This window comes from Rhizobium sp. BK176 (assembly GCF_024808055.1).
The window spans coordinates 1-54,179 of sequence record NZ_JANUBV010000007.1; the positions used below are offsets into that span (position 1 = coordinate 1).

General features: G+C 59.0%; 63 protein-coding genes and 2 pseudogenes (1 of these 65 running past the window's edge). 35 read left to right on the top strand and 30 right to left on the bottom strand.

All coding sequences use genetic code 11. The annotated features are described in order from the left end of the window. On the top strand, positions 1 to 747 hold a 747-nt coding region (locus tag FHT76_RS20860; protein ID WP_259128569.1), incomplete at its 5' end, for a zinc-binding dehydrogenase. A gap of 107 nt (positions 748 to 854) precedes the next feature. On the opposite strand, the gene FHT76_RS20865 is transcribed toward FHT76_RS20860, so the two are convergent. Further along, the gene (locus FHT76_RS20865; RefSeq protein WP_259185780.1) at positions 855 to 1,004 is read right to left on the bottom strand and encodes a hypothetical protein; all 150 of its coding nucleotides are present in this window, start codon (positions 1,002 to 1,004) and stop codon (positions 855 to 857) included. 67 nt (positions 1,005 to 1,071) lie between these two features. Between FHT76_RS20865 and FHT76_RS20870 the strand changes: the two genes are divergently transcribed. Genes FHT76_RS20870 through FHT76_RS20880 form a run of 3 tightly spaced genes read left to right on the top strand, consistent with a single transcriptional unit; the run spans position 1,072 to position 3,655 of the window. Beyond that, entirely contained in the window at positions 1,072 to 1,386 is a 315-nt protein-coding gene (locus FHT76_RS20870; protein ID WP_183860780.1) for a MocE family 2Fe-2S type ferredoxin, read from the top strand. A 6-nt stretch (positions 1,387 to 1,392) separates the two neighbouring features. After that, the gene (locus FHT76_RS20875; RefSeq protein WP_183860782.1) at positions 1,393 to 2,616 is read left to right on the top strand and encodes an NAD(P)/FAD-dependent oxidoreductase; all 1,224 of its coding nucleotides are present in this window, start codon (positions 1,393 to 1,395) and stop codon (positions 2,614 to 2,616) included. A gap of 37 nt (positions 2,617 to 2,653) precedes the next feature. Next, positions 2,654 to 3,655 carry a Gfo/Idh/MocA family oxidoreductase gene (locus FHT76_RS20880; RefSeq protein WP_183860784.1) on the top strand — a complete coding sequence of 334 codons (1,002 nt, stop codon included), beginning with the start codon at positions 2,654 to 2,656 and terminating at the stop codon, positions 3,653 to 3,655. 608 nt (positions 3,656 to 4,263) lie between these two features. Here FHT76_RS20880 and FHT76_RS20885 read toward each other — a convergent pair. The 5 genes from FHT76_RS20885 to FHT76_RS20900 all read right to left on the bottom strand — a co-directional run bounded on the left by FHT76_RS20885 (position 4,264) and on the right by FHT76_RS20900 (position 6,820). Beyond that, on the bottom strand, positions 4,264 to 4,497 hold the full coding sequence (locus tag FHT76_RS20885) for a hypothetical protein (protein ID WP_183860786.1): 234 nt from the start codon (positions 4,495 to 4,497) through the stop codon (positions 4,264 to 4,266). Positions 4,498 to 4,698: 201 nt separating this feature from the next. Then, on the bottom strand, positions 4,699 to 4,827 hold the full coding sequence (locus FHT76_RS41405; RefSeq protein WP_405049311.1) for a BA14K family protein: 129 nt from the start codon (positions 4,825 to 4,827) through the stop codon (positions 4,699 to 4,701). Next, a complete protein-coding gene (locus FHT76_RS41270; protein ID WP_405049310.1) occupies positions 4,787 to 5,296 on the bottom strand; it encodes a BA14K family protein in 510 nt (169 codons plus the stop codon). Before FHT76_RS41270 ends, FHT76_RS41405 begins: the two co-directional genes overlap by 41 nt. Before the next feature lie 142 nt (positions 5,297 to 5,438). After that, a complete protein-coding gene (locus FHT76_RS20895) occupies positions 5,439 to 6,299 on the bottom strand; it encodes a DUF1236 domain-containing protein (RefSeq protein ID WP_183860788.1) in 861 nt (286 codons plus the stop codon). 122 nt (positions 6,300 to 6,421) lie between these two features. After that, positions 6,422 to 6,820: a DUF1236 domain-containing protein gene (locus FHT76_RS20900; protein WP_183860790.1), complete on the bottom strand. Its 399-nt coding sequence runs from the start codon at positions 6,818 to 6,820 to the stop codon at positions 6,422 to 6,424. 300 nt (positions 6,821 to 7,120) lie between these two features. Between FHT76_RS20900 and FHT76_RS20905 the strand changes: the two genes are divergently transcribed. Further along, entirely contained in the window at positions 7,121 to 8,911 is a 1,791-nt protein-coding gene (locus FHT76_RS20905; RefSeq protein ID WP_259185781.1) for a glycoside hydrolase family 15 protein, read from the top strand. A 463-nt stretch (positions 8,912 to 9,374) separates the two neighbouring features. Then, positions 9,375 to 10,826, top strand: a complete 1,452-nt coding sequence (locus FHT76_RS20910) for a hypothetical protein (protein WP_259185782.1) — start codon at positions 9,375 to 9,377, stop codon at positions 10,824 to 10,826. 72 nt (positions 10,827 to 10,898) lie between these two features. Here FHT76_RS20910 and FHT76_RS20915 read toward each other — a convergent pair whose 3' ends face one another. The 10 genes from FHT76_RS20915 to FHT76_RS20960 all read right to left on the bottom strand — a co-directional run bounded on the left by FHT76_RS20915 (position 10,899) and on the right by FHT76_RS20960 (position 17,598). Continuing rightward, positions 10,899 to 11,384 carry a hypothetical protein gene (locus FHT76_RS20915; RefSeq protein WP_259185783.1) on the bottom strand — a complete coding sequence of 162 codons (486 nt, stop codon included), beginning with the start codon at positions 11,382 to 11,384 and terminating at the stop codon, positions 10,899 to 10,901. Between the two features lie 31 nt (positions 11,385 to 11,415). Next, positions 11,416 to 12,501 carry a hypothetical protein gene (locus FHT76_RS20920; protein ID WP_259185784.1) on the bottom strand — a complete coding sequence of 362 codons (1,086 nt, stop codon included), beginning with the start codon at positions 12,499 to 12,501 and terminating at the stop codon, positions 11,416 to 11,418. Beyond that, the gene (locus FHT76_RS20925) at positions 12,498 to 13,019 is read right to left on the bottom strand and encodes a hypothetical protein (RefSeq protein WP_259185785.1); all 522 of its coding nucleotides are present in this window, start codon (positions 13,017 to 13,019) and stop codon (positions 12,498 to 12,500) included. Before FHT76_RS20925 ends, FHT76_RS20920 begins: the two co-directional genes overlap by 4 nt. Next, positions 13,016 to 13,498 (bottom strand): hypothetical protein, encoded by a 483-nt coding sequence (locus FHT76_RS20930; RefSeq protein WP_259185787.1) that lies wholly within the window; start codon positions 13,496 to 13,498, stop codon positions 13,016 to 13,018. Before FHT76_RS20930 ends, FHT76_RS20925 begins: the two co-directional genes overlap by 4 nt. Further along, the gene (locus FHT76_RS20935) at positions 13,495 to 13,800 is read right to left on the bottom strand and encodes a hypothetical protein (RefSeq protein WP_259185789.1); all 306 of its coding nucleotides are present in this window, start codon (positions 13,798 to 13,800) and stop codon (positions 13,495 to 13,497) included. The genes FHT76_RS20930 and FHT76_RS20935 overlap by 4 nt, the downstream gene beginning before the upstream one ends. A 180-nt stretch (positions 13,801 to 13,980) precedes the next feature. Continuing rightward, positions 13,981 to 14,298, bottom strand: coding sequence for a hypothetical protein (locus FHT76_RS20940; protein WP_259185790.1), 318 nt, complete (start codon positions 14,296 to 14,298; stop codon positions 13,981 to 13,983). Continuing rightward, positions 14,288 to 14,602: a hypothetical protein gene (locus FHT76_RS20945; RefSeq protein WP_259185791.1), complete on the bottom strand. Its 315-nt coding sequence runs from the start codon at positions 14,600 to 14,602 to the stop codon at positions 14,288 to 14,290. Before FHT76_RS20945 ends, FHT76_RS20940 begins: the two co-directional genes overlap by 11 nt. Then, on the bottom strand, positions 14,595 to 15,431 hold the full coding sequence (locus tag FHT76_RS20950) for a hypothetical protein (RefSeq protein WP_259185792.1): 837 nt from the start codon (positions 15,429 to 15,431) through the stop codon (positions 14,595 to 14,597). Before FHT76_RS20950 ends, FHT76_RS20945 begins: the two co-directional genes overlap by 8 nt. Positions 15,432 to 15,619: 188 nt before the next feature. After that, a complete protein-coding gene (locus FHT76_RS20955; protein WP_259185793.1) occupies positions 15,620 to 16,228 on the bottom strand; it encodes a hypothetical protein in 609 nt (202 codons plus the stop codon). Continuing rightward, positions 16,225 to 17,598, bottom strand: coding sequence for a replication initiation protein (locus tag FHT76_RS20960; protein WP_259185794.1), 1,374 nt, complete (start codon positions 17,596 to 17,598; stop codon positions 16,225 to 16,227). Before FHT76_RS20960 ends, FHT76_RS20955 begins: the two co-directional genes overlap by 4 nt. An 880-nt stretch (positions 17,599 to 18,478) precedes the next feature. Between FHT76_RS20960 and FHT76_RS20965 the strand changes: the two genes are divergently transcribed. From FHT76_RS20965 to FHT76_RS20985, 5 genes are all read left to right on the top strand, one after another. After that, a complete protein-coding gene (locus FHT76_RS20965) occupies positions 18,479 to 18,856 on the top strand; it encodes a hypothetical protein (protein ID WP_259185795.1) in 378 nt (125 codons plus the stop codon). Then, a complete protein-coding gene (locus FHT76_RS20970) occupies positions 18,843 to 19,595 on the top strand; it encodes a hypothetical protein (protein WP_259185796.1) in 753 nt (250 codons plus the stop codon). The genes FHT76_RS20965 and FHT76_RS20970 overlap by 14 nt, the downstream gene beginning before the upstream one ends. A 73-nt stretch (positions 19,596 to 19,668) precedes the next feature. Next, positions 19,669 to 21,240 (top strand): DNA cytosine methyltransferase, encoded by a 1,572-nt coding sequence (locus FHT76_RS20975; RefSeq protein WP_259185797.1) that lies wholly within the window; start codon positions 19,669 to 19,671, stop codon positions 21,238 to 21,240. Positions 21,241 to 21,297: 57 nt separating this feature from the next. Next, positions 21,298 to 21,810 (top strand): hypothetical protein, encoded by a 513-nt coding sequence (locus FHT76_RS20980; protein WP_259185798.1) that lies wholly within the window; start codon positions 21,298 to 21,300, stop codon positions 21,808 to 21,810. Positions 21,811 to 21,878: 68 nt separating this feature from the next. Continuing rightward, positions 21,879 to 22,148: a hypothetical protein gene (locus tag FHT76_RS20985; protein ID WP_259185799.1), complete on the top strand. Its 270-nt coding sequence runs from the start codon at positions 21,879 to 21,881 to the stop codon at positions 22,146 to 22,148. Here FHT76_RS20985 and FHT76_RS20990 read toward each other — a convergent pair. Further along, positions 22,145 to 22,582, bottom strand: coding sequence for a hypothetical protein (locus FHT76_RS20990; protein ID WP_259185800.1), 438 nt, complete (start codon positions 22,580 to 22,582; stop codon positions 22,145 to 22,147). The genes FHT76_RS20985 and FHT76_RS20990 overlap by 4 nt on opposite strands. 316 nt (positions 22,583 to 22,898) lie before the next feature. On the opposite strand from FHT76_RS20990, the gene FHT76_RS20995 reads away from it, so the two are divergent. The 4 genes from FHT76_RS20995 to FHT76_RS21010 are packed head-to-tail and all read left to right on the top strand — an operon-like array spanning position 22,899 to position 25,768. Next, positions 22,899 to 23,330, top strand: a complete 432-nt coding sequence (locus tag FHT76_RS20995; RefSeq protein ID WP_259185801.1) for a very short patch repair endonuclease — start codon at positions 22,899 to 22,901, stop codon at positions 23,328 to 23,330. Next, a complete protein-coding gene (locus FHT76_RS21000; protein WP_259185802.1) occupies positions 23,317 to 24,465 on the top strand; it encodes a DNA cytosine methyltransferase in 1,149 nt (382 codons plus the stop codon). The genes FHT76_RS20995 and FHT76_RS21000 overlap by 14 nt, the downstream gene beginning before the upstream one ends. Before the next feature lie 2 nt (positions 24,466 to 24,467). Beyond that, positions 24,468 to 25,235 (top strand): GIY-YIG nuclease family protein, encoded by a 768-nt coding sequence (locus FHT76_RS21005; protein ID WP_259185803.1) that lies wholly within the window; start codon positions 24,468 to 24,470, stop codon positions 25,233 to 25,235. After that, positions 25,235 to 25,768 (top strand): hypothetical protein, encoded by a 534-nt coding sequence (locus tag FHT76_RS21010; RefSeq protein WP_259185804.1) that lies wholly within the window; start codon positions 25,235 to 25,237, stop codon positions 25,766 to 25,768. Before FHT76_RS21005 ends, FHT76_RS21010 begins: the two co-directional genes overlap by 1 nt. Before the next feature lie 173 nt (positions 25,769 to 25,941). Here the strand turns inward: FHT76_RS21010 and FHT76_RS21015 are convergent, their stop codons facing one another. From FHT76_RS21015 to FHT76_RS21025, 3 genes are all read right to left on the bottom strand, one after another. Next, entirely contained in the window at positions 25,942 to 26,625 is a 684-nt protein-coding gene (locus tag FHT76_RS21015; RefSeq protein ID WP_259185805.1) for a hypothetical protein, read from the bottom strand. A 353-nt stretch (positions 26,626 to 26,978) separates the two neighbouring features. Continuing rightward, positions 26,979 to 27,338, bottom strand: a complete 360-nt coding sequence (locus FHT76_RS21020) for an HNH endonuclease (RefSeq protein WP_259185806.1) — start codon at positions 27,336 to 27,338, stop codon at positions 26,979 to 26,981. An 11-nt stretch (positions 27,339 to 27,349) separates the two neighbouring features. Beyond that, positions 27,350 to 28,279, bottom strand: coding sequence for a hypothetical protein (locus FHT76_RS21025; RefSeq protein ID WP_259185807.1), 930 nt, complete (start codon positions 28,277 to 28,279; stop codon positions 27,350 to 27,352). Between the two features lie 134 nt (positions 28,280 to 28,413). Here FHT76_RS21025 and FHT76_RS21030 point away from each other — a divergent pair, with 134 nt between their 5' ends. The 8 genes from FHT76_RS21030 to FHT76_RS21065 all read left to right on the top strand — a co-directional run bounded on the left by FHT76_RS21030 (position 28,414) and on the right by FHT76_RS21065 (position 35,731). Continuing rightward, positions 28,414 to 28,803 carry a hypothetical protein gene (locus FHT76_RS21030; RefSeq protein WP_259185808.1) on the top strand — a complete coding sequence of 130 codons (390 nt, stop codon included), beginning with the start codon at positions 28,414 to 28,416 and terminating at the stop codon, positions 28,801 to 28,803. A gap of 283 nt (positions 28,804 to 29,086) precedes the next feature. Then, a complete protein-coding gene (locus FHT76_RS21035; RefSeq protein ID WP_259185809.1) occupies positions 29,087 to 29,266 on the top strand; it encodes a hypothetical protein in 180 nt (59 codons plus the stop codon). Then, positions 29,263 to 29,685, top strand: a complete 423-nt coding sequence (locus tag FHT76_RS21040; RefSeq protein WP_259185810.1) for a hypothetical protein — start codon at positions 29,263 to 29,265, stop codon at positions 29,683 to 29,685. Before FHT76_RS21035 ends, FHT76_RS21040 begins: the two co-directional genes overlap by 4 nt. Beyond that, positions 29,682 to 30,107, top strand: a complete 426-nt coding sequence (locus FHT76_RS21045; RefSeq protein ID WP_259185811.1) for a hypothetical protein — start codon at positions 29,682 to 29,684, stop codon at positions 30,105 to 30,107. The genes FHT76_RS21040 and FHT76_RS21045 overlap by 4 nt, the downstream gene beginning before the upstream one ends. A gap of 454 nt (positions 30,108 to 30,561) precedes the next feature. Beyond that, a complete protein-coding gene (locus tag FHT76_RS21050; RefSeq protein WP_259185812.1) occupies positions 30,562 to 31,566 on the top strand; it encodes a hypothetical protein in 1,005 nt (334 codons plus the stop codon). A gap of 21 nt (positions 31,567 to 31,587) precedes the next feature. Further along, complete coding sequence (locus FHT76_RS21055) at positions 31,588 to 32,013, top strand: hypothetical protein (protein ID WP_259185814.1); 426 nt, start codon at positions 31,588 to 31,590, stop codon at positions 32,011 to 32,013. Positions 32,014 to 32,571: 558 nt separating this feature from the next. Continuing rightward, positions 32,572 to 34,305, top strand: a complete 1,734-nt coding sequence (locus FHT76_RS21060; RefSeq protein WP_259185815.1) for an ATP-dependent endonuclease — start codon at positions 32,572 to 32,574, stop codon at positions 34,303 to 34,305. Further along, entirely contained in the window at positions 34,298 to 35,731 is a 1,434-nt protein-coding gene (locus FHT76_RS21065) for an ATP-dependent helicase (protein WP_259185816.1), read from the top strand. The genes FHT76_RS21060 and FHT76_RS21065 overlap by 8 nt, the downstream gene beginning before the upstream one ends. 37 nt (positions 35,732 to 35,768) lie before the next feature. Here FHT76_RS21065 and FHT76_RS21070 read toward each other — a convergent pair. The 3 genes and pseudogenes from FHT76_RS21070 to FHT76_RS21080 all read right to left on the bottom strand — a co-directional run. Beyond that, positions 35,769 to 36,113, bottom strand: a pseudogene (locus FHT76_RS21070) (DUF429 domain-containing protein); the annotation flags it as partial. Between the two features lie 86 nt (positions 36,114 to 36,199). Further along, entirely contained in the window at positions 36,200 to 38,047 is a 1,848-nt protein-coding gene (locus tag FHT76_RS21075) for a hypothetical protein (RefSeq protein WP_259185817.1), read from the bottom strand. A gap of 8 nt (positions 38,048 to 38,055) precedes the next feature. Beyond that, entirely contained in the window at positions 38,056 to 38,277 is a 222-nt protein-coding gene (locus FHT76_RS21080; RefSeq protein ID WP_259185818.1) for a hypothetical protein, read from the bottom strand. 326 nt (positions 38,278 to 38,603) lie between these two features. On the opposite strand from FHT76_RS21080, the gene FHT76_RS41410 reads away from it, so the two are divergent. After that, complete coding sequence (locus FHT76_RS41410) at positions 38,604 to 38,837, top strand: putative phage abortive infection protein (RefSeq protein ID WP_405049507.1); 234 nt, start codon at positions 38,604 to 38,606, stop codon at positions 38,835 to 38,837. Between the two features lie 301 nt (positions 38,838 to 39,138). Here FHT76_RS41410 and FHT76_RS21085 read toward each other — a convergent pair whose 3' ends face one another. Continuing rightward, positions 39,139 to 40,287: an ImmA/IrrE family metallo-endopeptidase gene (locus FHT76_RS21085; protein WP_259185819.1), complete on the bottom strand. Its 1,149-nt coding sequence runs from the start codon at positions 40,285 to 40,287 to the stop codon at positions 39,139 to 39,141. Then, complete coding sequence (locus FHT76_RS21090; protein ID WP_259185820.1) at positions 40,284 to 40,574, bottom strand: hypothetical protein; 291 nt, start codon at positions 40,572 to 40,574, stop codon at positions 40,284 to 40,286. Before FHT76_RS21090 ends, FHT76_RS21085 begins: the two co-directional genes overlap by 4 nt. 182 nt (positions 40,575 to 40,756) lie before the next feature. Here FHT76_RS21090 and FHT76_RS21095 point away from each other — a divergent pair, with 182 nt between their 5' ends. From FHT76_RS21095 to FHT76_RS21115, 5 genes and pseudogenes are all read left to right on the top strand, one after another. Beyond that, entirely contained in the window at positions 40,757 to 41,848 is a 1,092-nt protein-coding gene (locus FHT76_RS21095; protein ID WP_259185821.1) for a multiubiquitin domain-containing protein, read from the top strand. Further along, positions 41,845 to 43,242 carry a ThiF family adenylyltransferase gene (locus tag FHT76_RS21100; RefSeq protein WP_259185822.1) on the top strand — a complete coding sequence of 466 codons (1,398 nt, stop codon included), beginning with the start codon at positions 41,845 to 41,847 and terminating at the stop codon, positions 43,240 to 43,242. Before FHT76_RS21095 ends, FHT76_RS21100 begins: the two co-directional genes overlap by 4 nt. A gap of 146 nt (positions 43,243 to 43,388) precedes the next feature. Further along, positions 43,389 to 43,589: a DUF6527 family protein gene (locus tag FHT76_RS21105; RefSeq protein WP_310503288.1), complete on the top strand. Its 201-nt coding sequence runs from the start codon at positions 43,389 to 43,391 to the stop codon at positions 43,587 to 43,589. Positions 43,590 to 43,930: 341 nt separating this feature from the next. Beyond that, entirely contained in the window at positions 43,931 to 45,559 is a 1,629-nt protein-coding gene (locus FHT76_RS21110; protein WP_259185823.1) for an anti-phage dCTP deaminase, read from the top strand. A gap of 76 nt (positions 45,560 to 45,635) precedes the next feature. Further along, positions 45,636 to 45,893, top strand: a pseudogene (locus FHT76_RS21115) (quinone oxidoreductase); the annotation flags it as partial. Between the two features lie 48 nt (positions 45,894 to 45,941). Here the strand turns inward: FHT76_RS21115 and FHT76_RS41415 are convergent. Then, on the bottom strand, positions 45,942 to 46,157 hold the full coding sequence (locus tag FHT76_RS41415) for a LuxR C-terminal-related transcriptional regulator (RefSeq protein ID WP_405049508.1): 216 nt from the start codon (positions 46,155 to 46,157) through the stop codon (positions 45,942 to 45,944). 321 nt (positions 46,158 to 46,478) lie between these two features. On the opposite strand from FHT76_RS41415, the gene FHT76_RS21120 reads away from it, so the two are divergent. Beyond that, entirely contained in the window at positions 46,479 to 47,120 is a 642-nt protein-coding gene (locus FHT76_RS21120) for an HD domain-containing protein (protein WP_259185882.1), read from the top strand. 27 nt (positions 47,121 to 47,147) lie between these two features. Here FHT76_RS21120 and FHT76_RS21125 read toward each other — a convergent pair whose 3' ends face one another. Next, positions 47,148 to 48,110, bottom strand: a complete 963-nt coding sequence (locus FHT76_RS21125; RefSeq protein ID WP_259185824.1) for a GlxA family transcriptional regulator — start codon at positions 48,108 to 48,110, stop codon at positions 47,148 to 47,150. 96 nt (positions 48,111 to 48,206) lie between these two features. Beyond that, a complete protein-coding gene (locus tag FHT76_RS21130) occupies positions 48,207 to 49,619 on the bottom strand; it encodes a PLP-dependent aminotransferase family protein (protein WP_259185825.1) in 1,413 nt (470 codons plus the stop codon). Between the two features lie 93 nt (positions 49,620 to 49,712). On the opposite strand from FHT76_RS21130, the gene FHT76_RS21135 reads away from it, so the two are divergent. From FHT76_RS21135 to FHT76_RS21155, 5 genes are all read left to right on the top strand, one after another. After that, positions 49,713 to 50,132 (top strand): cupin domain-containing protein, encoded by a 420-nt coding sequence (locus FHT76_RS21135; protein ID WP_259185826.1) that lies wholly within the window; start codon positions 49,713 to 49,715, stop codon positions 50,130 to 50,132. Positions 50,133 to 50,148: 16 nt separating this feature from the next. Beyond that, positions 50,149 to 50,604, top strand: a complete 456-nt coding sequence (locus FHT76_RS21140) for a carboxymuconolactone decarboxylase family protein (RefSeq protein ID WP_259185827.1) — start codon at positions 50,149 to 50,151, stop codon at positions 50,602 to 50,604. A 13-nt stretch (positions 50,605 to 50,617) separates the two neighbouring features. Beyond that, complete coding sequence (locus tag FHT76_RS21145) at positions 50,618 to 51,280, top strand: HD domain-containing protein (RefSeq protein ID WP_259185828.1); 663 nt, start codon at positions 50,618 to 50,620, stop codon at positions 51,278 to 51,280. A gap of 13 nt (positions 51,281 to 51,293) precedes the next feature. Next, positions 51,294 to 51,974 carry an HD domain-containing protein gene (locus tag FHT76_RS21150; RefSeq protein WP_259185829.1) on the top strand — a complete coding sequence of 227 codons (681 nt, stop codon included), beginning with the start codon at positions 51,294 to 51,296 and terminating at the stop codon, positions 51,972 to 51,974. Positions 51,975 to 52,069: 95 nt separating this feature from the next. Further along, complete coding sequence (locus FHT76_RS21155) at positions 52,070 to 52,789, top strand: SDR family oxidoreductase (RefSeq protein WP_259185830.1); 720 nt, start codon at positions 52,070 to 52,072, stop codon at positions 52,787 to 52,789. 472 nt (positions 52,790 to 53,261) lie between these two features. Here the strand turns inward: FHT76_RS21155 and FHT76_RS21160 are convergent, their stop codons facing one another. After that, a complete protein-coding gene (locus FHT76_RS21160) occupies positions 53,262 to 53,690 on the bottom strand; it encodes a LysR substrate-binding domain-containing protein (protein ID WP_405049509.1) in 429 nt (142 codons plus the stop codon). Between the two features lie 93 nt (positions 53,691 to 53,783). Next, positions 53,784 to 54,179, bottom strand: partial view of an aldolase gene (locus FHT76_RS21165; protein ID WP_259185832.1) — the 3' end only. It continues 396 nt past the right edge of the window; only the last 396 of its 792 coding nucleotides appear in the window; the start codon falls outside the window, past its right edge; the stop codon is at positions 53,784 to 53,786.

The window sequence follows — 54,179 nt, forward strand, 5'->3', positions numbered from 1 at the left end:
GGCAAGGACAAGATTCATCACTACATGGGCTGCTCGACCTTCGCCAATTACACGGTGCTGCCGGAGATTGCCGTTGCCAAGGTCAATCCCGACGCTCCCTTCGACAAGATCTGCTATATCGGCTGCGGCGTCACCACCGGCATCGGCGCCGTCATCAACACCGCCAAGGTGGAGATCGGCGCAACCGCCATCGTCTTCGGGCTTGGCGGCATCGGCCTCAACGTCATCCAGGGTCTGAGGCTCGCCGGCGCCGACATGATCATCGGCGTTGATCTGAACAACGACAAGAAGGCCTGGGGCGAGCGCTTCGGCATGACGCATTTCGTCAACCCGAAGGAAGTCGGCGACGACATCGTCCCCTATCTCGTCAACATGACGAAGCGTGGCGCCGACCAGATCGGCGGCGCCGACTATACCTTCGACTGCACCGGCAACACCAAGGTGATGCGCCAGGCGCTGGAAGCCAGTCATCGCGGCTGGGGCAAGTCGGTGGTCATCGGCGTTGCCGGCGCCGGCCAGGAGATCTCCACCCGGCCGTTCCAGCTGGTCACCGGTCGCTCCTGGATGGGCACCGCCTTCGGCGGCGCCCGCGGCCGCACCGACGTCCCGAAGATCGTCGACTGGTACATGCAGGGCAAGATCGAGATCGATCCGATGATCACCCACACCATGCCGCTCGAGGACATCAACAAGGGCTTCGAACTCATGCATTCCGGCGAAAGCATCAGAAGCGTGGTACTCTATTGAGGCGAGGACGACGCTCGGAGTCCAGAGACTGAGCTTCACTCAAGAAGGTTCGCCAGCGCAGCACCTGCAGCAGTGGCGGCCCTAGCTATCGCGGGCGCGGATGTAGGTCATCCGGGCCGCGCCAGCAACGGCGGCGCGGCAGCTACCCGCAAACCGGCCGCTTTCGCGACTGAATGAAGTCTTTTCATCAGGTGTAAATCTCTCTCTGCACCAAGCTCTCCTGTGCACACCACCGGCACTTGAGGTTTTTTGATCATCTTTTCTCCCGCGCCGAACGGCGTTTTGGCCTAGCCTCAATCAGCAAGACAAGCTTGGGAGGACCAGATGAGCGCGTGGATCAAGGCCTGTGAAATCGATGACATCGACAATGAGGACGTCATCCGTTTTGATCACGAAGGCAAGACCTTCGCGATCTATCGGAGCCCCGACGACAGCTTCTATGCCACGGATGGGATGTGCTCTCACGAAAAGGTGCATCTCGCCGACGGATTGGTGATGGACCACATCATCGAGTGTCCAAAACACAATGGCAGGTTTGACTACCGCACCGGCGAGGCACGCGGAGCCCCCGTGTGCGTCAACCTCAGGACCTACCGGACAAAGATCGAAGACGGAAACGTCTACCTTGGCCTGGAGTGAGGAACCATGGAAGAGTTTGTCATTGTCGGCGGCGGCCAGTGCGGCGCAAGAGCAGCGCTTGCGCTACGCGATCAAGGATTTGATGGTGGCATCACCTTGATCGGCGAAGAACGGCACCTTCCTTACGAGCGTCCACCCTTGTCGAAGGAACATCTGATGTCACCGGAGGGTATCGAACCTCCCTTCGTCGTCACGGGTAGCGTGCTTGCTGAACGGAAGATAGCGACGTTGACGGGCGATGCCGCCGTCGGATTGGATCGCCAGGCTCGGTCGGTGGAACTGGCAAGCGGACGCCGTGTCTCCTACGACAAACTACTGCTCGCAACCGGTTCGTCCCCGCGAAAGCTCTCCTCTGTGGAAGGCATGGAGCATGTCTTCTATCTGCGCACACACGACGATGCCCAGCGCCTGTCGCGACGTCTTGTCCCCGGAGGGCATTTGGCAATCATCGGCGCAGGCTTCATCGGCCTGGAGTTGGCTGCAGCGGCGAGGCAAAGAGGCCTCGAAGTCACGGTTATCGAAGCGCTGCCGCGCATCCTCATGCGAGCGGTACCGGATGCCATCGCAGCACGCGTCCAAGCGCTCCACCAGGCCCATGGCGTACGCATCCTTTGCGGTACAAGCGCGGGGCAGATCACGCCGCATGCCGCCGGCATCACCCTGTCCCTGAATGACGGCGAAATCCTCGATGTAGCGACCCTGGTCGTCGGCATTGGTGCCGAACCTCGCTGCGAACTCGCGCATCTCGCGGGCCTCTCGGTCGAGAACGGCATCGCCGTCAACGCCACGCTGCAGACAAGCGATCCAGCCATCTATGCCGCTGGCGATTGCTGCTCGTTCCCTTACGGAGGCAAGAGGATCCGCCTGGAAGCATGGCGAAACGCCCAAGACCAAGGGGCGCATGCATCCGCCAATATGCTGGGCGCGGAAAGACCCTACGAAGTGGTTCCCTGGTTCTGGTCCGATCAATACGACTTCTCGCTTCAGATAGCCGGTCTCGCCAATGAATCGACGAGCACCATCACTCGGGAGATCGACGAGGAAGCATTGATCTTATTTCATCTCGCTGACGATCAGCGGATCGTTGCGGCGAGTGGCTGGGCACGGGGCAACCGGATTGCACGAGATATCAAGGTGGCCGAGATGTTGATCGCTCAGCGCGCCAAGCCCGCACCGAGCGCGTTATCGTCGCCTGCAGTGAGCTTGAAATCTTTGCTATCCCGGTCATAGACTTTCCGGAGTTGGCGACTTTCGAATGGGAGAGGCAATGAAAGAGCTCCGGATCGGTATCATCGGAACCGGCGTCATGGGTGCCGATCATGCAACGATTCTGGCCGATGGTGTCGCGAACGCGAGGCTTGTCGCGGTGCAGGATTTTGTTCGCGGCCGCGCTGAAAACGTCGCCGCATCCCTTGGTGTGCGCGCCATCGCAGATGCGGACGCCTTGATCAGCGATCCCAACGTCGATGCCGTGATGGTCTGCTCGCCTGATGGCACTCACGCGGCGCTGGCATTGAAGGCAATTGCGGCGGGAAAGCCCGTGCTCGTCGAAAAACCTCTGGCAGCAAGCTTGGAGGATGCCGAGGAGATCATTCGAGCGGAAGTCGCAGCCGGAAAGCGCCTGGTACAGGTCGGTTTCATGCGGCGCTTTGATGCCGGTTACGTCGAGATGAAACAAGCGCTCGCCTCCGGCGAACTGGGGCGACCGCTCTTTCTCCATTGCGTTCACCGGAACGCTGTCGGCCCAGACTACCTCACATCCGAACTGGTGATTGCCAATTCCGCCGGCCACGAGTTCGACATCGCGCGGTACCTCCTCGACGAAGAGATCACCTCAGCAGTCGTCGCCAGCCCACCGGCAACCCGAAATGCCCCGAACAGGCAACCGCAGTTCATTCTGTTGCAAACTGCGTCCGGTGTGGTGGTCGATATCGAGGTCTTCACGGACGCCCAGTATGGATACGATGTGCGGGCAGAACTCGTCTGCGAGGATGGAACCATCGCGCTGGATCCCAGCCCGGCAACGACGCTGCGTACAAAGGGCCACGACGGCTTCCGGACACCTGCGGATTGGCGGCCGCGGTTCCGGCAAGCCTACCGCGCGCAGTTGGAAGCCTGGACGGCTGGCATCCTCACACAGAGGCCCTCAGGCTCGAGTGCTTGGGATGGCTACATGGCGATGTTGGTGACGAAGGCTTGCCTTCAGGCCTGGAAGACGGGCAATCGTGTTGCCGTGGAACTCCCCGAAAAACCGTCTCTGTATCAGTAACACCACAGGAATCGAGGAAATCGGCTGACGTCCGGCACGTCAGCGCGGGAATGGCGAGGTTGGCCTAGACGTCAACGAGAAAGCCCCGCTTCGCGCGAGGCTCACTCTTATCGGCAGACCGTTCTGTACCGCGTAATGTAGTGGTTGTGGCTTCGGTGCTGATACGGCACCCTCCAGCAAACGTCGCGATAAGCGTAACGCGGTCGGTAGTAGTCACGATACCTCGGTCCCTCTCGGTAATAACGAGGTGGCGGCGGATCGTCATAGTATCGAGAGTCTCCGGAACCGAACTCGAAATAAACACCTTGGGCGTCCGCAGGGGCACTTACCAGAAGTGCTGCGAGGCCGGCCACTGCGATAATCAACCGTTTCATGGTCAGTCTCCTTTCTCTGCAGATTCAACGCCCCATGATCCCTATGGTTCAGCCGTTTGAGGTCCTATAGGACCTAAGTCCTACAGGAGCTCCGGGGAAGGCGGCAGAGAAAAGCCCCGCGGTGTTGGCGGGGCTCTTTAGTATCGCTACATCTCAAAACAACGTGTCTAGGGCGACACGAGCTGAATGGGAAAACGCCGCAGGTCTGCTTCTGTTCCCGACCGTTTCCCGTTGCTACGTCTCCCGGTGCGTGAAGCCTCGCGCCACGTCGATCAGGGCACGCAATTGCATCTCGTCGTGGACTCCCTGACGATAGAACTCGATGATGATGGAAGCGATCCGTTCGGACTCGTCCGAGGACGCCTCGATCCCCTGTTCATTGCGGATATGGTGGAGCACACGATGACAGACTGCCAGATCCTTGGAATGCAACGGCTCGTCGCGGCGGCTGTAGCGTTTGTGGGACATAGTGGTTCCTCCCTCCTCCACAGCAGAAAGGAGCCCCGCAGGGAAGCGGGGCAGATAACAGGGACATTTGGAAAGGCCAAGGCGCAGTGTGCGAAACGCCTTGGAACTGTGCCTAGAACGCGATGAAAGGCTGTTGGTTCCCGCCGTCTCGTTCTGTCTTAACGCAAAAGAGCGGCAATCGCCCACAGTGCCGGGCGAGGCTTACTGGCTGACAGTTATGATGCTTGAGCCCTCGGGAAACGGCGAGACGCATTCGCGCCTCGGGCCGCCATACGGCTGGTATGTATTGTCATCCGTCCGATAGGACGCATAGCGGCCCGAACACCACACGACATGGTTGGTATTCCCGTTGCTTACCGATCCCGTGACCTCCGTGGATGGGGCCGCGAACGGAGAGGCAGGTGCGGACCTGACCGCTATAGGAGCGATAGGTATCGCTGGTGGGATTGTAGGACCGGTAACGCGACGCGCACCACTGTTCATGATCGTTGCGCAGCGAAGTGTCGCCGGAGTCTGCCGACATGCCCTGGGAGGCTGCTTCCGTTACGGGGTCCGTCTTAGGTGCCGGGACGACGGGAGTGATGGGATAGGCTGCGGAGACAAGGGGCGCAACGCGCTCGAACTTTTGGCTCCGAGGATCGACGCGCTCAGGAGTTGAAGTCCAGGGGCCCGCAGTTTGCAGATTGCCCAAGTGTTGTCCTTCGGGCACGGCACGGATGTATGTGGCAGCAGCCGCGCCGATGAGACAGGCCCCCACCGCCGCGGCAGCGCCGAACAGCACCGTAGCAATCGCTTTCATAGCAGCCTCCCTACCCCCTCGATCCAACTGATTGTGCGACACAATCGAGTTCAGCGAGAAACCCGCCTTCCGGAACTTTGTTCCTCCTCGTCCTGCCTCGCTCGGCGAAAGCCCGGCGGCACTGCGTCGCCGGGCCGGTCATCTATGCCGTCAGGATGTAGACGATCGTGAAGTCGTCCGGATCGACGATGACGATCCGTCCATCAGCAAGGATGAAGAAGCGATAGGCCTTGTACTGCGGCACGACCTCGACGATCCGCGACGGCAACGGCTCAAGGTCGATATGGCGCGGAATGTTGGTGCCGACGGCGACCTCGAAATTCGTCTCCTTGACGCGCTCGACGTGAACTTCCTTGACGACCTGGCGGATCTCGGTCTGCTGTTCCACTGAAATATTCACGTTCGTCGTGTTGTTCTCGGTCTTCGTTTCCGTTGACGACTTATTGGTGGTCGTCGAATGCTGCTCGGTGTTCGAAGACTTCGACGCATCACCGCCCTGTGCAGGCTGGTTTTGGCCGCTGGTGGTAGAATTGGAATTGGTTTCGGAACCCGAGCCGCTCGAAGACAAGCCGCCCTTGGTGGAAGAGCCGTTGTCATTCGAGGGCTTTGTCTTTGTGGTCGATCCGGCATCGCCAGAACCGCTCAGAGATCCCCCCTGACTGCCGGTCGCACCGTTCTCGGAAGGCTTCATCGTCTTGCCGGAGTTTTCACCAGTGGACGATCCGCTTGAACCCTGTTCAGCCGGCTTCTGAGTATCTGATTGGCCTCCGCCCGATTCACTCTGGCCCGAAGCTCCCCCGCCCGAAGAGCCGTCGCCTGTCGCGGGTGCGCCGGCGTCCGGTTGCTGCGTCGTGGCGCCGTCGGACTGTGGCTGCGTACCCTGCTGCGAGCTTCCCTTCTTCGGCAGGATCGGAGCGTCCTGGGCGGACGCGGGAACAAAAGCGAGGGGCGAAGTTCCGATCGCCAACGCCGCGACGATGATGGGTAGTGTCTTGCGTTTCATGTTTATTCTCCTTGAACGACAAGGCAGACGCAGCCACACCGATCGCGGCTGCGGCATATTCCCTTGATGTCGTTTGATTGGTGCTGGTGGTGAGCGCAGCGTTGCCGCGCTCTGGACCAGGATCAGTTGATGACCTGGATGACCTTGCGCGATGAAGGCTCGACGATCACACGTTCGTCGTTCACCACGGCATAGGAGTATTTCGGATTGTCAGGAACAGGCGTCACGACAACGGTCTCCGGAAGCGGCTGACCGACGATGACCTTCTGCTTGACGACGACCCGTGCCGAAGGCGCAGGCGCCTCACGGACGTAGGTAACCACCTTCTGCGGCGGTGGCTCGAGGATCGCGCCGACAGTCGCTCCGGCGACCCCACCAACGGCTGCGCCAACCGGTCCACCGACGATCGCGCCGGTGACTGCACCGCCTGCCGCGCCGTTGACGGTCGACGACTGCGCGAATGCTACGCCGGACGCTAGGACCAATGCTGCGGCAGCGCCAATCGAATGTTTGATAAGCATGTTTTCCTCCTTGAACAAAGCGGCCTCGACGGGCCGCTCGTAAATCCAACGAGGTGGAATCCTGACGGTTCCGTCTACCGGACCTCAGTCCCAGGTGAACCCGACTTTAGTCCGAGCGAACGCTTTCATGCCGGCGAACTGGCAAGGAGAAGGGGTGCTTACGCGCGTCTCATTGCTTTCAAACAAACAACTTGCGGGAAGCATGCTGCCAAACCGGCTCCGTCGAAGGACCACTATGTGCACTTGACCCTCCTTCCAGGCCTCTACCTTAGACGAGACCACGAACAAAGGAGATCGGTCGTGCCGGCCCGCATCGAAGACTACGCGCTCATCGGAGACTGTGAGACCGCCGCGCTGGTGTCGAAAGGTGGATCGATCGACTGGCTTTGCTTTCCGCGCTTCGACTCTCCAGCCTGCTTCGCGGCGCTGCTCGGCAGCGACGACAATGGACGGTGGCTGATCCGACCTTCCAGCGAGAACTACGAGGTGACGCGCCGATATGCCGAAGACACGCTCGTCTTGGAGACAGAGTTCAGAACGGAGACAGGCAGCGCGGTCATCAAAGACTTCATGCCTCTTCGCGACGGTCGCAGTGATCTGATGCGTATCGTCGAGGGCACGGACGGCACCTTGGCGTTCGACCTGGAGTTCGTTCTTCGCTTTGACTACGGACGAACTGTGCCTTGGGTGACGAGCAGCGAGGATGGCACCCTAACGGCGATCGCCGGCCCGGACAGGCTGACCCTGACATCATCGGTACCCCTGCATGGCGACGAAATGCGGACTGTGGGTTCGTTCTCTGTCTCCGCGGGAGAACAGCAATCCTTCACCCTGACATGGAACCCGTCGCACGTTCCTCGGCCGGTAGCGAGATCGATCCGGGCCGCCTTGGAGGACACCGAAGGCTTCTGGAAATCGTTTGCAAGCACATGCTCACACGTGGGCGTATGGAAGCCGCTGGTCAAACGGTCGCTGATAACGCTAAAGGCGCTGACCTATATGCCGACAGGCGGTATCGTCGCCGCGGCGACGACGTCCCTCCCCGAACAACTCGGAGGGCCGCGCAACTGGGACTACCGGTATTGTTGGCTTCGGGACGCCACACTTACCCTTTTGGCACTTATGAAGCTTGGGTACTACGAGGAAGCCAGTGGGTGGCGCGATTGGTTGCTGCGCGCTGTCGCGGGTGCCCCGGCGCAGATGCAAATCATGTATGGCGTCGCAGGGGAACGTAACCTGCTGGAGTGGGAGGTTCCCTGGCTGGCGGGTTACGAAGGGTCTCGCCCGGTACGCATCGGCAATGGCGCCGCAGAACAGGTTCAGCTCGACGTCTATGGCGAGGTCGCCGACGCGATGCTGCAGGCACGCAAGGGTGGACTGCCGCCACATCCGCGCAGTCGTCAGCTCAGCGATACCATCCTCCAATTCCTGGAGAAGATATGGACCGAACCAGACGAAGGGATCTGGGAAGTGCGGGGGCAGCGCCAGCACTTTACCTATTCGAAGGTTATGGCGTGGGTCGCCTTCGACCGCGCGGCCACGACGGCACGCGAAGAAGATAACAGTGAGGCCGCAGCACGTTGGAAGGCCGTCGCCGACCGCATTCATCAGGATGTCTGCGACAGAGCATTCGATTCGGAGCTTGGCTGCTTCGTCCAAGCCTATGGATCAAAAGCCCTCGACGCCAGCCTGTTGCACATTGGGATGGTCGGGTTCCTCCCTCCCGAAGACCCACGTTACATCGCCACTGTCGAGGCGATCGAGCACAAGCTCCTGCGCGATGGTCTGGTCCTTCGATACGAAACCCGTGAAGTCGACGACGGACTGCCTGCTGGCGAAGGCGCCTTCCTTGCCTGTAGTTTCTGGCTTGTCGATGCACTTGTGCTGATCGGACGCCGGGACGACGCGCTGCATCTCTTCGAGCGATTGCTCTCGCTCTGCAATGACGTCGGCCTTCTCGCGGAGGAGTACGATACCCAGGCAAAACGGATGGTGGGAAACTTTCCCCAGGCGTTTAGTCATGTCGGACTTATCAACAGCGCGCTCAATCTCGCACGGGCTGAGGGACCCGCCGAGCAACGGGCCGAATAACCGTCGTTCGCAGCACCAGCTTCACCACAGGGGAGGAACCGGGCCAGGCCATTTCGACTGGAAGCGGCGGCCGACTTTTTCATCGGAGCTAAAGTCCAAAGACAATAAAAACCAGCTTTAGCTAGTTTCCCTATGTCCTTGTTTAAAGGAGTTTTTGGTGGGTGATGTAGGGCTCGAACCTACGACCCGCTGATTAAGAGTCAGAGGGTCTCGCATTTCCTTCTGTCCGCCCTGTCAGCGCTTGTCAACAAAGTTGACGGATCAAGGCCTTAGAAACAAGGGCAAATTTGTTGACAGGCAGTTGTCTCGCATATCTTGGTCAACTTTCTTGGTTGTGACTTAGAGACGTGTTTCCAAATCACGCGTGATTTGGCTGCTAACCGATGAGTGTTTTCGGGTCTAGCACTTGCCAAGCGATTCGATCCGGGTGACCATTTTCTCAGACAAGAGAAAGAGATCCCGAATGCCCTCCGAAATTTTCACTGGCTATACACTCACCAAGGTCAAGAACCAGATCAAGAAAGGCGTTTCCGCAGCCGTGGTCTATCGCGACCAGGACACCAGCGGCCTTGCCATCAAGCTCACCAAAACCGGGGCATCCTGGTACTACAGCACTCGCGATGCGAACCTGCAGATCGCACCGTTCTCCCACTTCGGCCTCGACGACCTCCCGATGCTCCGGGAGCTGGTCGTCAAGATCCGGAAGGAAGCGAAGAAGGGTAATCCGATCGATACGCTCGTGAAGTCCTTCGCGGCTGGATATTCGGTTCAGGATGCAGGACATCTCCACGATGTTGCGACGGGTACCGGAGTAGTTTGGGAGGTCGCACGTGACCTCTACCTCGAATGGTGCGGCCGAAACCGCAATCCGGATACAGCGCGCGGCTACAAGTCAGCGCTGGGCGCGACACCCGGCCTGCAGGGAGACTTCGCTCCCATCCATGGCAAGCCGATTGCCTCCATCCTGACCCGCGACCTCGCTCAGATCCGAGACAACATCGTATCCCGCTGCACCGAACGGGCTATCGAGGAACAGCAGGCGCGTGGTGACAGAGGGTCGAAGAAGGATGTGGTCGCTGGGATCCGCCAGGCAGATTTCACCGTCAGCGCACTGAAGGCGGCTTTCAAGCATTTCGTAAACAAGAAGCAGTTCAACCTTGACCGTAACCCGGCTGCCGACCTGTCGAAGTGCCTGGAGCGTGCGACAGAGATTGCAGGAAAGGACAAGTTTAGGGCGCTGACCCAGATCGAGATTGGAGCGCTGTGGGAAGCGTTGGAATCATGCCCTAACGAAACCGTGCGCGGCGTGCTCAAGCTCCAGCTTCTCACTGGACAGCGCCGGACGACACCCACAATCGCTCTCCAGTCAGCCTTCCAGTTCGACTCCGGACATTACGAGTGCGTATGGGGTCTCGAGGATAAGAGCCACCATTGGCGGAAGCTCCCCCTTCCGCCAATGGCGGCTAGCATCGCGAAGCACGCTCTCCGGATGGCCGTGAACAATCCGGCATCCGTTCATCTGTTTCCGAAGCAGCGGCCGAAAAAAACTGGTGATGATATGGCTGGCCACATCAACGTCCGCACCGTGTCGGACAAGATCGAAGAGATGCGAAAGCCTGGGGGCATTTTCGAGCTGATGCCGTTCAACGTATCGACCCACGATCTCCGCAAGGCGTTCGTCTCGATCGTCGGCCCGAAGATGTCCCGTTTCACGTTGCGTGGTCGTCCGATGGATTCAGAAGAGGTCACCATGATCACTCACAAGAACGAAGGCCGTGAGAGCGTGGCTCAGCTCGTGTACGACAAGAACAGCTATCTCGACGTTAAGCTCGAGATCCTGACGTGGTGGCAGGAGTACGTCATGGAGGGGCACCAGATGTATCTCGCCTCGCAGCAGATGAAGAAAGCCGCCTAAGATCACCGCGCGGTGATCTTACCCTATCCCAGTGCCCGACGGATTCCGTTCCGGAGGCACTGGGTGCCAGTTTCAGTCCCGCTTGTCGTCGTCACCGTTCCGGGCCATCTCCTGCATCGCATCCAAACCGTCGCCGAAGTCCGACAGGAAGTGCGCCATCGCCTCCTCGGAGGTTTCGAACATCACACCCTCCGGCGGCAGCCACGACATCGCATCGACGACATCGACATGCGCCGCGCACCGTACCCGTGCCGTCTCACCGGCAGCGATCATCTGACCCATACGCCCGCAGCACTCGCACGTCTGAAACGACTTCTCCCTCGCCCTCTTCCGGATCTGCGTCATGGCGCGCCACGGATGCGGAAGCTTGCGCTCCGGCGGCAGGTGGTCGTCGAGCGGAACATCGCCCGAGACATACGTCGCCGACAGCTTGAGAGCGCCGTCGACGGTCTTCGCCGACACGATCTCGAAGCACCATTCATCAGGCAGCGCGGCCGCCTGCTCAAGGGCTTCGGTAAGGATGTGCTGCCACCCATTTGCGACGGGAATATTCGACATTGTCCACCTTTTGGTCGGCTATTTCCGACATCTACTTGTTGCGCTCGGCTTTCTGCTTAAGTCGCATCCGCTCGTATTCATCGTCGATAAGCCCGCGGAGATATCCATGCAGGAATTCCTCGTCTGAAGCTGTCAGCGGCTGCGCGGCGTACCCGCGCCATCCAGAGACCTCATCGCGGACGTAGCCGTCGAGAAATTCGACTTTCACGGCGGCACCCTTGACCGCGTCTTGGATGTACCAGCCAAATTCAATCAGGAGCTCCTTCTCGCGGCCGCTCATGTTCCAGGTGTCTTCATCGATGCGCATGCCGATCGGTGTCGAGCGAAGCGGATCGTCGCTCTCGTCCATCACATGCTGCGTCGGTCGCGGCCGCACGGGGTCCAAGCCGCGGCGCGGCTCGGCGGTTTCGGCGGGATACTCAGACATCAAAGCGCGACCCTTCGCGAGCAGGTCGTCAATGCGTGCGGCGTCGTCGTTCCAAGCCCACGGGTCCGCCCAGCGCCCATCGTCTTCCCGGAACTCACCCATTACGACTGCATGCTGATCGCACACCGTCTTCGCGAACCCCGACAACCGCAGCCGGCCAGACTCTCCGCAGAGCTCACACATAGACAAGCTGCGCAGCCGCACCTCTTCACGGAGCCGTTCGACTTCGGAGCGGCAGCCGCTCTGATCGTAGTCGCACCCGATGTGAACGACGCAACAGCCGAACTTTTCCTTTGCCCCGGCGATGCGCGCACGCCATCCCTCCGGATAAGTCCTGACACGGTCGGCAGCGTGTTGCAGCAAGGAGATCCATCCGATGCCCAGCGCGAAGTTGGCGTCGGCATCGATTACATCGCCGTTGTTGTGGCGAAGCTTCGAGAATGCCGTCTGACTTGCCTCACCCAGTGCGACGCGGATCCGCTGCCACGCTTCGTATCCGGCTTGCTCGCGCAGATATCCATGGTCTTCCGCCGTCAGCTCGATGAGATACTCAAACGCGCCGACGATGTAGGCCTCCCATTCCGCATCGGCAAAATGCGTGTGATTGGCGGCGTAGTGCATGGCTGTTTCGATGATGCGGTCCAGATACGCCCCGCGCAGCCATGCTTTTCGTTCGTCCGTCATCATCATGCGCTCATCCTTTTCCCTAACCGCACCCACCCCTCTGTCGTCCGCGCCATCTTCTTCGCGCGATTCAGAGAGAGGAGCCGCGTCCAGATCCACTGCACGTGATGCTCTGGATGATAGACGGTCCCGCCGAGGCTCCAAAAAGCCGGCACGCTGCCAGACTGAAAGAGGATCAGGCTCCAGGGCTGCATCAGCGGCGCCGACCACTGCTCCTCTTCCGTCGGCTCCGTTGCCAAGCACATCCGAAACTCAAGCGGCGGCACCAGTGCGCCTCCAGGAGACGTTAGTTCCAACAGTCGGCGGCCGACGTGGAAAAGCGTCCCGGTATGCCTGACGAGGTGCCAGCCTACGCGGCGACAGGTCTCGTCGTCGGGCTCCCACCAAATCGACAGCGCGCGCTCGATGTCCTCGTCGCGAAGAATTGCCTCGCATAGCAAAGATTCGCGATCCATGGATTCGATGGAGATGTGGCGCGGAACGCCGAGACCACGACGGCGGCGTCGAAGAGAGATTGCTGTCATCGCGCCCATTCCGGCGCCTCCGTTTCGACTAATGCGTCGCTATCCAGATCGTAGACCCACCACACGCCGCGCTCATCGCGAAAGGTGGTGGGCTCCGCATCGCACGGCTCCGCACGGTATCCATCGCGAACGGCGTGGTCTCCGCAGACTGTCGTCAGATAGCCGCGACGGTCGCTCCAAACGCCGGGTCGGCCACAGTACTCGCACGTGTGATAGCTGCGCGCCTCGGCGAGCAGATGAGCATCGGTGACCGCTTTGATGGAGGAAAGGGGTTCGTCATAGGAACCGTCATAGATGCGCAGGGAGCCCAACTTCTCCTTGATCTGCCGGACTTCGTAAGTCGCATCCGTAGGCAACTCGCGGTCGACGACCTCGAAATACGCATCAAGGATGCCGACCCATCCCTCGTGGCACTCAATAAGAAATCCCGGGCGGATGAGAAGCGGATATTTTGCTTTGAGGTCGGCGAAGGTCTTCATCGGAATCTCTCCGGCGGCTCGCTCGCGATCATCGAATCCGCCCCTTCGTCATAGCGGTACCATTGCCCGTCGCGGGCCTGCATGTAGCCGGACATCGGACCCTGCTGTCGTGTGCCCCATGACCGCTGGTCCGGCGAAGCATGCTCGTCGCACAGGCAGCGCCACCAAGCCATCCGATCCGGCGGCGGTCGACGGACGTAGCCGGCGGCACCGCAGACCTCACAGACGTAGCTGCTTTTGATCTCCGCCTTGGCCTTGGCCAGACGCGCAGCGGTGACCTCGGTGTCGGACCATAGGCGCATGCAGCCCCACTTTTCCTTGATTTCGTGGACGGCCAGGGATGGTCGTGCGGCAGCGCCTCGGCCACAAATCCGCGGACGAGAGGCAGCCAGCCGATACCGACATCGACCCACTTCGCGCTGTCGAAAACACCAGGGTAATCGGCGATGAGGTCGTCTTTCTTGATTCGTGGAAAATCTGCGTCAGGCATCGGCATTGAGGTACTCTTTCTCGCATTCGTCGCACGTGATCTGTTTGCGCTCCCCACGGTCGCGGCCATATCCAGATCCGCAGCACATGCACGTCGTCAGCGAACGAGTGACGTAAATCTGCACTAGGCGATCAAGGCGGAGGCGTTCGGCGGGATCGAGGTCGCCGTCGGCGAGACGGATGTGCAGCCACCCGCGGTCGGACGTTATCTCAGTGACAGCGACGCCCGGATAGCTCTTCAGCAGCGCGAGGCGCAGGTCGTGGACGAGATCGAACCAGCCGAGCGGCATGGGTGAGTTCTCAATCATCATCGGTCTCCTCTTCGAAGATTTCTCGAAAGCGCTGCTCGAATCGCCAGAACGAAATTTCGTGACACAACGCCTCTCCGCTCCGCGGGTCGACGGCATCGGTGTATTCGATATCGATCCGAGTCTGGCCGGACGCCGTCGCGAAGATCCTGACGATGCGCACCTCGCGGTCGATGCCGTCCTCGTGCATGACGCGGAGCATGCTGTCGAGCGCCCGGATCTGGCAGTCGTGCAGCCGGAGCCGATCACGGGGTGGGACGGCATCACCGTGCGAAGCGACGAGGAAACCGTATTCGTCATCAGTCATGGCGATCGGCTTCCGAGAGGTCCATCTCCCAGTCGACGAGCAATTCGTCCAGCGTGCGCTTGTCGGTATCGGACAGGCTCGCATCGAGCTGACGGACAACAGTCACCCAGCCGCGGTCGCGTGTCTCGATTCCGATGATGCGTACAGACTGCAGCAGGCCGCGCGCATCGAGGTCTGCATACATGCTCCACAGCATCGGCTGCAGAACGTGGCGGCAGCGAAAGGACTCCAGCGGGGGCACGGTGGCACCGAAAGCGGTTACCATTGACTGATGCCATGACGGCTCTACGGACACGAGAGACTCCTTGAGTTCGCGAAAGGTCGCGGGCGCGAAGTGCATATCGGGACAATCGATGCCGACATCACGGCTGCGCCCGAGCGGCGGCAGATTGCCGTGGCTGTGACCGAAAAGATGATAGCTGCCGTGATGCGCAGCAGGCCACGTGCGGCAGCCGTAGTGGTGCAGGTAGATCCGGCAGCTATCATCGTGCGTCTCGAGCGCGGCCGTCGGCGGCTGGTCCCAAGGCAGATCCACAAGGATCTTGCGAACGCGACCCTTGCGGTCCAAGTCGTGGTTGCCGACGATTAAGACTTTGCGGCTGCGGATTTGATGGAAAAGGTGGCGGACATACTCCGGATCCGACGAGATCGCGAAATCGCCGACGATGTAAAGGATGTCGGATGCCGAGACACGGTCGTTGATACGGCGGACGATGGCGGCATCCATCTCTTCGACGGAATCGAAGGGGCGCGTTACGGGGCAGTGCTTGAGGATGCCGTGATGGCCGAGATGAAGGTCAGCGGAATAGAACTTGCGAGTGAAGGACATGCTGGACTCCTGAAGATAGATAAACGAAAGCGGATCCGCGCGCGGCGGCATCAGGCTATTCGGGCTATCTTCAGTCCAGTCATTGAGTGATCCCCTTATCCGGGAATCCGTATAGCATAGACCCGGAGGAGTTGTGAGCCCCTCTCGGAAAGAAAGGCGCCGGCAGGGTTAAAGCTTCGCGATCGGCATCATGGATAGGTCCGTGATGTCTCAAACGCGATGCGCTGTTGATAGGACGCGCGCGACAAGGCTTCGATTTCGGCGCGTCTCGCAACGGCACGAGCCTCATCTCCCTCGTCACGCTTAGTGCAGCGTGCGATTTCCAGTGGCTTATATTCCTTCGTCGCTTTCGCAATCTGGGAAGCTGTGTAGCCAACCTTGGCTCCATGCCGGACGATCCAGTCCGTCGCCGCCCAGGGTGTCATGAGATCATAGGACAGGCGCAGCTCTTCCGCCGTCATTTGCATCCACTCAGGAACATCTCGCGTATCCTTTCCGGATGGGCATCGATCGACTACGCGGCTGACGGCGGTATTCAGAACGGCGGCTGCAGCTTCGAACTCGTGCTTAGGCATCCTAAGCACACGCTTCGCGATATCGAGTGCAACGCCGAACTGGTCGTTGACGCTGGATCGGATGAAATCTTCAGGCTCCGCCATGGACTCGAGCTGCGCGCGGATAGATGCGATCAATCGTTCAAAGCTAGCACGATGCTCGTGTTCCTGCGCAGCTTCTTCGGCAGCCATCGCTAGGAGATTGGCTTTCAGGGTCTTCTTGGTGAGGTTCTTCTTGCTCATGCTGCGTACTCCATGTCTTCGATGATGTCCTGATTGGCATGCAGAAGCAGCGCCAGGTCGCGTTCGGTCGCCGCGACATTGATGTGGTGCTGATGTTGCGTGCCGGCGACGTTCCAAAGGATGCGAATTGTCTTCGCCGAAGATCCTGTCCAGAGGTGATCATCGATGGCGGACGCTGCCGTCTCGAGATCGTAACCGTCGGCGAGGGTTACGAGGATCGTGCTTGCGGCGTCGAACTCGACCTCGACATCATCGTCCTCTTTGCGAGCCTCCTGCTGCATCACCCACTCTTCGAACGCAACCTTGAGGCCTTCACGCTGCATCAGATTCATGATGCCTTCGTCCGCGAAGGCTTCTGTCCACAACGTCGCGACTGCAGTCACCGGCTGACGGAGGCGGGTAGCCGCCCGGCGCAACGCGTCTTCGCCAGGCATCTCCGTCGCGAGGTCGACTGCAGCGTCGGCGGCAATGCGGCGCACGCGAGTACGACTGCTCCTCTCCATGTCTGCCTTGCGAAATTCGTCGGGTGTCCTGGTCGTGGGGCCAACGGTGATGATGATTTGAGAGACGGGACGGCCACGCGTCGCGGCACGGACGTATTCGCAGGATACCGAGAAGCGGCGAACGTGTGCCTTGATGTCGGAAAGCACTGGCAGCAGCACGCGGCTCTCGAAGTTCGAGAACTTGAACGCGCCCTTGGGCTGCCAACCGAGTTCAACAGCAAGCTCCTCCGGAGTCCAACGCATATCGGGGCGGAGTGTGCGGCCGGACATTAGCGCCAACTTAGGATACAGCCTCCAAGTGTATTTCGATGTGAAGAGAGGATATGCGGCGATCTCCGTCATAGCCCATATCCCATCGCCGAGGATTGCCCTGCGGACGGACGGATGCATCGAGTATGTGATGGAGCGCTCTCCCGAGAACGTACCGACGTCTTCCTCAATGTGGAGCAGCGGGACTCGGCGGGCAATTCTGTGCTTGCCTTCGTCCGGATTCATGAACTCGTATGAGACCCAGGTCTTCGTGAGATCGTCGATGCAATCGCGCAGCCTAGATGTCTTGTCGATCTTCAGGAATGTCTTCGCGTCTTGAAAGGAAACGAGGTGCTCCTCCTTCGAAGTCATCTCTGGAAGCGCCCGAGCAAGGAGATACTCATAGAGAGCTGCTGATGTCGACGTCATAGCCTCGGCGGGAGTGTCGCCCTCACGGTCGCCGAAATATCGAACTGAATTGATGAGCGCCGAATGCTTCTCGGCCAGCGGATCCCTGTCCTGTTCCGGGCGGTCGCTCGCGAGCACGAGGCGGATGTCGCCTTTCACGCGCTTGCGCTCTGATCCCGCCACTCCTTTCTTGCGAAAAAATCTCGTCATGTCGTCCTCCTGTACTAACAATGGTCAGTGCCGGCGGAGATTGGCGCAAGGGGTCCTAGCTACATTTTGTCCGAAACTGAGCTTAAATAAACCGTCCCGTAGTGATGATGTATGTCTCGTCTCAAAGATGGCTGGGATGTAGCTGAGACGGACAAAATGTAGCTGAGACAGCCGGATTCGCGGACAAAATGTAGCCAAAACACGTTGACGACACTTGGTGGCTGCAAGGCCAAATCAGTGTCAACTCTCGGGAATGCGAAAAGAATATACCTCGGTCCTCGGCATGGATGTGAATCCGCTCCTGGCTGGGATGAACCTTTCGGTTCTCGTGGGCGCTACACTACCGTTTCGCTCGACCAGCTCCGCCGGTCCCTTATTGTCGTAGTGACGAGCCGAAGGCTTTGTCGCTTGCAACGCCGACCGAGACACTTCCCGTAGTGATGGAGGGTGAAGGTCATGCCGAGGCAAGCCGATCCGAGGAACGAGTTGGGACGCAGCGCGACAGAGCGCTGGAGAGCGGGCCTGCGGACAGCCGCGGTGCCTGAGGCATGCCACGTCGACACGGCAGTCGCTGCAGCGGTTTCCGTCGCGTTGGCACGGCTCCAGGAATCTGGGGAGGATCTACCCGCCCCGATTAAGGCGGTCCTCGCCGACACTCTCAGACTTCTGGAGTCCCGGGGCTACGATGCTTTAGCGTCGAAGCGGAAGACTATGGGTCGCCTACTGTACCGCCGAGACCGAGCCGCATTGCGGAAATCCGCCGAGAAAGCGTCGAGGAGCAAGTCACTATGACGAGAATCTTGATTGTCGGCTCCCCCCATTACTCCGCGATTCAGAATCAGCGATCCAGGCATTTCAGTAGTGACGCGGGAGGTTCCGCATGAGGCACTTCCGTCCTCCAGCATCCTCCCGTGATCCTCGCTACGGCAAGGCTCGTGAAGCTCTGCTCGTCCTTGGCGCTGTCGCTGCGGAAGACGCCGACTATGCGACGAAGCAGAACGGCCGAGGCTTCAGCAAGTCCGACTCCACAAAAGGTCACGACATGGCGCGGATGAGTGTGACGTCCGTCCTCAGCAGCAATGCGACGTTCGAAGAAGTCACGAAGCTCGCCGCCCGCTATCGTCGCCAAGCCGGCACCAGTGATCATCTGACCGCTGGAATTCTCCGTCGGTTTCCTTCGACTTGGCCCCGGCTGCTGCGCGAACAACCGCGGACCCGGGGCTTCTTTTTGCGGGAGGTAGGACATGGCGAAGGATGACGTTTTCTCGTTCGATCTGCGCGGCTTTGAGAAGACGCTGACTCGTATCGAAAGGCAGGTATTGCCGCAGGCGCAGGCCGGGCTTCTCAACAGTATTGCATTTGGCGCAAGAAAGAGCCTCCTTGCGTATGCTGACAAGACAATCCAGGGAAAGCCGACCGCATGGACGCGGAAAGGATTCGTCGTCGATAAGGCCACACCTGAATCCTTGGAGGCCGTCGTCCGGATCCAGCCGCAGCAAGCCACCTATATCACATACCTCATCAACGGCGGCGTCCGGAGAAAGGGCGATGTCGGTACAACGCCGTATGATGTCCTGACCGATGCCCCTGACGGCGAGAAGAATGCATTCGGCAACCTGAAGCGAGGCTATCTTAAGCGCATCGCGAGGCAGGCCAAGGCCGAGAAGACGAAGCGTGCTCGACTGGCCACCAAGCGCGCCAAGGTCCGCGCCGCAGGAAAGCCGACAGGCCCCGCGCGATGGGCAGCAAACAATGCCGCAGGGAAACCCGGCATCTTCTTCGGCAGGATCGGCAATCAGAAGGGATACTGGCAGCGGGCCACCAAGCGCGATGGCGACTATAATCTCAAGCTGCTGGCGCGCATGTCCGACGAAGCGATATACAAGCCGACATTCCGTTGGGACGATACGATCTCGGCATCGATCAAGAGTTCTGACCTTGTGACGATCCACAGCGCCGAAATCACCCGCGCCCTGCGCAAGCTCAACGACGACTGAATCCTGCCGGCGGCGTTTACCTCGGCTCAACGGTCCCGCACTATCAGTCATGGAAACATCCATGGGTCTGAGAATGAGAGCGTTTGAAGTTTACAGTGGCGTCGGCGGTATGGGGATCGGCTTCGAGGCTGCAGGAATTCAGGTATCTGGCGGCATAGATGCGTGGGATCGGGTGTCGCATGTCCGCCGTGCGAACGACATGTACTACAACTGGGCGGACGCGACCGACATCTCCTCGCTCGCGTCGCAGATCGTGAGATACAATATCGAAGCCATTATCGGCGGGCCGCCCTGTCAGGACTTTTCGAAAGGTGGCAAGCGACAGGCGGGAATGAACGCGAAGCTCACGAGATCCTTTGCGCTGCTCGTTGCCGCAGCGTCGACCGAGTGGTTCGTTTTTGAAAATGTCACCGAAGCCGCGGCATCGGAGGAATATCTGGATGCCCGGGAGATCTGGACGCGAAGCGGATACGGTCTGACGGAGTTGTTTCTCGATGCATCGTCGTACGGAGTCCCTCAGGCTCGTCATCGTCTGATCGTTATCGGTCGCCGTGGAGCGGCGCCGCAATTCCTAGAGGGGCCAATCCTCAAGGCCGCCTCGCCAGAGCGACGATCTGTCAGGAGCATATTGGATCCGCGTGATCCTGACGACGCCCATCTTCTGGAGATCGGATACTACTTCACGCGTCCTTTCGCCGATGGCCCAGGCGTTCGAAGCATTGATGAACCAGCACCCGGCGTGAACAAGTCCTTCAGGCAGCCGCCCTACGGTAAGGACAAGACCCGCGAGAATCCGAAAGACGTCATTCCCGCGACTGAGGCGCACGAGCTCACACAGGCGCAGACTGCGCGTATCCAGGGCTTTCCACGCGATTTCCGCTGGTATCCGACTGATGTGAAAGTAGCGATCGATGACGTGGATCGAATGATTGCGAACGCGGTGCCACCCGCTTTTGCGTACCACATCGCCATGGCAGTGCTTGAACGACACGAGGGCGGGATTTACAAGATCAACAAAATGCTCAGGCCACACCTAGAAGCGAAGGGCGGCCTAAAGAAAGACGTGATCGAGAACATCTGCTCGGCAGCGAACAGGGCGAGAAAGCTCCTTGGGGGCCGCACATATCCAGATATCCGTATTGAGGTAGCAGCACTCGATGGTGTATTCGACCGCATGCAGCTCGCGTGGGACGACAATGCAAAGCTACCGCCAGAGCAGCGCAATCCTCATGTTGAAAAGCCATTCACCGTCCGGCAGCAGAGTGATCTGCGCGCGGCACTAAGGCATCTTGCGTCGATACCGAGAGAGGAATCGGAAGTCGAACAGGCTATCGAGAAAGCTCGGAAGCAACGCGAGGAGGCTCGCAAGCGAAGGTCGCCGATGTTCGCGCGAGCGCGAAAAGGCTGGAAGCCAAAGTGGACTATCGCCGATCTGCTGCATAGCCCTGCGCCTCGATACCGTCCGAGGCTGCGCGTGGACGAGAAGGAAGTGTCGCTCAACAGATCCAAGCAGTCGCAGCGCGATCGCACCGATCTCGACTGGACGAATCCCGCACTTGCGGAAGACCTTGAGCGCTACCGCCCGGACCTGCATCCGGAGGATTTCAACGACTCCTTCCACCGTTCCGACGATCCCCAGGACTGACTTGCGCCACGCGCCGCCGGCACCAATCATTCTCGTACGACATCGAGGAGGATTGTCATGCACGCAGCCATTATCGAACGCTTTCCCACCTGGACTATTCGCGCCAGTGCTCAGTCAACTCCGCGGATCGACTGGCTCCAGATCGGACTGGAGCACGACGTCAGGAAGATGATCGACGTGTGGCAGCGACATCTTTTCCGGCAGGTGACGACGCAGTGTGATCTGCTCGCGCTGCCGGACGACAATGGTGTCATGTGGCAGCTCTACCGCCGTCTCATTGCCAATGAGCTGCGACAGGATCTCGTCCGCGTGCGCGATGGCTATGTTTCCATCGACAAACAGCAGCTCGGCGATCTCCGCGAAGGACTCGCGCTGCTCGCCGAATTCCTCGAAGACGACCATCCGCCGCATCTACATGTCTGGGACGTGGATGCTTGGGATTACGTCCGCCGGGTCGATGCGCCGCCGCCAGTTGTTGATCGCCGTGAAGCCCGCGCGATGTACGGCCAAATCGAACTCATTAACGGATTAGCGGCCGACAACGTGCTTTTCCTCCGGGGCGACGCATAATGGCACCCCGCAAGCAAAGGCCTACGGCCAGTGTGGTTCTCACGGACTCCGCTACAGAGCAGCCCGCCATGAGCTATCTCGCAAATCCTGTAGCCGTGGCTCATGCGACACCGAAGACCCGAGACGACATCGCCCTCCGTGATGCCGTCCGCAAGGCTCTCGCCGACACGGAAGCCATGGTCGTTGAATTCGTGGCCGGCCAGACGGCGGAAGGATTCAGCCTTGCCGAAATCGATGCTCTCTACGTGCTGGAGCCGCCGCTTATGCTCGGGTATCGCGTCGATGGCGGGCGGATTCGCGTGTCATATGATAGCCGGATCGTAGAGCGCTCGGCTTAGTCGAGCCGCTTGCACTCATGCTTCCATGGATCACTGACGACGGTGTCGAAATCAACAAGTCCACCCGCTGTCGTGTATGCCGACCGCACGTTGGCGAAATCGACGTCGAGCATCATGACCGGAGATTCGAACGGGTTGTCGGAGTAGTCAGTTGCAAGTCCGACGACACGGAGCAAATCCTTCGACTGCCATACAATCTTCCAATCGGATCCCGTAGGAATCGGGAACTTGCCCGTCTTGTTCTCTTCCGGCTGCTTGGTGAGGTCAATCTTCAGGCTGCCAACGTTCAGGTCAGCCGTGATCGTGTAGACGAAGCGCTCCGCCTTGTAGCCGTCGGATCCGATCTGGTATCGCTCGCATTCCATGGCCTTCGTGGCGGCGAAGGAAGGAGTCGCGCAAACAAGAGCGCTCAAGGTGAGGAGATATCTGCACATGGATTTCCTGTATTTCACCCGACGGGCCGATCCTTGCTGATGCCGTACCTATTGCCGACGATGCCGCCGACGAGTCCCAGGATGACGGCCGCAGGTACGCCCGTCGCGCCTCCCAGTGCTGCGATGCCCACGCCGCCCACGAGCAATCCGAATACGCACCAGCCGCAGCCCCGATCAACGACCACCGCGTCTCTGCGGGACGCGCCTTTGCGGCTGCGGCAACTTTGCGCGCGTTCGACTCCAATCTTTGCTTCATGTCCCCTCCGACCCTATCTCAGGGCATCGACAATATCCTTTTGCAACCTTTTCGCTAGCCATGACCGATACCCTCGATCCGAAATCCCGATCAGAACGCATGTCCCGGATTCGAGGCAAGGATTCGAAGCCGGAACTTGTCGTGCGCCGTCTCGTCCACGGCATGGGGTTTCGGTATCGTCTCCACCAAAAAGAAGTGCCCGGGAAGCCAGACTTGGTGTTTGGTAGTCGAAAAAAAGTAATTTTCGTGCACGGTTGTTTCTGGCATCGACACGGCGATTCGTCGTGCAAACTCGCGCGCCTTCCGAAGTCTCGCCTTGACTTCTGGGTGCCGAAGCTCGAACGAAACGCTCAACGCGATGCCGAAAACAGCGCCCGTCTGAAGGCGCTGGGATGGGACGAAATGGTCGTCTGGGAGTGTGAGGTCCGCAAGTCGAACCTTCCGCAGCTCGGCGACAGAATACGGAAGTACCTTTGCGATGAAGTCGATTGAGCTATTTGCAGGAGCCGGTGGACTAGGACTCGGGCTGCACTCGGCAGGTTTCAAGCCTGCGAGTGTCGTTGAGTGGGACGACTACTGCGTCGACACTATCCGCGAAAACCAGAAGCTGGGCATGCAGGCCGTTAAGGGCTGGAAGGTCAAGCACGGAGATGTGCGTGACGTCGAGTTCAGCGCGTTCAAGGACAAGATCGGCTTGGTGTCTGGAGGTCCGCCGTGCCAGCCGTTCTCCATGGGCGGCAAGCATGCGGCCTATGATGACCACCGCGACATGTTCCCCCAGGCTATCCGAGCCGTCCGGCAAGCCCAGCCGCGGGCCTTTATATTCGAGAACGTCAAAGGACTTACGCGCGCCAGCTTCCGGAATTATTTCGAATACATCCGCCTACAGTTGTCCCACCCGGACATCATCAAGGGCACCGAAGAATCCTGGCAGGACCACCTGTCGCGGCTTGAGCAGCACCACACCAGCGGCAGCCGTGAAGGACTCAACTACCGCGTCGTCACGCAGCTCCTCAATGCTGCGAACTATGGCATCCCCCAGAAGCGCGAACGCGTCTTCTTCGTTGGCATCCGTGAGGATCTCGGTAAGGCGTTCCACTTCCCCCACGAGACGCACTCCCGCGAGTCCTTGATTTGGGATCAGATCAATGGCGAATACTGGGAACGGCACCGTGTGGCCAAGAAGGATCGCCCAGAGATTGCCGCGAGCGACCGCATCAGCAACATGTCGATGCCGGACGAGCTGCCCTGGCGCACCGTTGCCGATGCTCTCATCGGCCTTCCGGATCCTACAAAGAAGATCCCGTCGGACATCATCGTGCACAATCATCGCTTCCAGCCCGGTGCGCGCTCATACCCCGGGCATACAGGAAGCCCCCTTCACGAGCCTGCGAAGACGCTCAAGGCGGGCGTCCACGGCGTTCCCGGCGGAGAGAACATGCTTCGCCGTCCCGATGGCAGCGTGCGTTACTTCACTGTTCGCGAGAGCGCCCGTCTGCAGACTTTCCCGGACGATTACGTCTTCCATGGATCCTGGACGGAGACGATGCGGCAGCTCGGGAACGCCGTTCCTGTTGAACTCGCCGCCGTCGTAGGACGCAGCGTCGCCGCTCAGATCGGAGTCTGAGAGTGGCGGAGGGGTATCGCGAATTCGAGTTCGATCTTCCGACAGCGTTGCTTAACAGCCTCGTAAACGTGTTCGCGAACATGGAGTCCGCTTCGCTCACACCCGAGCACACCGCTCATGTAGCTGACGAGCAGGGTGTTTATCAGCTCCTCCTTGATGGGCAGGTTGTCTACGTCGGTAAGACGGACGCTGACTCGGGTCTGCGTGGCCGCCTTCGCAAACACTCGTGGACTATTCAGCACCGTTTAAACCTCAAGCCAAGCGACGTTCAGTTCAAAGCCGCGCGCGTCTTCGTCTTCACGGCCATGGATCTGGAAAAGCTGCTTATCCGGTACTACGAGTCCACGTCGGGCGATGTGTGGTGGAACTCTTCAGGTTTTGGATCCAACGATCCGGGGAGGAATCGAGACAAGACAGAACTGAAGGAAAAGGGGTTCGATGCTCAGTACCCGATCGACCTCGATTATCCAGTAGACATCGCTGGCGACGGCGGGGTCCCCGCGACCCGAGTACTTGAAGCACTGCGAGCGCAGCTTCCCTACACGCTGCGTGCCCAAGGCAAATCGAAGGGGTCCCGAAAGGCTCATGCAGAACTCGAAGCCGCAATTGTCCCGACGTTCGTTGTGAAGCCGGCGACGACGAGACAGGTCATCCTGTCAGTGCTCAATGTGCTGCCGCCTGGCTGGCAAGCTACTATGCTGCCGGGACGTATCATCCTCTATAAAGAGAACGAGCACTACAATGCGGGCGTGGTGATAGGCCGATCCTGATGGCGAAGCAGCCTGAGCTTTTCGGCGTTATTCCCGACATGCTCATCGTTTCGGTTGCGGATCGCTACCTTCAAGCAGCGGTCGTTCTGAGGTCGAATCCTGCAGCCAACCTCCTCGCGCTCCCCGTTATCAACGCGGCAATCATAGCCGTCGAGCTCTATCTAAAATCCCTGAACGCGACGACGGTCTACTCGAAGATCAGTGATCCTGATGGCTTTCGGCAGTTGCATTCAAAGGCAATGAGCCGGGACCACCATCTTTCCGGCCAGTATGAAGACCTTGATTTCGATGTCCGATGGAAGTTGGAGGATTCCTGGCGGATTGCCGACGATTTTCGGTTTGAGCCACGCACTCTCCGCCTGCTGTTGAAGGAATTCGACGGAGTATTTCAGAAGACCCGCTATCCGTTCGAAGAAAACAATGGGGTCGATGGAGTGAACACCGACAGGCTTGTATCGCTTGCTCGCTTCTTGAAAGAGTTCATCTACGAGCACGAAGAGGAATTCTTTGCCTGGAACCGCCGACCTGTCTGATTTCGGGCGGCGTTTGCGCCGACCGTCTCCACGGCACACTATCCTTTCAGGCACCAACGACAGGGAGGATGTGATGCCGCAAAGAGGAGACCTTCGCGAGAAGGATAGGAAGACAGAAGTCTGGCACCACGAGCTGGGCTGGATCTCGAGTGATCTGAGCGGATGCGTTGCAGTCAACGGCGGCCGTACTTCACATCGAAAAGTGGTTCTTCCATCCACGCCGTCAACAACTCGACCTGCTCGATCGCCTGGTAAAGCGTCTCCTGAGTGACGACGAGGGAGAGGCCAAACCAGGGGTGATCGAGGATCTGGTCAGCCTCAATCATGCGCTTCTCGTCCTCACTCAGGAAAAACGGCATTGGATGCTTCTTGCGGACTTCAGGGTTGTGCTCCAGCCCCATGTCGTGGATATGCTTGGCGTGTTGGGCGTCATTGCGGGCCAGAACAACCTGCTCGATCACCTCCCAATTGGCGGGGCAATCGCTCCAGTCCGTCTTCAGCAGGTGGCCGAAGCAGACCTTGTAGCCGTTGACGAAGCCCTTGCCTTTCTTCCGGCTGAACTCATCGGGCAGTTGCTTTGCACACTGAACTCCTAATTCGCGTTCCCACGTCATAAAATATAGTTTCAAGGACTCCGAGAGCATCGAAACGCAGGTAGCCCCTAGTATCTCCAACGATGTCTTCGCCTCGCTCCATTCCTCCAGGAAGGGCGGCTCGCCGTCTTCGCTATATGGCGGTTCGTAGGGATCTTCTCCAGCCTCGATCTTGCGGATGATTTCCCGAAACGGCTCCGCAGCCGTCTCGTAGTGCCGCCTGATGAAGCCAGTCCTTAGCCTAAGGAACTCGTTTACTTCCATTTCCAGTCCCTTCCTTTTCGGTCGACCCTCGCATCCCTCTCGCCGATCGCGCACCATCCGCAATCTCGAACAGCGCGGTCTCGCGATCGCATCTTAAGAGCCACGACCTCCATCCGCCGCCCGGCACCAGTTCGGCGGCGGATTTGCACTGAGCGCTGCCTACGGAGTGCGGGTCCTGCCACCAAACACGCGGCAGACAAACCACGCACCAGGCGTGGAACATGAGACCACATAGCCATCTCCACGGAGATCGCCTAGCCATTCCGTGGTTAGGTCAATGCTTTTCGCACGGTTGTAGCCCACCAAACTGGCTTCGTATGTTTCGAAAATGAATTCCTCTTTGCGGGACATGCCTACCGCTTCAGCCGCCCAGCATTCTTGTTGAAATTGCACTGGTAGCATTCGGCCTGCAGGTTGCCGATGTCGTTCGTGCCGCCATCAAGAACGTGAATCTTATGCCCCTTCGTCCACGTGTATTTGTATCGTGTGTCCGGGCGCTTCGGGATCACATCCCACGGCCGGTCGCATTCAGAGCAAGTGGGGCTCGCAGCAAGCAGTGCTTTCCATTCGGCAGCGGTGTGCTTTCCGCCGTTCGCCTTGATCCTCTCCTGCCGAACTTTTCCCCGGGCATTCCGGCAGTCCATGCAGCGATCCCAGGAGTTAAAGCGAGTGCCGCCGCACTTGGTGCATTTCTTGATGTTGATCGCGTCCATTCCTGTCGCCCCTACGCGGCGGTATCCCCTGACTGTTCCTGCTCTGGCCCCAGATTCTCAAAGAACTTTTTTGCGCCGGCTTCGCGAATCCCATTCTCGAGTGCTTCCGCCATGCTCTCGAAGATGTTGCAAAGTTTACGGAGGTAGTCACTCGAGATGTCCATGTGCCGATTGCCTTCCTTGTCAAACCCATTGCGGTGGACGCAATCATGGCGCTTGGCAACCGAGGCAATCACCATTGTTCGGTCGTCCTTGTTTGCGGGCAGAATTCGCGCTCCAAAAGCCCGCTCGCAGATCCCGTGCACCGCAGGCAGATTGTGGAATGAAAACCTCTGGAGGGCCTCCTTGATCATATCTTGGACGATGGTCGGCTTGTCGAGAATTGTTTTCAAGTTGACTTGCTTATCCTTGAGGACATCCAGCTTGAGCATGTGCCGCTGGATCTCCTTATCCGCAAGGGCGGCGCCAATGATGGAGTCGGAAAGGTAAGCCTCGGCGATCGAGTACAGGGTACTGAACAGCATGCGATTCCGACTGCTAAAACCGTCCATGGTAGCGAATTCGTCGACGTTGTTTCGCCACTCCTTCAGGGCGTCGACGAAAATTCCATACGCCTCTGGCTCTGGAAGCGGCTCGTACCACTCGTCCGGTATTCCAGGCAGAGACAGTGAGACTTTGGTGTCCTCATTCTCGTCTAGTTGGGCCGAGAGTTCACCGCGGTGCTTTGAGATTCTTACAGTCCATTCGTGGGCATCTTCTGAATTCAAGCAAGCAACTCGGTGTGAGACTTCGCCGGTCCATTCTTCAGGAGGCAGCACGTAGGCGGCGGCAGGATGCCCGCACCGGGGACAGATGAAGCCGACTTCTAGCTCGCGGTCGGCCTCGAAGTCGTAGTCTTCTGGAAACCCGTCATCTTCTAGGGATGATCCAAACCCATCCATCGCTGCATCCTCTGTTTGTGTCATTGCATTCTGGCTACCACCGCACGCTTTCAGAAGCGTGAATTCCTGCCGGCGTTTGCACGAGGCACGTCGGGCGCACACGATCATATTCATCGAATGCGAAGGAAACGGCGATGGGTGTGATCAGGTGGGGGGATTATTCCGAGTTCGGTGACGGTATCTGGGGCTATCTCGGATCTGACATCGTGTGCGCGATCAAGGCAACAAAGGTCGGCAGTCTCGAATGTGAGATGCTCAAGATCCAGGATGCTTGCCCGGGAAAGCACGCCGCCAAGTTCAGAGCTCGCCCGGAGGATTACATGCGCGTCGAATGGATGCCGCCAGCTCGTGGCCACATCCCGCCGGTTCAAGAGGTCATGGCCTTCATGATGGCCGTGCAGGCAGGATTCACGTCCCGCGAGCAGGTCGCCGCAGAGTTCGGCAGTTCGGCTACGACATCGAGGAAATCGCTCTGCAGAATGCGAAGGGCTCCGCGAGAGCTGAGAGCTTCGTCTGCCCTATAGCGTATACGAGGGCGCAGGTGAAATGGGGCCGACCCAGATTAGCGAGATCGTTAAGGCGCTGCAGAAGAAATCGGTGATGGATGCCCTCACTAAAATGGTCGAGGAGGAGCCAGCTTGAACGGAAAAACATCATGGATTAATCCATGAATTCAGTGAGGATGAAATCCATAAGCCTCTGTTTAAAAATCATAATTTTCGATTGTTGTCGTAGCAAAGCATGTTGACGGAGGTGATGAAGGTCCGGTAGCTCTGGTGCATCTGATCAACCAAAGGAGGCAGTCAGATGTATCTCGTAGACATGCATACCATCGGCGATGAGCGCTACTTCATCGTGATCGACACGTTCCACCCCGAGCGCAATCGCGTTGAGAAAGTCAGCGACGAACGCTTCTCCGAGTTCCTGATGAAGGTTCTCGACACCGATGTCCCGGTATCTGAGATCGAGCAGGAGGTCGCAGCATGAAGCTGACTGTGAAAATCCAAGCATCGGAAGTGACCCGTCTCGTTGAGCTTTTCGCTCAGGGTGCAGCCGACCTCGTTGAGCACGTAACCTCTTCCTGTGGGCCGGATGACGAACTGCCTCGTGCACACATTTCGATGTGGGTAACGGAGACGGTCGAGGGACATGTGTACGCAAACATGTGGCTCGGCGATCCAGATGATCCCGCCGAGTGTGGCTTCATGCCTCCCAAAGACCAGATGTCAGTTGCCTACGCCGTTGCTGACACGGACGACTCGACCGCACGCGATGTCGTCCGCGCCCTTCGTTCACGCGAGTTTCGCACCGTCATCGCCGATCGCGACCTGGTTGGGACGTTGCTGGGACACGCTCGCTGTGCCGCGTTTCTGGCATCTGATCAAGCTAAGGAGATCGCAGCATGAGCACGACCGTAGAACAGCGCATGCCGCTCGTAGATCACGAGTTTCGCTTCCACCTCCCTAGCCCCGTCTGGACTGGCTGCGACGAGGAATGGGTCCATCAGATGACGCTCCAGTCGCGGGACTGGCTGAATTCGCAACCGCATGTCGTCGGCTCCGTAGCCTATGAGGAGGAGCTTTTCGCTTCCCTGTGGCGCGACCCGGACCGCTCTCTGGGTGACATCGTCTACATGATCATTGCGAGCAAGGCATACATCGACGCGCATCGCGATGAGCGCAAAGGGGCCATCGCGGTCACCCTCAGCGTCGGCGCGGGGAAGTCGTGCTACGATGTCGCCAAGAAACTTGAGGAGGCAGAGTTTCTTCACGACCTGCAGGAAGTGTTGGAGATCGTGCTGGCGCAGGGCCGCCTTCGCATCATCTAAGCCATCCCCATCAGAGAGGCCCCCGGAAACGGGGGCCTTCATTTTTCTTCGCCATCGTTCTCGAATCCTGCGAAGAGCCTGGACGCGCTCCCCGTCAGATACCTTCGAGACGAGAGCGAATGCCATCCAAACCTTCGACAACGCCGACACCTGACCAGCGCGCCTGCGTCCTGGGTCCGTTCGGGCGTTCGCCGGGACGCCGACATCCGTCGACGAAGCCACGCACTCCGGGCATAAGGCGATAGAGCCGAAAGGGAAAAGGCTGCCTCCGGTAGACAGCCCTTTTTATGTCGCGCCACACTCTGACCACGAACCCTCGTAGTCAATGAACTGCCTCCATGAGGCTTGCCTAAGGGAAATCTATCGGACGCGGGGTCCGGCTCCGCAATGATCATGATTGCCGCCGGCGGCAAATAAGGCAAGAAGTATAGCCGGGGATTCATGAGGGACGACGATGCTGAGATTTCTTGCGAGCGTGCTGGACCAGATGGATCTTGCGCTTGAGCATATCCAGAAGGGTAGCATTCACGATGCCCGGTTCGGCCTGATGTTGACGGACAACGTCGTCGAGCTGGTGCTGCATCGGATAGCGAAGGATCAACACGAGCGCCTGAAAGCCTATCGCCATCTCGCGGAGAAGTATCAGCATACGAAGGAGCTGGAAGAGGCCATGGGTCGCTCCTTCGAAGCTAAGCTGAGGTTCGCCCGGATTGAAGGACAGGTGACGGATGAGCAGTCCAGGACGATTGCGATCATGCACTTGTTCCGGAACGAGCTGTATCACCTCGGGGTCCAGTACGAGTCCATCGTGCAGGATCTCGCCCTCTTCTATTTTTCGACAGCATGCGGATTTCTTGCGGAGTTTAAGATCCGCGGCTTCAGCTACACGTGGGGCATCGAGCTTCCGGAGCGATCGCGGAAATACTTCACACGGCGCGGCGACTATTCCCCGGCCGGGATTGGCGATTTTCCGAAGGCCTGCAGAACGCTGGATGCGGCGTGTGGACACGATAAATCGAAGACGATCGGCGGCCTGGTTGATCACATGGAGGAGGTCATTCGCGACTGCGACACTTCTCTCGACACTATCGCGGATGGGATCTACGACAACCAGCGCATGACGAGAGACGAGGCGGCGGTGGAGTGCCAAGCGTGGCCTCTCGCCTTCACCCCGGAAGCTCGCGCATTCGCGAAAAAGAAGGGGTGGCATGGGAAGACGACGTTCGAGTTCGTCGAGTGGCTCCGACAGAATTATCCTCTGAAGTTCAAGAAGGATCCTATTCCGAGCTGGCGGCGGCAGGCGAAGCGGCTGCGCTCGAACGGGAACCCTCACAAGGCCCTCGAAACCTATCAGTCGTTTATGACTGTGACGCTGCCGATGAGGGATGCCTTGTGGGAAGCATCCATGCAAATCGAAGCCGAGATCGATCGCTTGATCGACGCGCGACACGGCAACTAGGAAAGATCAGGACCACTGAGCGTGAACATCTTGGAAAAACTATCTCGACTGCAGGCGGGCACGCTGGGCGAGCTGCTGACCGTGGCGAAGCTGAACACGCTTGGCCTTGCCGCATACATGAGTCCTGAGGGCGCACCCGGTCACGATGTTATGGTGGTCGTCGACGGTTGGCCTCGATCGGTAGAGGTGAAGACGCGGCAGTTCCTGAAGAGCGCGGCGACTGAGATCACACGCTGGCCGATGAACTTGGACACCAAGGGCGATGCTGATTTCTTCATATTCATCGAACTCGATCTGCGGACGATGGCACCGACGTTCTACGTCCTGACCAATGCGCAGGCGCGATCAACCTTCAGGGACTACAAGGGCGGCGGCAACTGCTACCCCGGCGAAGTCAGGAAGCTGATCCAGCCGAACGACTTTTCAGCTCTCCTTCCTGCTCCCTGAGGCCGTCATTTCTGAGTTCCGATAAGGAAGCTTATCAGCAGTCAGGCTGGCGCAAACTTCGTACGTGTGATTGGTAGCGAAGGCGGATTGAGTTCACAATAGGAGCAAAATGCTCGAAATTTCAGAGTCTTGTAAGCGGAAGCATGACGACACTCAAGGCATGCACGCCGCGGTCATTCGGACTGCATCAGCGGCGAACAAGGCAGATGCCGATGGCGAAGAGGGTCGTCTTCTGGCGGCCGGTAAGTCGGCTGGCTGAGGAAGACAAGTGATTTCCCATCTGCTCCGCGTCGGCGGAGAACAGGTTTGTTGGTCCCTGAAAAGACGCTTGATACGCAAGCGTCCGGGATGTCGGTGGCGACGATGATGTCCTTGAAGCTCATCACTCTATCTGAATACGCCCGTTGCTTTCAAGCTTTGCTAAGATTCAGATAATCGCCGGATATTCTTTGGGGAACACCCACTCTGCGTTGTGGGCGGAGACATGCCCTCGCTTGCCGAGCCCCGGGGCGCCATGAATTACTCTCTTCGAATGCTTGTGATTCCCGAGGCATATGAATGGCAACCATACGATTGGTCGAGATTGAGAACTTCCGCTGCATCAGGCACCTCCAATGGTATCCGACTCCGGGCATCAACTGCCTGATCGGACCGGGAGACAGTGGCAAGTCCACGATCCTTGATGCAATCGACCTCACTCTCGGTGCGCGAAGGACTGCTCAGTTCACCGACGCCGACTTCCACAACCTCGACATCAAAAAACCGATCCAAATCACACTCACCCTTGGAAACCTCGGGCCAGACTTGAAGTCCATCGAGACCTACGGAATGTATCTCCGTGGATACAACGTCGCGACGAAGAAGATCGAAGACGAACCTGGAAGCGGCCTGGAGACCGTGCTCTGCCTCAACCTCGTCGTCGAGGGTGATCTGGAACCGACCTGGTCGCTCATCTCCGATCGCGCGCGCGCCGCAGGTCAGACGCGCAACCTGTCATGGTCGGATCGCGAGAGGCTGGCACCCGTCCGGATTGGCGCTCTCTCGGACCATAATCTGTCCTGGAAGCGAGGCTCCGTCCTCAACCGCCTCTCGGACGAGACCGCCGATGCTTCGACCGCGCTCCTGGCGGCGGCTCGGGAAGCTAGGAAGTCCTTCGGCAAGGATGCCGACACAATGTTGGGCGACGCACTTAAGATCGTGACCGAGGTCGCGGGCAGCCTCGGCATAGATGTCGGCACAACGGCCAAAGCCGAACTCGAGGCACACTCCGTCTCAGTGACTGCAGGAACCATCTCTTTACATGACGAGAATGGCGTCCCACTCCGTCGGCTCGGGATAGGCTCGACGCGCCTCATGATATCGGGGCTCCAGCAGAGGAAAGCTGCCGAGACCGCAATCCTGCTTGTCGACGAACTCGAGCACGGGCTTGAGCCTCATCGCATCGTACGTTTCCTCGACAACCTAGGCGCCAAGCAGAAGGAGTCGTCTTTGCAGGTGTTCCTCACCAGCCATTCCCCCGTGGCCGTCCGGGAGCTTGCAGTGGAGCAGATCTCGATCGTGCGACGGGTCGGAAATCGGCACGAAGTAAGGTGGGTGGGCGATCATCCCGACCTTCAGGGAACAATCCGCCTCTACCCGGAAGCTTTTCTCGCCCATTCCATCCTAGTCTGTGAAGGAGCAAGTGAGGTCGGCTTCGTTCGCGGCATGGACCAATTCCTCTCGGACAAGGGAGACGGCAAGTCGCTCTTCGCGGCCGGAACTGCGCTTGTCAGTGCCAACGGGTACACGAACATCATGTCGCGAGCAGAGGCGTTCCAAACGATGGGCTACCGAACGGCCACATTTCGCGACGACGACTATCAACCGCCAATAGCCGAGGAGACCAGCTTCGAGCTCGCCGGCAGATCCATCTTCAAATGGCGCAAGGGCCATAAGCTTGAAGTTGAGCTGTTCGTGACGCTGCCGGCCGATGCGGTCGGCGCGCTCCTTGACCGTGCCCTTGAGGATCGTTCGGAAGGCGAGGTGGATTCTCAGCTCAAGAGCCATTCGACGAACGCAGTGACGCTTGCGCGGGTGCGAGACGAATTGGCCAGGGGAGTTCTGTCGACGGAAGCACGGCTGGCGTTGGGAAATGCCGCCGGTGGTAATAAGGACAACAAGAAGGCTTGGTTCAAATCCGTTGGGGAAATGGAGGAGGTCGCCCGCGATTTAGTGATGCCGTCGGTCAGAGAAACGGACAAGGAGTTCATATCCGTCCTCGTCTCTCTGAGGAAATGGTGCCTGAATGGCTGAGGGAGAAATCGATCTTCTGGCTATCCGACGAGGATCGGTAACGGCTCCGGCCGGGTGCGGAAAGACCCAGCTCATTGCGGATTCCCTCATCAGGTACATGGACAGGAAGCCGATCCTGATCCTCACTCACACCAACGCGGGCGTGTCGGTTCTGCGGTCGCGGCTGGAGCGGGCGGGAGTTCCGACCCGTTCGTATCGATTAGCGACGCTCGACGGTTGGGCGCTTCGAACTCTCAACACTTTTCCGGCCCGCTCGGGCATTGATATCAGCCATCTCGCTCTGAATGACCCACGCAGCGACTATCCCGCGATCAAGCAGGCCGCCGCGGCGCTCTTCGAGGGAAAGCATCTCGATGACATCATAGATGCGAGCTACAGCCGCGTGATCGTCGACGAGTACCAGGACTGCGGCCATGAACAGCATCGCATGGTCAGCCATCTCTCGACCGTAATTCCAACCGTCGTCCTGGGCGATCCGATGCAGGAGATCTTCAGTTGGCAGGGCCCGCATCCGCATTGGGACCATGATGTCTGCTCGACATTCTCTTCGGCGGGAGAACTGGCGAAGCCATGGCGCTGGATCCGAGCGGGCGCGCAGGCTTTCGGCGAGTGGCTTCTCGAAGCCCGCGCGATCCTTGTCGCTGGTGGCCGGATCGATCTTCGAACAGCGCCGCCTGAGGTCGAATGGGTCGAACTGGACGGCAGCGACGATGAAACCCGTCAACGCAAGGCCTGCAACGTCCGCCCTCCAAACCCCGACGGCAAGGTTCTCATAATGGCGGCGGGCATGAACCGGGCACTCCAGCGCAGAGTAGCAAAGCAAACCCCGGGGGCAGTCACGGTCGAGGCCGTGGATCTCACCGATGTCATCACGTTCGCAGGAAATCTCGATCTCGATCAGCCGGGCGATCTGGACACCGTTCTGGAGTTCGCTTCCGAAGTGACGACGAACGTGGACAAGGGCGGCCTGCGTTCGCGGATCGCGATCATAGAGCGCGGATCCTCTCGGAAGGATGCCACCGCCGTCGAACTGGCAGCCCTCGACTACAAGGCGGACGGTTCTGCCAAAAACCTCCTCAGCCTGTTCCTCGCCCTTGAGAACAATCAAGGTGCAAGAACCTTCCGTCCCGAAATCCTTGGCGCATGCGTGCAGGCGCTTCGATCCTGTACTCCCGGAACCCCTGATGCGTTCCTCAACGCGGCAGTGCGGATCCGCGAGCAAAGCAGGATGATCGGAAGGCGCGTCCCGAGAAGAGCCGTCGGCAGTCCGCTCCTCCTGAAGGGGCTCGAAGCAGATGTTGCCGTCATCCTGGATGCCGAGCAGTTCGACAGCAACCGAACCCGGAACACGAAGAACCTGTATGTCGCACTCACAAGAGGATCACGGAAGCTGGTTGTCTGCTCCTCGAGCCCGATGGTTGCATAGCAGTTGGATCAGGGTTGCCGCCCAACGTGCGGCATTGCTAGGTCAATGAAGAAACGGGAACCCAGATTGCTGAGGTTTCATCACAGTACGGCCTCGCCCTTCCGGTCAACGCGCAGGCTCCGACCCATGCGCAGACTACGGCATCAAGTGCATCCTCGAAGGCCTTTGACTCGTACCCTCGCGCATCCATAGGCGGCAACGTCAGCGCATCCTTCACACCGCTGATTTCGACATCTAGCAGCGCCACGATATCGCTCCAGGTCCGCAGCAGGTTCGCTCGTCGAGCAACAGGGTCTGCGTCTGGCCAATACTTCCTGATCTTTGACTGCTTGTACGGCAACCTACGATCTGCAGCCGCAAGTTCGATGAGCGCAGGATGTGGATAGACACCAGTAGATTTGAACCTGCCCGATCACGGTCGCGAGATCATTCAACGAGGGCTGAGTAGCTTCGATATCCATGCGAGCCTCAGACGGCCTCGACTTCTTCAACGGCCAGTCCCCTTATCTTAAGTTCGGAACCAATCCATTTCCGCGCGGTCATCATGCTCTGACGATAGTCGTCGGCAGCGAGCGAGAGAGACTCCGGCGAGGTGGCACGATCGAGGTCCTCGAGCGACCAACCATCGACCAGCCGCTTGCTGATTGCGAAGCACGTCGCCTTTCCAACTCTAAAGGCCATTGAACGTTGTGCCGCCCGTAGAATTATGCTTCGCAGTTCCTCGGCCTCCATCTGGCCGGCAAAGAGTACTTCGAGCTCCCCAGCCATGCGCTCAACTGCGGAATAGAGGCCGTTGATGAACAGAGTCTGCGCGTCCTTGTAGTAGCGTCCTGCTCGTCCCTTCATCTGCTTCTCATCGATCTCGGTTGGATCGTCCAGGATCTCGATGGTGGGCGCTCTTTCGAGTGCCTGGGCCTCCTTGGAAAGCCTCGCTCCCTCGGGTGCCTTGCGAATCTTCTTTTCCGTTGCCCGCTGCCCCCCATGCTTTTCGCCGCGAAGAAACCTATCCTCTTCGTCATCCATGGATTCGACGGGCGCCGAGCGTGCTTCATCGAGACCGAGATCGCTGTCGTCGGTGCGATCTGAAGCTTTCAAGGATTTGACGTATGTGGTCGTCGGAAGTCTGAACTCATCGAGAAGTTTCTGAAGATCCTTCTGAAGATCGTCGAGGTTTTCGTCACGCGGGGGGTGCGCTTCCCGGATCACATCCTTCGCCCACTCGGGCATGAGCTCACGCACCCTGCCCGCGTAGTCATCCGTCGAGATGGAGTTTCGCTCCTCAACAGTCATGAGGGCGTCGCGGTACTGGTTGGGTAGCGCATCGTCATCAGGAAGATAGATCTCGACAGTCAAAACCGTCGAGCCGAACGGGATACCGTAGTTGGGCGCTACCGCGGACCATTTCTTACCAGTTCGAATGTCATAGCGTTCTCCCTTGTGCACGAGAGCGCAGAACGTCGTCGAGGACGTCGAAGGATTATTCAACGCGCTGATGGAATGGCTGTAACTTTGGTGCTTGGGATCGTGGATGTATTGGATACTGATCCCGGTTTCGGGGCACGCGACGATTTCCGCATTCGGAAGCGCTGGAACAACCTCCTGTAAGGTCTTGAGAGTCCTGGTCCTTCCGGTCTCGTCCTTGCCGCCACCTTTCGTCATCGATACGTCGAGCATCACTTTCACGCCCGGACGAAACTCTGCGAAACGTCTGAAGATCTGAGTTGCGACATAACTCCGGTCGACCCGGATGCCCCTCCCGATGGGTTCCGAGACCGTATCATGGTCATCGTCCTCGCCCATGAGAACTACTTCGGTCCAGTCGGAAGACAGGTCTACGGAGTGACGCAAGGTATAGCCCACGTCAAAAATAGACTCTTGCCTTCCCTCAATGTCGTAGGCAAACCGAACGAAGGTCTCAGCTTCATCGTCGTAGCCTATCGTGACCTCGTGAAGGAGGCCGTTCTTGCACGACCTATAGCGTATCCCGGCCGGAGAGACCGTGAGGCCGGAGACCTTCGCCCCGATCCCGAAGTTTCCCTTCAGTGACATCTGCTTGTTGATCGAAGCCGAAATGTTTGTCGCGGTCCGGAGCTCGGTCGCGTCCATGCCCGGTCCGGTATTCCAGAATGTAAGCTTTCGGACGCCGTCGATGAGCGTTGGATAGATCCGTACGAAACGCCGCCCTTCCGGAGCGAGCGAGGCGCTCTCCTGCGCATTCATGAAGAATTCGCGGACAACGGTGTGGCGAGGAGCCTGCCCGATCATCCTGTTGATCAGGAACCTGTCGTCTTCAATCGTCAGGCGTTCGTAGCTCATGAGGGATCCTAGAGTTTGAAGTGATCCTTCTCGGACGGTCCAGAGGTGCCGAATTTCCGCTCGAGGTCCGATGCGGCATCGCGTAGCGCCTTGACGATCTTTTTCACGTCAGCGTCATCGAAATCGTACGCCCGACGGTTGGAAAGATTGCCAATCTTTCGGATGGCGTCGAGTGCAGATTGTGTCCTGCCCTCCGCCAGCTTTACGAATTTCTCTCGCTTGCTGTCCATTCGTATCTCGCGATTTCGCTTCTACGCAAGATTGTTCGCTGAGCGCGGAATTGTCAACAATTCGGCTCTTATATTTTTGTGAACTTCGCCGTGATATTCTGGAAGAATTTCAAGCTACCCGGTATGAGCCGTGGATGTCGTCGTGTTTGCAAACCACGGTGCGGCACCTGCATAAGAATACCGCCCGCTGCGTAAGGGGAAATGATGTCGTCGGCCCCTCGATGCCTATCTCCGATACGGCTCGTCCTACACCTGCTCCATCCAGTCGACGACCTTCTGATGAAGATGTTCCTGAACGGCGATGCGGCTCATGGCGGTCGTGACGCATCAAAGGTGCACTCTATCGGAAACGGGTACATGTCCGTTACGAGAGCACGTTCGGCCCATATTTCCGGCTGCTTTACACTATTCTTTGGCGGCTTCGGGACGACAAGAAACTCACACCGGAAGAAAAGAGACGGTACGGCAACCTCCTGCGCGGCCACTTGACGTCCTTCGAGGTGGCAATGGCCGGGCTAAATGGATTGATGCCGCGGGCCAAGGACTTCGATGCCTGCTAACCGAGTTCAGGCTTCTCAAGTACTACCCAAATGGGGCAGTTCGGCGTGCCTTGATGGCCGTCTATCCGCCCGAGGCATTTCAAGGCAGAGCAGACAGGACACGCGATGTCATGCTCGAAGAATACCCGCTCGACGAGAGCTAGCGACAGTCCGCTGATAGCCCCGCCGGCCGGTCCGTCCACTTCCGCGAAACCGGAAAAAATCTACTTCGAATGTTTGTTAGGCGATCCCGGTCACATCCGGGTAAGCGAACATAACCGCATCATCGATCGCACGTTCGCCTCGAAGGACAACCGTACCCTCAGTGCCCGTTGAAATGCTTCTTCACCTCGCCCCGCCCAAGGAGGCGCGCGAACTTGCGGTAGTCGCCACGCTCGAAACGCCAACGCCCCGCCGCGACCGAGACGTCGACGCCTGCGGCATTTGCGATCGCCATCAGCTCGGCGCCGCCCATGTTTCCCTTTGCTCGACTCGACCATATGTTCGACGGGATGAGAGCGTCGCGTGCGAACTCGTCAGCCTGCGCCTCGATCCCGTCCGAGCTAGTAACGTCCAGGTCGTCGAGTATCACGGGCAGATCACTATTAAGGTGAAGCACGACATGCGCGAATTCATGCAAAATAGTAAACCAGAAATTGTCCAGGCGATCGTGGCGAATAGTGATTGCGATCACTGGGACCCCGTCGGCGCGGCGCATCGCTGCACCGTCAAGGTATGTCCCCGGCAGGTGCTCCAGGACGACCAGGACAACGCCGATGCTCGTGAGATATTCGACCAGTTTCTGCGGCCAGTCGGATAGGCGGCTGATCTGCGCAAGTGCCCTAGCCGACCGTTCGCCGTCATGTGTCGCGCCGGTGGGTACCCGCGCTGCCTCGGCCTTGATCATGACCGCGGCACACCATGCCTCTAGCGCGCCGAAATCGGTCTTGGCGTTCGTCCTGTCCGTTCTCGTCTTTCTGAGCATCGCCACATTGGGAACAGTCGATCTGGCTCTGGACATGAACGCCTCGATCGTCTCCTTGGCCGTCATGACGCCGAGCTTCCTCAGCTTGTCGACCGCGGCGGCGGATGGGGCTCGGCCACCCGGCGGTTCGTGCTTTATCCCACCGACGAGCAGCTCGATCGGTATCCGCAGATGGGTGTGAAGGGCGCGGATCTGGTCGACGGTAGGCTGGCGCTGCCCGCTTAAGACCTCCGACACGCGCGACTTGGCGCCGAGATAAGGCTCGAGGTCGCGAGGCTTCAGGCCCAACTGCGCCATTCGAAATTTGATCGCTTCCGCCGGCGAGACGGTGGAAAACTGATGAACCGAGCGCTCCCACTTCTCGATGAGGGTCTGCAGCACATCCAGCTCGTCGATCGCGGACTGGGTCGTCGAAGTGATGAGTTCGGCCGCTCTCCGGAGAGCGGCCTCGTAATCCTGTTCAGTGCGAATTGGTCGAATTCTCATGCAGCCCTCCCTTTCACTGCATGACGGGGCTCGGCCTGGATCATCCTGCCTGCATAGTCGATCAGCATCATCCCGGTGACGAAGTTGACGGTAACGTCAACAAGGTTGTCGGCGTCAAGGAAAATCCGCAGCTTCGAATCGTCCGTGACGGCTCCCGGATAGGATTCCAGAAACTCCTCCTTCGAGGTCCAGGTACCGTCAGCCAGTTCGGCATGCAGCACTGCTGCCGCAGCGGCGAGTCCTTGATCGCCGTGCTTCTTCAGGTCGCAGAGTCTACCGATTCCCATGAGTCGCATCTCGAAATGACATAGCCCCGATCATCTGTGGATAAAATGGTTACCAAATGTGTAACGCCGTTGCAGGGCCGGCTGAGTCGTGGCATAACATCATCGTTCCACATTTGGGAACCTTCATCAAGGTCCCAACGTGAATGAGCAATGCTTGGAAAACCGCCAAGGAGAAATTGGCCATGGACACGCATACGAACGCAGAGAAGATTACTATCGAAATCGCCGGGACCGATCTGGTCTTCCATATTCATGATCCGGAAACCGAAAGGCCGACGGGCGGCAAGATCGCCAAGCTCGCCGGCTTCGCCGAGGGACAGCATCCGTTCGTCCTCCAGTGGAAGAACGACGGCGACTTCGAAGGCCTCCGCCCTCAGGAAGAGGCCGACCTGAGCAAGGGTAAGAAGTTCATCGTCGCACTGGCGGACGCCGCGAACCGCATCCTGATCGATGGCAACGAGCTTGACTGGCCCGCCGACGAAATTTCCAACGATGCCATTCGCAAGCTTGGCCGTATCCCCGACGGCAAGCTGATCTACCTCGAGCGGCAGGACGAGTCGGACCTGCTCGTCGGGAACGGCGATACGATCAAGATCCGCAAGAATGGCGTCGAGAAGTTCCGCAGTCGCGAGCCTAAGACCTGGGAGTTGAACGTGCAGGGTGTGACGATCATGTCCAACACGCCGACCATTTCCGTGGTCGACGCCCTCACCCGTGCCGGCTTCGACCCGAACGTCTGGATCATCGTCCTGCGCGTCCAGGGCCAGCCCAAGCGCCAGCTCGAGATCGGCGACACGATCGACCTGACGACGCCGGGCATTGAAAAGGTCCGTCTCACGGCAAAGGACGTAAACAACGGCGAGGCGCGCTCTGCGCCTCGCCAAGACTTCCCGCTCTTTGAGGTCGACGAGGAATATCTCGACTCTCTCGGTCTGCTCTGGGAGACGCGTGTGGACGGCAAGTTCCGTTGGCTGATCATTCGCGGCTACACGGTTCCGCAGGGCTATACGGTTTCCTCAACGACCCTCGCGCTCCATTTGCCCGCGTCCTATCCGGAAGCGCAGATCGACATGTTCTACGTCAATCCGCCGCTTCAGTTGGCATCGGGCGGCGCGATCGCGGCCACGGAAAGCTCTCAGGCCATCGGAAACACATCGTTCCAGCGGTGGTCTCGCCACCGCGGTGCGGGTTCGGTTTGGAATCCGCTCAAGGACAATGTCATCACCCATCTCGCGCTCGTGGAATCCGCGATCGCGAAGGAGGTTGGCCAGTGATACCCGCCGTCACCCTCGCCATGGCCGGCGTCACTCACGCGACGCTCATGAAGCATCTGTTTCCTGGGGACGGCCTCGAAGCTGCGGCCCTTCTCGTATGCTCGCGATCGCCTGCTCCGCGTCGCAGGCTCGCCGTCAGGACGGCGATTCCCGTCTCGTACGAAGTCTGCTCTCATCGAGGACCGGACGCGATCGTCTGGCCGGGATCGTATATTGAGATGGCCATCGACGCCGCCGAAGAGGAAGGACTGACGATCATTCTGCTGCATTCCCATCCCGGCGGATGGCTCGACTTCTCCAAGGTCGATGACAAGAGCGACGAACGGGTCATTCCTGGCATCTTCCAGGCGTTCGGCGACCGTCACGGCTCCGCCGTCATGACGCCGGACGGCGCCGTCCGCGCCCGGCTGTATTCGCCGGAGATGGAGTGCGAACCCGTAGATCTCGTCACGGTCGCGGGCGACGACATCAGCTACTGGTGGTCGGCGGAGATCGCGAGCGGAGTTCTGCCTCGACGCTCCCTGCCCTTTACCAGTGACATGACGTCGGAACTCGGTCGGCTCTCGGCCGCCGTGATCGGCGTCTCGGGCACCGGCTCGATCGTCGGCGAACAGATCGCGAGACTGGGTTTCGGCCACGTGCTTCTTGTCGACCCCGACAAGGTCGAGAAGAAGAACCTCAATAGGATACTGAACTCGACGCTGGCCGATGCGGAAACCGCGCGTCTCAAGGTCGAAATGTTCGCCGGGGCGATCGAATCCTATCGCGAACCAGGAATCGCTCGTGCAATGCCGCTCGAGGTCGGCACGCGCGAGGCTATCGAAGCCGTCGCACAGTGCGACGTCATCTTCTGCTGCGTCGACAGTCAGGAGGGCCGCATGTTCACCGACAAGATCGCCGCGGCCTTTCTCATCCCCTTGTTCGACGTCGGTGTCGTGATCCCGACATTCGTCAAGGACGAAATGCCTGCGATCGCCGACGTCTGCGGTCGGATCGACTATGTCCAGCCGGGTGGCTCGACCCTTTCTGATCGCGGTGTTTATACGCCCAAGGGTCTCCGTAACGAGGATCTGCGCAGGACCGATCCCGATGCCTTTGCCGACGAGGTCCGACAAGGCTACATCAAGGGTCTCCCGGAAGAGGCGCCATCCGTCATTTCTCTCAACATGCGGGCCGCGTCGACAGTCGTCAACGAGTTCATCGCTCGCGCATTTCCTTATCGTCTGGAAGCGAACCGGCATTATGCTCGGACCATGTTCAGTCTCGCGGGTTGCGACGAGGAACACTCTGCCGAAGACGATTTCCAGCGTGCAGGGAGCAACTTTCTTGGACGCGGGAGCCAGGAACCGCTGCTCGGCATGCCGGCCTTTCGAAAGCGGAGAAAGCCGGAATGAGGATTGCAACGTGGCTTCGCAGGCTCTGGGATCGATATGGGCCTGCCAGACGAGTTCGTGTCATGGACGGCGACACGCTCCCTGAGAGGATGCCGTGGCGCGATCTGGTTCTCACAAAGGACGATGGCGAGTATTGGAGCGTCGGAATGCGCTGTCCGTGCGGATGCGGCGATACGATCGAACTGCTGGTCGCTGCGGAAACGAAACCGTGCTGGGATGTGGCCATTGACGAAAAGCGCCGACCCACGCTCCATCCTTCGGTCTGGAGGCAGAAAGGATGTCGGTCACATTTCTGGATTCGTCGAGGACGTGTGCACTGGTGTGAGTGGCATCCCCACCAGATATAGGTTCGGCCCATACGGAATCGACATGACCCTATATTCGCTGCGACGGGATCGATCCGCCGCTGTTATTATCGAGTCGATGATTTCGGGTTTTTCAGGTCGGCGTCGCGAATGACGTACGGCCCCCTCAACGTTTCCGGCCGTTGAAGAACGTTCTGGACCGCGTTCAGCATAATGGTACGCAGCTCGTCTCCACGCTCTTTGCTTGTGGATGTTTCCATTCTGGCAACACTTGCAGTCATGTCCTCACCTCCAAGACAACCCCGACTCGAATATACATCGAATAGTTAGGAGCCGATATGATAATTGCGCCCCACATTTAAAGTTCCCGTTAAGGAGACCTTATGGCAACTGCTGTCGTCGATAATCCGGAGATTGTCATTGGACTCGTCGGACCCATAGGTATCGACCTGAGCGCGATCATCGGCTTCTTGCAGGAAGCGCTCGCCAAAGTCCAGTACGCAAGCGAGGTGATCCACATCACTCGCGTGATGCAGGACGTCCTTCCACAGGTGGTCGTCGACGATTCCACGTATGGCAGCCGATATCGATCGTTGATCAAGCAGGCCGATCTCGTCCGGCGTGGCGTAAACAATCACTCGGCACTTGCATGCCTGGCAATCAGCGAAATCCGCCGGGTACGCGCGAAAATCAACAAGGTCGGACCCGACCAGCCTGCCCTCGGCACGGCCTACATCGTCCGCCAACTGAAGCGGGAGGAGGAAATCACCCTTCTTCGCGAAGTCTACGGCCGCAAATTTGTGCAGGTGTCGGTGTTCTCCGACAAGGACGAGCGCCGAAGGCAGCTCATAAAGAAGATCAAGGGGCACGGCACCAGCATCGTCGAGGACGACGACGCCGAAAAGGAAGCGATAGACCTGATCGCGCTGGATCACAACGAGGTCGACGACGTCTATGGCCAGCGTGTCTCGGACGTCTTCCACCTGGGCGACGTGTTCGTGCCGGGTGAAGACAGCGGTAGCGCCAAGACAGTCGTCGAAAGATTCGTGATGGCCCTCTTCGGCCACAACAGCATCTCCCCGACGAAATCGGAATACGGCATGTACGCAGCGGCGGGTGCGTCGCTGCGATCGCTCGACCTCTCACGCCAGATCGGGGCGGCGATCTTTTCGGACAGCGGCGAAGTCATAACGCTTGGATGCAACGAAGTGCCAAAGGCGTTCGGCGGAACCTATTGGTGCGACGATCCTGGCGAGGCCCACCGCGACTACGAGGAAGGCGAGGACGGAAATCACAGCAGGAAGCTTCGGCTCCTGCACGACCTCGTCGAGCGTCTAGGCGCCCTCGGCTATCTTTCGGACAAGCTTCTCGGCGCGGGCGATCCCGGCGAGCAGGTGAACAAGCTGATGTCCGAAAGGACGATCTCCGATTCGCGAATGATGGACATCATCGAGTTCGGCAGGATCATTCACGCGGAAATGTCGGCGATCACGGACGCGGCGCGAAAAGGAAAGGCGCTCGCGGGATCGATCATGTTCACGACGACGTTTCCGTGCCACATGTGCGCGAAACATGTCGTGTCGTCCGGCATCCGACGGGTCGTCTTTCTCGAACCCTATCCGAAAAGCCACGCCAAGGACATGCACGCTGACTCCATTACCTTCTCGCCGACCGAAAGAGACACGAAGGTGCTCTTCGAGCCGTTCATCGGAATATCGCCCCGTCGCTATCGCGACATCTTCGAGAAGAAGAAGCGGAAGGGACCCGATGGCAAAACAGTTCCATGGGCGCAGGGAAAGGCCATTCCTCGGATCGAGGACAAGAGCCCTTCGCATATCGCAAACGAGGAGCCGGCGATCGCGATCGTCGTCGATAACATACTTTCGCTCGACGATCAGTTCGTTCTGCAGCCCAAGCCGAAGGTTAAAGCTGCCGCGGCGTCGAAAGACGCGTCTTCCGTTGTCGCCGGTGCCCGGCGGAAGCGGCCGTTGACGGTCAACTCGAAACCGTGAAACGGTTCGAATTACGACCGCCCGCCCCGACCACATGCAGCTCGGATTCGCAGAAGGGTTTGCGCTGCGTCCGGTCGACGCATTCGGTCTACCCCTCATCTTCATAACGGCGTGGGAAGGCCTCGTGGATCGCGTCGGCATCCGGGCTGGCCAGAAGTTGCTCGTCCTCGGGGGCGGTGGCGGCATCGGTCACGTCGCAGTTCAGATTGGCAAATCTATTGGGGCCGATGTCTACGCAGTCGATGGAGCCCGCAAGGCTGACTACATCAAGAGCCTCAATGCGACGCCGATCGACTACGCCACGGAGACCGTCGAAGAATACGTAGCCAAGTACAGGATTCGGTCGGCAGCCGCGCGATCGAGCCACCATGGATGTCGTCGGTTAACGCAAGTGTCGGCTATTGCCGTCGCCAGTATTCTCGGCTCGCAAGGACACACAATCATTCAGGAGGTCTACCATGCGTACGAGATCCGGCAGCGTCCGGGCGTTCAACTTCCGCATGAGCCTTCCCCTATGGAGCTTGATGGTGACCTCGCGGAGTCCAGGTCTCCCAGGCAAGCCATTCCAGACCCATTTTACGATCCAAATCGGCGACATGCCCCCGCACGAAAAAGCGACGTCTTGTCAATCAGGAAATCTCAGCCGCAGTTCATTAGGCTAGCCACCATATTCGAAGACGGCTACGAAAACTGGCTGGGGACCCCGCTGGCCTGCAATTAGTAGCCTTCGTCATCGGCCAGACGGTCCACTTCTATGGCGGCGCGGTGATTGGAAAGGCTGCACTATAGAGTGCTGCGGCTGGCCTTTTTTGGATGCTGTTTGGCACAAACAGCATCCTCGTCATGTTTGAATTAGGGTTCGTAAAGAGCGACTGTCGGCACCATCAAATTTAACCTTTAAGGAAAAGACATGACCGACATCCCCATCATCATTGCAGGTGTCAAAATTCCCGATAGCTCCATGGCGAAGGCAGCAACGGAGCTAGTTCGAGATACCGAAACGGACCTGCTTTACCACCACTCGCGACGGGTCTTCCTATTCGGCGCCCTGACGGGTGATCGCAAGGGCCTGAGCTACGACCCAGAACTTTTGTACATTGGCGCCATGTTTCACGATATGGGGCTCATGGATTCGCACGCGAGCGAGACGGAACGCTTCGAGGTCGACGGAGCGAACGCGGCACGGGATTTCCTGAGCGCCTACGACATATTAGAGCGCGACGTCGACGACGTGTGGGATTCGATCGCTCTGCACACGACACCGGGCATCCCGCAGCACAAGCGTCCGACAGTCGCCCTGGTGACGGCCGGCGTCGAGATGGACGTCCTCGGCATAGGCTTCGACGAATTCACGAAAGAGCAGCGCGAAGAAGTCTGCGCCTGCCATCCGCGAGGTCTGAAGTTCAAGCACGGGATCCTGTCCTCCTTCTGCATGGGAACGATCCGAAAACCAGAGACCACCTTTGGAAACGTGAAGGCCGACGTGCTCTCGAAGATGGACCCGACCTACAAGAGAGTGGACTTCGCCGATCTCATCCTCGGGTCGAAGTGGGAAAGCTGAGCAGGGCCGCCACATCGATCAGGGAGTTCATTCGTCCGGCCGTTGAAAGCTCGCCCGGTACTGACCGGGCGTGACGCCGAGCCTCCTTGAGAAGACCTGCCGCATGCGATGTGGCGATCCAAAACCGCATTCGTAGGCAATCTCTTTGAGCGCCAAATGACTTCCTTCCAGAAGGTTGCGCGCGGCATCGAGCCGCGCGTTCTCAACGAACTCGGCCGGTGTCGTTCGCGCCTGCTCCGCGAAGAGGCGGGCGAAGCTCCTGCGGCTCATGTTGAGCTGATCGGCGAGATCGTCCACCGTCAGGCGAGCCCTCAGGTTTGTCATCACGAAACCCGATATCGTTGCCAAGGGAGACGTCGGATCCGACGGCGCGACGAGATATGGGCTGAACTGGGACTGTCCGCCCTGGCGCTGGGCTACAACGACAAGGCGCTTCGCGACCGCCAGGGAGACAGTGCTTCCGTGGTCCTCCCTCACGATGGCCAGTGCAAGATCGATTCCAGCCGTGACCCCGGCCGAGGTAATCAGGTCGCCGTCCCGAACGTAGATACGGTCGCGGTCTACCACCGTGTCTGGGAAGCGCTTTGCAAGAGCGTCGGCGTTTTGCCAATGGGTCGTGACCCGTCTCCCGGCAAGGAGACCTGCATGCCCAAGGACGAACGCTCCCGTGCAGACCGAACCCGTTCGGCGTGCACTCTTCGAAAGGCGCCGGACGCATTCGACCATGACGTTGTCCGGTGAATCTTCTGGCAGCCTCGGGCCTCCGGCGACGAGTAACAGATCGTAGCCGTTGATTGCATCGTCGTATGTCCGGTGCGATACCATCCGCATCCCGTTCGACGCCGTGAACATGCCCTCAGGCCCGATGACCTCCACTTGGTAGCGGTCTTCGCCCGGCAGGAAGGCGTTAGCCTCTTCGAAGACGTCCATGGGCCCGGAAACATCGATTGCCTGGACGCCTGAAAAAACGACGACGGCTACCGAACGCATGCAAAACTCCTTGCGCAGAATTCTAAATTAATCATCGCTGTTCCGCTGTCCGATCGGGATCGCCACCCCATTGAAGAACCGTGGAATCCAGGGGCACTACGAACACCTTGCGATCACCTCAGTCAGACGCTCGCAGATCCGGACCACGTTCTTCACAGGTGCTGTCGCAACCCCGAGAAGCAACCCTGCCTCTGCCGCTCGAGCGGACGAGTACCAGGGCGAGAGCGGTGCGGGAAACGTTCCGAAGGTGAGCGCATCTCTGGCGATCGCCACATCGGGGGCACCTTTCGGCAGCTTAAGAAGTACCGAAAGACCCGGAGCCGAGATCTTTTCCGGACCCAGAGCGTCGCGAAAATAGTCGAGAACTGGCTGGCGTGCCGCTACATAGGCTCGTTTGATCCGCCTCAGGTGCCGCAGGTAATGCCCTTCCCGTATGAACTCCGAGATGGCCAACTGAACTGACGGACCAGGAGGTGGAGAAAGGCAGGCAGCCACTTCGGCGAACCTGCTTGCGAGCTCGGCGGGAGCGATGACGAACCCGAGCCTGAGTGCCGGACTGATAGTCTTGCTGAACGACCCAACGTGAATGACGCGCCCATGAGTATCGATGGAGGCAAGGGCCGGAGCGGCCCGCCCGGTCAACTGGAGTTCGCTGAGGTAGTCGTCCTCAACGATCCATGCTCCGTTCCGCTCGGCCCATTCAAGAAGTTGCAGGCGTCTCTGCAAAGACAGTGTTGCTCCTAGCGGTGCCTGCTGCCCTGGCGTCAGTACGGCGAGCTTCGCCTTAGGGTGGTGACGTATCGCGTGGTCGAAGTTAAAGCCTTCGCCGTCTACCGGAATCGGAACCGGGACCACGCGGGCAAGCTCCAAAGCCCGCCTTGTCCACGGAAATCCCGGTTCCTCGAACCACGTGCTCTGGCCCTGCAGTCCGAGAACGTTTAACGCTAGTCCAAGTCCGCCGGCGAAGCCGCCCGCGATGATGACCTGCGAGGGCGAGCAGTTGATGCCCCTTGCTACAGCTAGATACGCCGCGATTTCGCGTCGCAACTCAAGCTCTCCGCGAGGATCCGGGTACAAGGGCGGCGCACTCAGCTCCGCGCGGACAGCGCTTGCTCGCATTCGCGCGAGCAGCGTGGATGGCATGGTAGATGATGCCGGAACGCCCATCTGGAAGAATGCCGGCCCCTGGGTCATCTCCAGATAGGTTTCGATGAACGATCCTGCGATCGGCGAAAGTTCTGTCTTAGGAAGGGATCGGGGGCGATCGGCAACGTGGGTTCCCGCGGCTCTCGACCCGATGATCAACTGGGCCGCGGCGAGCTTTTCGTAGGCCGTGCGCACCGTCCCGCGCGCGACGCCAAGCTGGACCGCTAGATCCTGCCAAGAGGGCAGTCTTGCTCCTGGCTCAAGCACCCCGTCGTCTATTGCCTTGGCGATGCCTCTTCGGATCTGCTCCGACAACGAAAGCTTTTCCGACCTGTCGACGGTCAATTTCAGCAGCTTACTCATCCGATCATGGTACACTACTTCTTCGGATTCTTGGTTCTTTTTTCTGCATCACGAAGAGAGCATTTTAAGTGCGTCTCTGAAGGAGAATAGACCATGAAACGATTGATAAGTGCCGCTGCGGCTGCACTGGCGATTACCGTCTCGCTTGCCGCCCCTGCGCCCGCCCACGATGCCGAACGGGAAAGCGTCACCCCTAAGTTCGCCCAGCCCATCGACAACATCCCAGGCAAGACTATGCGTGTCGTCGAGGTGAACTACGCGCCCGGCGCCGCGTCCCTCCCCCACACGCACGCGCCTTCCGCTTTCATCTACGCCTACGTCCTATCGGGAGAGGTGGAATCCAAGGTCAACGACGGCGAGGTCCGCCGCTACAAAGCGGGGGAAAGCTGGTTCGAAGCGCCGGGCGCGATTCATTCGGTCAGCCGCAATGCCAGCACCACTGCCCCCGCAAAACTGCTGGCCGTGTTCGTCGTCGATACGGACGAGACAAAACTCACCACTCCCGTGAAGTAAAGAAGGAATCCGAACAATGACAAGAAGACTCGACTACAATCAGGTCGCTCCGAACGGCGCAAAGGCGCTCGGCGGGGTCTACGGCTATGTCCTGCAGAGCGGTCTGCCGGGCGACCTGGTAGATCTCGTGTATCTGCGCATTTCCCAGATCAACAACTGCGCCTATTGCCTCGACATGCACACCCGCGAACTCCTCAAGCGAGGCGTCAAGATCGAGAAGCTGGCCCTGGTCCAGGCTTGGGAGGAAGGCGGAAGCCTCTTCAGCGACGCCGAACGTGCAGCGCTTGCCTGGGCAGAAACCGTGACGCTTGTAGCAGATACCGGCGTGCCGGACGACGCATATGAGGCGGCGCGCCAGGTCTTCGACGAAAAGCAGCTTGTCGATCTGACGATCGCCATCAGCCTGATGAACAGCTACAATCGCATGGCGATCAGCTTCCGCAACACGCCTCAAGCGGTCCTCGAGGCCTGACGGAGGAGCAGACATGGCCGTCGCCGACATTTCTGGAATCAGAATACCAGACAGCAGGCTGGCCCGCGAGGCGGGCGAGTTCATTCGCGAGACCGAGAGCACGCTGCTGTTCGAACACTCCACGCGCGTCTATCTTTGGGGCGCAATGGCCGGGCATCGCAACGGCGTGAAGTTCGATCCCGAACTTCTGTTTACGGCGGCCATGTTCCACGACGTCGGCCTGACGGCCGGCTTCAGTACGAGTAAACTGCGCTTCGAAATCGACGGCGCGAACGCAGCGCGTGATTTCCTTCGCAGCCATGGCGTCTCGGAAGAGAACATCCAGAAGGTCTGGCTCGCGATCGCGCTGCACACAACGCCTGGTATACCGGCGCATCTGGATCCAATAGGCGCCCTTACCGCAGAGGGCGTCATGATGGACCTCGTCGGCGCGGGCTACAACCGGTTTACGGAAGACGAGCGAACTGCCGTGGAAGCAGCATATCCACGCGGAGCAGACTTCGCCGAGCATTTGCTCCAGGCACTCTATGATGGTCTGGAGCATCGACCGGAGGTCACACAGGGAACCGGTCTCGCTGACGTCATGGCGGACAAGAACCCTCATTTCCATCGCCGCAACTTCTGCTGCCTGATGAGGAGTTCCCCTTGGGCATGCGAAGACTGCGGCAGCAACTGAAGAGGACGACCCTGTGCCCGCGAGACTAGAAGGAGTTTCCATTCCAGAGAGCAAGATTGCCCGCGAGGTCACCGAGTTCATCCGCGACACTGAAAGCGATCTGCTGTTCAACCATTCCGTCCGGGTCTACTTCTGGGGGGCAATGGCTGGAAACAAGAAGGGAATTATCTTCGACCCTGAATTGCTTTACACGGCTTGCATGTTTCACGACCTCGGGCTGACTGAGCTTTACGGTGGCAGCCAGCTCCGCTTCGAAGTCGACGGCGCCAATGCCGCGGCCGATTTTCTTCGAAGCCGTGGGATAGCGCCAGAGCAGACCGAGATCGTTTGGAACGCGGTCGCGCTCCACACGACCCCAGGCATTCCGGAATTCATGCGCCCCGAGATCGCATTGGTTCAGGCGGGCGCCGGGATGGACGTTGTCGGGCGTGGTTTCGACGAGTTTTCGCCGACCGAGCGCGAGGCTGTCATCGAGGCATACCCTCGCGAAGCCGCCTTCGCAGAAGGCATCGTCGATGCCTTCTATGACGGAATGAAGCATCGCCCTCAAACCACGTTCGGCACGTTCAACGACGACATCCTGGCGTTCAAGGATCCAGCGTTCGAACGGGTCGACATCTGTAAGGCGATCTTCAGTTCTCGATGGAAACTCGACCCTCACCGCTGCGGGCACGACTGCGATCACGCCCACTAAGGAAATGGATGCGGCCTGGCGACCTTCAACTCTGCCCGCTGCGGCAGATGTTAGGTCGTCGGACGCCGCGCGATCCACAAAGGAATGATAGAAACATGAAGACACGAACATTTCTCGTCACAGGCGCTAGCAAAGGCATCGGTAGAGCGCTCTCCCATCGCCTGATCGACTCCGGCCATCAGGTTGTCGGCATAGCACGCGGAAAGGACTCGACCTTCCCCGGTGAGCTGGTCACCGTCGATCTGGATGACGATCGCGCTGCCGCCGAGGCGTTAGCTGATATGGCGAAGAAGTACTCCTTCGACGGCGTGGTGAACAATGTCGGGATGGCCAAGCTGCACCGTGTCGGGGAGATCAATCTGGCCGACGTCGACGACATGCTGCGCTTAAACATCCACCCTACTATCCTGACTACCCAGGCCATCCTGTCGGGCCTGTTGGAGAAGAGGTGGGGAAGGATCGTCAACGTGACGAGCCTCGTCACGACCGGCACCCCGCTCAGGAGCGGATACGCGGCCGCGAAAGCGGCGGTCAATAGCCTGACGAGAACCTGGGCGATGGAACTTGCAGAGGCCGGCGTGACCGTCAACGCTGTCGCGCCCGGCCCGACCGAGACCGAATTGTTTCGGCAAAACACCCCCGCCGGCAGCGAGGCAGAAGCTCGATTCCTTTCGATGATTCCTATGCGTCGCCTGGGAAAGCCAGACGAGATCGCCGCGGCCATCGCCTTCCTGCTCTCCGAGGACGCATCCTACATCACCGGACAGGTCCTATTTGTGGATGGCGGCGGGTCGGTCGGACGAGCGTCGATCTGATTTACGTTCTGTAAAGCGCACGTCTAGCTAAGCACTTGTTTGGTCCACCATGATTGCCAGTCCTAGTATATTGGCAATCACACTCTGTACGATATGGTTCAGAAAATCCTGTCGTGCAATGGACACATTGGAAGCCCAACTGACCTCGTTGTATGCTGGCTGTGCGCTGTGAGCGCCTCAGACCGGAGCTTCTCCGATATTGAGTCTGTCAATCGCGCTCTTATCACGGTGATCTTCGGGACCGCGCGGAGTCCTTTCGAGCGGTTTCATTCGGAGCAGGAGGCCAACGATCTCCGTTGGCAACCAATCGCCATGTGCCGCGCCTCACCTCGATAGCTGCGTCGGTTGACCGCTTGTGGCGCAAAGGTTCCTTTTAACGAGACACACAGGCTCCTCGCCACACAAGCCTCCAGTCGTTGACGGCCGCGTGGGCCGAGAGAACTCTCGGTTGAGTTAGCCTTCCGCTTCAAGGTCAACTCCAGCAAGGTGGCGTTCCTACGTGATCCTTCAGCGTCTGCGTCGATGCCTTCACTTTGGCAGGCGGCGCCTGGAGTGCACGCAGGAGGTAGATACCGGAGGGCTTCTCATTCCACCTTCCCCCCGACATCGGCAGGCGTACAAGATCGCCTGACTTGACGAAAGGTCCGCAAACCCAGCTTGGCAAAAACGCAATGCCCATGCCCGCCAAGGCAGCACCGTTCAGCGCTTCAAAATCGTCCGACCGGAAGACGACATGTGCACAAGACTCTCCCGTCGATGCGCCAAGAATGGCAGACCATCCCAGAAGATCGTTGCCATGCAGCTTGTCGAGAAGGCGGTGATTGCGAAGTCCTTCTTCACTTTCCGGCACACCATGCCGCTTAAGATAAGCGCGACTTGCAACGAGAAGGCGTCGCTTCAGTGGTTGCTACACTTTGTGATCGCCGTGATGCTGACGCTCTTCGGATCTTCAATGCCGATCACGTTACTGATGCTTGCTCTTCCCCCAATCCCATCAGTTTCTATAGTCTGGTGCCTGCCGATCGAGCACCCGCCGGATGCTTTCCAGATGCATCCTGGCACTATCGGGGTCCCCTTCCCGCATCTGCCGTGCCGCTTCCGCCGCAACAGCAGGTAAAACTGGCACGAGCCTTCGGCCCGAACCCATCGCCTTCAACTGAACTTCGGCCGCACGTTCGAGATAGTAGAGATCGTCCCAGGCTTCGGCGATGTTTGGCGCACAGACCATAACGCCATGGTTCTTCATGAAGAGGATATCCTTGTCGCCGAGGACTGAGGCGATTCGGTCGCCCTCGTTCTGATCAAGCGCGAGACCGTTGTAGTTTTCATCCACCGCGACCCGACCGTAGAACTTGAGCGCCGTCTGCCCTGCCCAGACCAGTGGCTCGCC

What these genes read in the sequence shown, in the direction of transcription:
- FHT76_RS21135 (WP_259185826.1), top strand. Translation starts at nt 49,713, where the DNA reads ATGAAACGATTGATAAGTGCCGCTGCGGCTGCACTGGCGATTACCGTC.
- FHT76_RS41270 (WP_405049310.1), bottom strand. Translation starts at nt 5,296, where the DNA reads ATGAAAGCGATTGCTACGGTGCTGTTCGGCGCTGCCGCGGCGGTGGGG.
- FHT76_RS21065 (WP_259185816.1), top strand. Translation starts at nt 34,298, where the DNA reads ATGGCTGAGGGAGAAATCGATCTTCTGGCTATCCGACGAGGATCGGTA.
- FHT76_RS20920 (WP_259185784.1), bottom strand. Translation starts at nt 12,501, where the DNA reads ATGATGATGACGGACGAACGAAAAGCATGGCTGCGCGGGGCGTATCTG.
- FHT76_RS20950 (WP_259185792.1), bottom strand. Translation starts at nt 15,431, where the DNA reads ATGTCCTTCACTCGCAAGTTCTATTCCGCTGACCTTCATCTCGGCCAT.
- FHT76_RS20930 (WP_259185787.1), bottom strand. Translation starts at nt 13,498, where the DNA reads ATGAAGACCTTCGCCGACCTCAAAGCAAAATATCCGCTTCTCATCCGC.
- FHT76_RS21080 (WP_259185818.1), bottom strand. Translation starts at nt 38,277, where the DNA reads ATGGACAGCAAGCGAGAGAAATTCGTAAAGCTGGCGGAGGGCAGGACA.
- FHT76_RS20960 (WP_259185794.1), bottom strand. Translation starts at nt 17,598, where the DNA reads ATGACGAGATTTTTTCGCAAGAAAGGAGTGGCGGGATCAGAGCGCAAG.
- FHT76_RS20935 (WP_259185789.1), bottom strand. Translation starts at nt 13,800, where the DNA reads ATGCGCCTATGGTCCGACACCGAGGTCACCGCTGCGCGTCTGGCCAAG.
- FHT76_RS21060 (WP_259185815.1), top strand. Translation starts at nt 32,572, where the DNA reads ATGGCAACCATACGATTGGTCGAGATTGAGAACTTCCGCTGCATCAGG.
- FHT76_RS21090 (WP_259185820.1), bottom strand. Translation starts at nt 40,574, where the DNA reads ATGGGAATCGGTAGACTCTGCGACCTGAAGAAGCACGGCGATCAAGGA.
- FHT76_RS21050 (WP_259185812.1), top strand. Translation starts at nt 30,562, where the DNA reads ATGCTGAGATTTCTTGCGAGCGTGCTGGACCAGATGGATCTTGCGCTT.
- FHT76_RS20925 (WP_259185785.1), bottom strand. Translation starts at nt 13,019, where the DNA reads ATGACAGCAATCTCTCTTCGACGCCGCCGTCGTGGTCTCGGCGTTCCG.
- FHT76_RS21145 (WP_259185828.1), top strand. Translation starts at nt 50,618, where the DNA reads ATGGCCGTCGCCGACATTTCTGGAATCAGAATACCAGACAGCAGGCTG.
- FHT76_RS20900 (WP_183860790.1), bottom strand. Translation starts at nt 6,820, where the DNA reads ATGCTTATCAAACATTCGATTGGCGCTGCCGCAGCATTGGTCCTAGCG.
- FHT76_RS21040 (WP_259185810.1), top strand. Translation starts at nt 29,263, where the DNA reads ATGAAGCTGACTGTGAAAATCCAAGCATCGGAAGTGACCCGTCTCGTT.
- FHT76_RS21085 (WP_259185819.1), bottom strand. Translation starts at nt 40,287, where the DNA reads ATGAGAATTCGACCAATTCGCACTGAACAGGATTACGAGGCCGCTCTC.
- FHT76_RS21095 (WP_259185821.1), top strand. Translation starts at nt 40,757, where the DNA reads ATGGACACGCATACGAACGCAGAGAAGATTACTATCGAAATCGCCGGG.
- FHT76_RS21125 (WP_259185824.1), bottom strand. Translation starts at nt 48,110, where the DNA reads ATGCGTTCGGTAGCCGTCGTCGTTTTTTCAGGCGTCCAGGCAATCGAT.
- FHT76_RS20980 (WP_259185798.1), top strand. Translation starts at nt 21,298, where the DNA reads ATGCACGCAGCCATTATCGAACGCTTTCCCACCTGGACTATTCGCGCC.
- FHT76_RS21025 (WP_259185807.1), bottom strand. Translation starts at nt 28,279, where the DNA reads ATGGATGGGTTTGGATCATCCCTAGAAGATGACGGGTTTCCAGAAGAC.
- FHT76_RS20895 (WP_183860788.1), bottom strand. Translation starts at nt 6,299, where the DNA reads ATGAAACGCAAGACACTACCCATCATCGTCGCGGCGTTGGCGATCGGA.
- FHT76_RS21130 (WP_259185825.1), bottom strand. Translation starts at nt 49,619, where the DNA reads ATGAGTAAGCTGCTGAAATTGACCGTCGACAGGTCGGAAAAGCTTTCG.
- FHT76_RS20985 (WP_259185799.1), top strand. Translation starts at nt 21,879, where the DNA reads ATGAGCTATCTCGCAAATCCTGTAGCCGTGGCTCATGCGACACCGAAG.
- FHT76_RS21015 (WP_259185805.1), bottom strand. Translation starts at nt 26,625, where the DNA reads ATGGAAGTAAACGAGTTCCTTAGGCTAAGGACTGGCTTCATCAGGCGG.
- FHT76_RS20885 (WP_183860786.1), bottom strand. Translation starts at nt 4,497, where the DNA reads ATGTCCCACAAACGCTACAGCCGCCGCGACGAGCCGTTGCATTCCAAG.
- FHT76_RS21140 (WP_259185827.1), top strand. Translation starts at nt 50,149, where the DNA reads ATGACAAGAAGACTCGACTACAATCAGGTCGCTCCGAACGGCGCAAAG.
- FHT76_RS21075 (WP_259185817.1), bottom strand. Translation starts at nt 38,047, where the DNA reads ATGAGCTACGAACGCCTGACGATTGAAGACGACAGGTTCCTGATCAAC.
- FHT76_RS20940 (WP_259185790.1), bottom strand. Translation starts at nt 14,298, where the DNA reads ATGATGATTGAGAACTCACCCATGCCGCTCGGCTGGTTCGATCTCGTC.
- FHT76_RS21020 (WP_259185806.1), bottom strand. Translation starts at nt 27,338, where the DNA reads ATGGACGCGATCAACATCAAGAAATGCACCAAGTGCGGCGGCACTCGC.
- FHT76_RS20945 (WP_259185791.1), bottom strand. Translation starts at nt 14,602, where the DNA reads ATGACTGATGACGAATACGGTTTCCTCGTCGCTTCGCACGGTGATGCC.
- FHT76_RS21110 (WP_259185823.1), top strand. Translation starts at nt 43,931, where the DNA reads ATGGCAACTGCTGTCGTCGATAATCCGGAGATTGTCATTGGACTCGTC.
- FHT76_RS20965 (WP_259185795.1), top strand. Translation starts at nt 18,479, where the DNA reads ATGAGGCACTTCCGTCCTCCAGCATCCTCCCGTGATCCTCGCTACGGC.
- FHT76_RS41415 (WP_405049508.1), bottom strand. Translation starts at nt 46,157, where the DNA reads ATGTCGCCGATTTGGATCGTAAAATGGGTCTGGAATGGCTTGCCTGGG.
- FHT76_RS20880 (WP_183860784.1), top strand. Translation starts at nt 2,654, where the DNA reads ATGAAAGAGCTCCGGATCGGTATCATCGGAACCGGCGTCATGGGTGCC.
- FHT76_RS20995 (WP_259185801.1), top strand. Translation starts at nt 22,899, where the DNA reads ATGACCGATACCCTCGATCCGAAATCCCGATCAGAACGCATGTCCCGG.
- FHT76_RS20955 (WP_259185793.1), bottom strand. Translation starts at nt 16,228, where the DNA reads ATGAGCAAGAAGAACCTCACCAAGAAGACCCTGAAAGCCAATCTCCTA.
- FHT76_RS20875 (WP_183860782.1), top strand. Translation starts at nt 1,393, where the DNA reads ATGGAAGAGTTTGTCATTGTCGGCGGCGGCCAGTGCGGCGCAAGAGCA.
- FHT76_RS21030 (WP_259185808.1), top strand. Translation starts at nt 28,414, where the DNA reads ATGGGTGTGATCAGGTGGGGGGATTATTCCGAGTTCGGTGACGGTATC.
- FHT76_RS20970 (WP_259185796.1), top strand. Translation starts at nt 18,843, where the DNA reads ATGGCGAAGGATGACGTTTTCTCGTTCGATCTGCGCGGCTTTGAGAAG.
- FHT76_RS21000 (WP_259185802.1), top strand. Translation starts at nt 23,317, where the DNA reads ATGAAGTCGATTGAGCTATTTGCAGGAGCCGGTGGACTAGGACTCGGG.
- FHT76_RS21035 (WP_259185809.1), top strand. Translation starts at nt 29,087, where the DNA reads ATGTATCTCGTAGACATGCATACCATCGGCGATGAGCGCTACTTCATC.
- FHT76_RS21155 (WP_259185830.1), top strand. Translation starts at nt 52,070, where the DNA reads ATGAAGACACGAACATTTCTCGTCACAGGCGCTAGCAAAGGCATCGGT.
- FHT76_RS20870 (WP_183860780.1), top strand. Translation starts at nt 1,072, where the DNA reads ATGAGCGCGTGGATCAAGGCCTGTGAAATCGATGACATCGACAATGAG.
- FHT76_RS20910 (WP_259185782.1), top strand. Translation starts at nt 9,375, where the DNA reads ATGCCCTCCGAAATTTTCACTGGCTATACACTCACCAAGGTCAAGAAC.
- FHT76_RS21105 (WP_310503288.1), top strand. Translation starts at nt 43,389, where the DNA reads ATGCGCTGTCCGTGCGGATGCGGCGATACGATCGAACTGCTGGTCGCT.
- FHT76_RS20990 (WP_259185800.1), bottom strand. Translation starts at nt 22,582, where the DNA reads ATGTGCAGATATCTCCTCACCTTGAGCGCTCTTGTTTGCGCGACTCCT.
- FHT76_RS20915 (WP_259185783.1), bottom strand. Translation starts at nt 11,384, where the DNA reads ATGTCGAATATTCCCGTCGCAAATGGGTGGCAGCACATCCTTACCGAA.
- FHT76_RS20975 (WP_259185797.1), top strand. Translation starts at nt 19,669, where the DNA reads ATGAGAGCGTTTGAAGTTTACAGTGGCGTCGGCGGTATGGGGATCGGC.
- FHT76_RS20865 (WP_259185780.1), bottom strand. Translation starts at nt 1,004, where the DNA reads ATGATCAAAAAACCTCAAGTGCCGGTGGTGTGCACAGGAGAGCTTGGT.
- FHT76_RS21010 (WP_259185804.1), top strand. Translation starts at nt 25,235, where the DNA reads ATGGCGAAGCAGCCTGAGCTTTTCGGCGTTATTCCCGACATGCTCATC.
- FHT76_RS21045 (WP_259185811.1), top strand. Translation starts at nt 29,682, where the DNA reads ATGAGCACGACCGTAGAACAGCGCATGCCGCTCGTAGATCACGAGTTT.